Raw genomic sequence first — 40737 nt, 5'->3', positions numbered from 1 at the left:
ACTATGTGGTGATGCTGACTGACTGGACCGACGAAGATCCAGGCGCCTTGATGAGCAAGCTCAAGAAGCAGTCCGATTACTACAATTATCACAAACGGACGGTTGCAGATTTCATTCACGACGTCAGCGAAAAAGGGTGGTCGTCGACCGTCGCTGATCGAAAGATGTGGGCCGAAATGAAGATGAACCCCACTGACATCGCAGATGTGAGTGGAGCGACCTACACGTACTTGATGAATGGCCAAGCGCCAAACATGAACTGGACGGGCATCTTCCGGCCAGGCGAGAAGATCCGCCTTCGCTTCATCAACGGTTCGGCGATGACGTACTTTGACGTCCGCATCCCAGGGTTGAAGATGACGGTAGTGGCGTCTGATGGACAATACGTCAAGCCTGTCAGCGTGGATGAATTCAGGATCGCAACAGCCGAAACCTATGATGTGATCGTCGAGCCCACCCAAGAGGCGTACACGCTTTTCGCCCAGTCAATGGACCGAACAGGGTATGCCTGTGGAACGCTGGCTGCCCGTGCCGGTTTGACCGCCCCAGTACCGCCGTTAGATCCGCGTCCCCTAGTGACCATGGCCGACATGGGCATGGCGGGGATGGATCATGGTGGGATGGCAGGTATGGGAGACATGGGCGGCATGGACCAGGGCGGTATGAAAGGCATGTCTGGTATGAAAGGCATGTCTGGTATGAAAGGCATGTCTGGTATGGATGGTGGTGACATGAAAGGCATGGACAGCATGGCTGGCATGGACCACAGCAAGATGCAGGGCATGGACCAAGGCGGCATGCAAGGCATGTCTGGTATGGACGGTGGGGACATGAAAGGCATGGACATGGCTGGCATGGACCATAGTCAGATGTCCATGGGCGGCATGTCTGGGATGGCGGGGATGGGCGCTATGCAGTCCCATCCAGAAACCGAAAAAGACAATCCGCTGGTCGATATGCAGGCGATGTCGACCTCGCCGAAGCTTGACGACCCCGGCATGGGCCTTCGCGACAACGGGCGCAAGGTTTTAACTTACTCGGATCTAAGAAGTACCTTTGAAGATCCCGACGGCCGCGATCCCGGCCGCACGATTGAGCTCCATCTGACAGGTCATATGGATAAGTTCGCTTGGTCGTTCAATGGCGTGAAGTTTTCCGACGCAGAGCCGATACGTTTGAAATACGGCGAAAGGGTCCGTGTTGTATTGGTCAACGATACGATGATGACTCACCCGATTCACCTGCATGGTATGTGGAGCGACCTTGAGGACGAGAACGGCAATTTCATGGTCCGTAAGCACACGATCGACATGCCCCCAGGCTCCAAGCGTAGCTATCGAGTGACCGCCGATGCGCTTGGGCGTTGGGCTTACCACTGCCATCTACTTTTCCACATGGAAATGGGGATGTTCCGTGAAGTACGTGTGGAGGAGTAAGAAATGACCATGAGAACCAATTTGCGCATCACCTACGTACACGTAGCGGTCGTAGCTGCCGGGTTAACCTTGGGCCCAAGTCAATGGGTAGCGGCAGCCGACAGCGCCAAAGCCTCGGACCACGGGCAGATGCAGGGTATGGATCAGAGCCAAATGCAGAGCATGGACCATAACCAGATGCAAGGCATGGACCACAGCCAGATGCAGGGCATGGACCACAGCCAAATGACCGGGATGGCCCCCAATACCCAGCAGGCGCCGACTCAGAGCCGCACGCCAATTCCTGTTCTGACGGATGCTGATAGAGCCGCTGTCTACAACGCTCCCGGCGGCCATGAAGTACATGACAGTGGCTACAACTCGTTCATGCTCATTGACCAGCTGGAATGGCAGAACGCAGATGAAGGCAGCGTCCTTAACTGGGACGCCAAAGGTTGGATCGGCGGCGATGTGGACCGTCTGTGGTTGCGCACAGAGGGTGAACGGACCAATGGCAAAACCGAACAGGCAGAGGCGCAAGCATTATGGGGTCACGCTATCAGCCCCTGGTGGGACGTGGTGGGTGGGGTGCGTCAGGATTTCAAACCTGGTGATCCGCAAACGTGGGCTGCGTTTGGCCTTCAGGGCTTAGCGCTCTATAACTTCGAAACAGAAGCCACGGTTTTCCTTGGCGAGGGCGGCCAAACCGCAGCGAGATTAGAAGGTGATTACGACATTCTGCTGACGAATAAGCTCATTCTTCAGCCCACCGCCGAGATCAATTTTTACGGAAAGAATGATCCTCAGCGCGGTATTGGATCTGGCCTATCCGAAACCGAATTAGGCCTTAGATTACGTTATGAAATACGGCGAGAATTCGCACCCTACATCGGGGTGACATGGAACCGATCATATGGAAACTCTGCCGATTACGCCCGAGCGGAAGGCGAGGACCGCAGCGAAGCACGCCTAGTTCTTGGTGTCCGTATGTGGTTCTAAACGCATCTTAAAAGTGACACAACAAACCAAACCTCAAACCTACAGCTTTGCGCTGTGAGGAGCCTTGCATGTCTATTTTCAAAACTACTGCTGTTGCTGTTGCGCTGTCTGGCGGCCTGCTGATGAGCGCCTTGGCCCAAGCTCACCCTAAGCTCGTGTCGTCCACGCCCGCCGAAGGTGAAGCGGGTGCGGCTCCAGGTAAGATCGAACTGCATTTCTCCGAGAACCTCGTGACTCAGTTCTCTGGCGCCAAGCTGATCATGACTGACATGCCTGGCATGCCAAACTCCCCCATGGCTGTAAAGGCCAATGTCGCTGGCGGTAGCGACCCTAAAACCATGGTCGTCACACCAGCTTCACCTTTGACCGCAGGCTCATACAAGGTGGAGTGGCGCGCTGTGTCATCTGACACGCATCCAATAACCGGAAATGTTACGTTCAAAGTGAAGTAAGCCATGAGCGACTCTGTCAACGTTGTACTGCGTTTTGCCCTTTATACGGACCTGATGTTGCTGTTTGGCTTGGCGGTATTTGGGCTTTACAGCCTACGCGGACGAGAGCGGATATCGGGGGCAGTGTTGAATTTTGAGTCGCTGCTGGTTGCGACCGCTGCAATGGGAATGGTGCTTTCCGTCGTCGGGATGATTATTCTTGCGCAAAACATGAGCGGCGCTGCTGACTGGGCGGAGCTCCAACCCCACATTGGGATGATGCTGACTGAAACCGAAGCTGGTTTTACATGGATCATCCGAATGTTCGCTCTGGCTCTGGCGCTGCTTGCGGCGACCCAGAACAAGCGCTGGCCGTCGTCAAGCCTCTGGATTGCTGCAACAGGTGCGGGGCTTGCGCTTGCTTCGCTTGCCTGGAATGGCCATGGGGCAATGGACGAGGGAACCCGCAGGTTCTGGCACTTTGCCGCTGACATCCTGCACCTGCTAGCGGCGGGAGGCTGGATCGGGGCCCTGGCTGCGTTCGGACTGTTGTTGAGGCTTAAAAAACTTGAGGCGAAGCACCTGGTCGAGGTCCTTTCACGTGCGTTAACGGGTTTTGAGTCGGTAGGCGCTCTTATCGTTGGAGTCATTGTCGCAACGGGCGTGGTTAATTACCTGTTCATTGTAGGGCCCAGCCTGGATGGCGTTACCGACAGTACCTACGGTATTTTGCTTTTCGCAAAACTCGCGCTGTTCGGTGGAATGGTGGTACTCGCAGCACTCAACCGATTCCACCTCAGCCCATTACTGGAGCAATCATTACAGGCGGGCGACTACACATCAGCGGTAAATGCTCTGAGGCGCAGCATGGTCCTGGAGTTCTCCGCTTCGGTGGCAATTCTGTTGCTGGTAGCTTGGTTAGGTACATTAAGTCCAGCAATGGACATGGCTGCCTGATAGCTACCGGCCCTGGTCATCCTCAAGGCCCTTTTCTTCCCGAAAAGGGCCTTTCGCATTTTAGGCATAGTTCGCTGTCATCAGACTTACTGAAATGTAACTTTGAGCTCACATTAACGACAGCTTTCTGTCGTTATAGTCTCCACACAAACATATGCACCTGGAGATTTGTAAAATGAACAACCTTGCCTCCCTTTCACTTGCGTTGTGCTTTGCCTTCGTGACTTCTTTTGCATCCGCTGATGGTCGAAACGACCCAGTCTATGGCGAAATGATCAGAGCCAACGAAAAGTCTATGGAAAAATATGCCCAATCCAAAGGAAAGGGTCAACCTGAGGTGATTCATTATCAATATGGCTTCAAGGCAGATGTTGCTAAAGTATTAGGTACGACTTCAGCCAAGGGAAGCCGTCTCGCTTTTGGCAACTGCGGCGTAATGCCGGCACAAATGAATTACGAGGATAGTAATGGCAATATCAAAATTCTTGAATACGTTATGCTGCCCAACAACTGCACTAATGCACACTGATGTTTAGCCGTCCGGTTCGGTAGTTGAGCTTAACGTTCTATTAATTGCGCTGCTAACGACGTTGGAAACTAAACTCGCACTGATACGATTACATCCCTTAGAACTCTTTCAGAATTTTAAAGGTAACGGCATAACAAGCGGTGCGTGAACTTGACAAGCGCTCAGTGAATCGCCCCGGTAAGCGTCACGTCGGCTAGAACGTTATAGATCAGATCCGCCATCTACTCCGGCCCGTTGGGCAACCGGCGCAGCTGAATCAGGAGTTGATCCAAGGATGCTGGGCAAAGTTGCCATGATTCTTGCCGCCCTTATGTGCGCGAACGGCTCCGGCCGTCGCTTGCACACTGGGCGTTGCCGCAGAGCACGCAACCCACGCGATCGTCTCGGGGAATCGCCCAGCGCGCTGGCCCAGCCTTTCCTGGACAAGGTGGCCTTCGCCACGGAAGGGATGATGACCTCGTCATCTTCGCGCGGCCGGTTCTCGTATGCAAAAAAACTACCTTACGCTTAACCGGCTGCCACTATAGTGATAGGTGGTTGCCAACTCCTCTAAGAAACGCCGCGCCCTCATCAAGTGCGATATAGCACCAGTTACCTGAAGCCTGCTCAGCTGCCTTTAAATGACGTCCGACCGCTCAACGCCAGCTTGGCCTCGACCGTGAGTCTTCAAGCTGCGCACGATTGATCAGGCTGCAGTTGTACAGAGCGAGACGATAAAGCTTGAGCGGGGGCGTCTTTGGTTCGGCCGCAGCCTCGGTGCCGCTCGTTCTGATCAGCGCGAACATCAGACGGGCACGGCCGATGGCATTGTCACTGGACATGGTCATCAGCCGGGGGGCCTCACAGTGCACTTCTGTTGACGCTTTTAAGCATGACCCCTCCTGCTACATACCGCGGGGGCGAAGCGATAACAGTTGCGTCCCGCGCGCTTGGCGACGTACATGGCCGCGTCAGCACTTGCTAACAATTGCTCCGGTGTGGTCAACGCGTAGGCCGGGCAGACCGTGACCCCCACGCTCGTGCCGATCTTTACCGTATGCCCACGCAGGTGAAAAGGCTGCGCGAGGGTTGCGCACATAGCAGCAGCGATTCGTTCGCAAGTGTCCTGAGCCTTGGCGCCTGACGCAATCACGACAAACTCATCGCCCGCCAAGCGGCACACAGTATCGTGCTGACGCACTTTTTGACGAAGCCGTTCGGATACCTGGCATAAGAGTTCATCGCCAAGGTCGTGACCATACTCATCGTTGACCCTTTTGAAGCCATCAAGATCGAGGAAAAAAACCGAAAAATCAGCCAGGCCTCGCTCTGCTGAGCCGACGGCCTCGCTGAGTTTTTCCATCAGGGCCGCGCGGTTAGGCAAACCGGTCAAGTGATCGAGCAAGGCCCTGTCTGTCAGCGATTTCTCTTTACGCTTTTGTTCAGTGACGTCCAGAGACATGACGAAGAATCCAACGATGGCTCCGTCACGCACGTCGGGTATGTAGGTGGCGCGCCAAATCCGGCCGTCTAGATCATCGTAGCGAATGTCGTCCCGAGTGCTGCGATCGCCCGCTAGGGCACGGTCGAAATACGGCAAAAGTTCCTCGTAAACCGCAGGCTTCAGGACAGTCTGGACAGACTTTCCTCGCAGCGACAACGGATCGACATTGAAAATCTCCTTGTATCTGGCGTTATTAAAAACATAGCGCAACTCCGAATCCACCTGCGCGATCAACATCGGCACGTTGTCAGCGATGGATCGAAGGGTTTCCTGACTTCTCACAAGGTCAACGGTTCGCTCAACTACGCGCTGCTCTAGTTCGTGCTGATGATTCAGTATCAACTCCTCGCTGTGCTTACGCGTGGTGATATCCAGGATCACCGCGATAAGATCCAGGGGCGCACCCGCGGCCTCTCGCAGGATCGCGACGCTCAAGTCGACCCAAACAAGTGACCCATCCTTGCGCACATAACGCTTTTCCAACGAGTAGTTCTTGCGACAGCCGTTGATAAGATCCGCAACCAAGGCCAGATCCTGCTGGATATCGTCCGCGTGAGTGATTTCCTGAAACGTCTTGCTCAGAAGCTCGTCTGACGAATAACCCGTTATCTCGCAAAATTTAGGATTAACGACTGAAAATCGCCCGTCCAGATCGACGATGGCCTTCCCTGTCGGAGTTTCTTGAAAAACTGTAGCGAACCTTGTTTCACTCAGTGACCGAGCGCGACGCTCATCTTCATAGATTGTCCGGGCCTGGCCGGACATGCTGCGATGAAACAATTCTCGCTCGACCGCCCGGGCCAGATCTTTCATAGCTGTGAGGGTGCTTTGAGTAATTACCCTTGGGCGATGGTCAATCGCGCACAGGGTGCCTACTACATAGCCTTCGCTGGAGCGAAGAGGGATGCCGGCGTAAAATCGAATAAAGGGCGCTCCGACAACAAGAGGGTTGTCGTGAAACCTGACATCTGTGGCCGCGTCCTCGACGACCAGAGAGCCTTCTGCATGCAGGGCATGGGCACAGAACGCAATATCCCGCGATGTTTCGCAAGTATCCAGTCCCACCTTGGACTTGAACCATTGCTTGTCGGCCTCAACCAGCGATATCAACGCGGTGGGCACCTGCAACAACTCGGCCAGGACTCGGGTGAACCGGTCGAATGTCTCCTCGGTAGCTGTATCCAGAACATCCAGGCTGCGGAGAAACTCCAGCCGCGCTTCCTCGTTAATCGGGTAAGGGGCAATCAGCATTGCGATATGATCCTTTTGGTGACCCCGTCCGGACGCGCGTTCCAATACTTTCGGTCGCTTGCCTGAGAATTTGTAGTCCCGACTCTCCGGCGAGCGCTGCACCGTTGACCGACCCAAGCTTCGGTTTTTAGTTTGCAAGTGAAGGCTGAATGACTAGAGCATGGGACATGCTGCACCAGCCGTATAGGTCTGCTGCACCACTTAGCACCAGGCTGCTTTCGGCCCGTCAAGGGTACGATGCGTCTGGTCAAGTCAGCGCAAATGCCATACCAAGCCGAATTGAAGAAGTGGTCAAGTCCGCCCGAGCACAGTGCCATATCATCTCAGGGCCCATGCACCCCTCAAATGTGCGGGCATTCTCGCGTCCATTGCTCGAAGCGAACAATGTCTGGTCGTGGTCTACTGGCTCATTGATTGGCGGTCCGAATACAGCCCGACTGGCCCCATGCAGTTGGAGATACATCAATTCGACTGCTGCTCACTTGTTCGCTGGATAGCTCGCCACGACCACCTGTGCTCCTGTCTTGCTCAGACCGATAACGTCGTAAGCCTGTGACGTTTGACCATTTTCCATTCCTGGTGAGCCCATAGGCATGCCAGGGACTGCAATGCCCACCAAGTCTTGGCGACCGCGCAGGTCCTTGATCTGTGCGGCAGGCACATGGCCTTCGATGAACTTTCCATCAATCACCGCGGTGTGGCAGGACGCCAGTCCTTGCGGCACACCGAGGCTCTGCTTAACGGCGCTCATGTTGCTTTCAACATGATCGTGGATCTTGAAGCCATTGGCTTCAAGATGCTTGATCCAAGCCTTGCAGCAGCTGCAATTGGCGTCGCGGTGCACGTCGAGTGTCAACGTATCCGCGGCATTTGCCGCGCCTGCAAAAAAAAGTGCTGCAACAAGCGTTAGCCGTAAGTTGGCCATGACATTCCTTATATGGAGCCGGCGTTTGCCGCTCAGTTTTCGATAATTTTAACGACAGCAGCAGCCGCGGCCTGTCTGAGCGCTGGGAGTGGAATCACGGACCGTGACAGCCAACTCAGCGGGGTATCCAGCTTCATTCAGGGCATTTACCAGGCTTTGTTCGTCAGGAGATCCGCTGACCGATACCTGCCCGGTTTTCAGCTCGACTGTTACATCTACGACTCCAGGCAAAGCCACCAGCGCAGCTTTGACATGCTTAACGCATGCGCCGCAGCTCATGCCTTGTACCGTTAATTCGGTTGTACTCATGACGAAATCCTCAGTCGTGGCCAGAAATCCTGACCGTCGACCAATCTTCAACCTTGACTACGTGGCAAGGTCAAGCCCCGTTAGGTCAATAGATTAAGCGTTATGCCTGATTGCACTCGATTACAATTTTGTAAGCTTGTGCGATTAAACTGGGATATTGCGTCACGTTGTGTTTCGATAGTGCTCGCTGACGCCGATGATGTAATTCACCGAGATCCGATTGCCTTCCATGTCCCGCTTCGCACTGGCTGTGTTCATGATTTTTAGCCTCATTCTTCCGTCATTCGCAAGCGTGGGCACAGTCATGCCTGCCGAGCCGTGCCCGATGCAGACAATGATGGATGGTGCACAGCACGCCCTGGCGGACGAACCCTGCGCAAACATGGGTGATTTGGCGTCCACTGATCATAAGTCCGTTTGCAAAGCCGGGCAGGACTGTCAAAGCAGCGCTATGGTCCAGATCAACGCTGCACAAAATATTGCGCCGCTACGCCCCTTTCCGCAGTTGATCCACTTCGCGCTCACTGTACAGCGGGTTCCCGTGGATTTGTGGCGCCCGCCCCGTTTCGCCTGATGCTTACGTCCGAATCGTATCCTTTTAAGAATACGTAATCGTTGCCGCCATCTTTTCAGCGGCGGCGCTGACCTTTGCATTGGAGGCTATTCATGCCTGCTCTTCTCTTCGCACATCGACGGCACGCAAGCATGTTGGCGATGCTTCTGCTTTGCCTATATTCGCTGCGCACCCCTGCCGCGGACCTGACGTTTGAACGCGCGCAACAGCTGGCTGAGTTGACCGCTCCAGAAAACCTCGCGGGGCTGGCTCAGGTGCAGTCAGCACAGGAATCAGTCGTGCCTGCTGGAGCGTTACCTGACCCCAAGCTAATCCTGGGCGTCGATAATCTGCCTATCGAGGGCCAGGACCGATACTCGCTTGACCGTGACTCCATGACGATGCGCCGTGTTGGGCTAATGCAGGAATTTCCCAACAGCGACAAGCGAGATGCCCGACGCCGCTTCGCCCAGGCAGCCGTAGGCCGTACACAAGCGGAGCAGCGTGCGACGGTGCTTGAGACCAAGCGCCAAGCGGCCTTGGGCTGGCTTGAGGTTTTCTATGCCCAACAGACGGTTGATCTGTTTGATGAGATGCAGAAGCAGATTGGCGTTCAGCTTTCAACCCTGCCCGCTCAGGTGGTGGGGGGTAGCTCAAGGGCAGCGGACCTCATACAAGTTCGCCAAGAAATGCTTGCGCTGGAGGACCGCCGGGACGAACTGGCCCGTGATGTTGCCATAGCTCGCGCCAAGCTACGGCGGTATATAGGTCCCGACGCTGATCTTCAACTCTCAGGAACTGCGCCAGCTTTTGATCTGAATACTCATCCTGCTCACCACAGCCTGTCGGCTCATCCAGATCTGCAAGCTGCTAGCGCTCGGGTCACTGAAGCGAACGCTGAGCTCGACGAGGCCATTGCTGCAAAGAAGCCAGACTGGGGAGTCGAGTTTGTCTATGGCAATCGCGATAACCGCTTCGGCGACATGGTAAGCCTGCAGTTCACCTTCGACCTTCCAATCTTCGTTGGGTCTCGACAAGGGCCTCGTATCCAGGCCAAGCAGCAAAATGTTGCTCAGATGGAGGCACAACAGGAAGTGACCCTGCGCAACCATGAGGCCGAGCGGGAAAGCGGATTAGCCGAGGTCAGCCAGGTCCGTAAAGCGCTGGAGCGAAACGAGGCCACCTATATACCTCTGGCCAGTAAGCGGGTTGCGCTGGAGACGGCCAGCTATAAAGCCGGTACCGGTCAGCTGAGTGCGGTTATTGAAGCTCGCAGGGCATTGATCGAGGCACGGCTTCGGCGGGTCGAGCAGCAAAGGAAGCTGCATGAGCTGAGTTCCAACCTCTACTTTGCGTACGTGGAGGCTTTGAAATGAGGCCTACCAGCATCGTGTTACCCATGGTCGGAGCTGGGCTGCTAATGGCGGGAGTCATTGCCGGCTATCTGGTGGGCAAGCCCAGCGATCCGGCGCCAGGCAGCACGCCTTCAGTGTCAATGCCAGACACTGCGAAGGTCATCTACTGGTATGACCCGATGAAACCTGACCAGCATTTTGATAAGCCTGGCCGTTCACCTTTCATGGATATGGAGCTTGTACCGAAATATGCCGGCGGTGTTGAAGATAGCCGAACACTCGCGGTCCCCTCGCAAGCCATACAGAACTTAGGTATTCGCACAGCGAAGGCAACGCTTGGGATCATCGATTCAGCCACGGACGCAGTAGCCTCCGTGGCTTATAACCAGCGGGAGATAGCAACACTCCAGGCTCGCGCGAGTGGCTACGTGGAAAAGGTTTACGGCCGCGCCGCCGGGGATGTTCTTCCAGCAGGCGCTCCTTTGGCTGACCTCCTCATCCCGGAATGGTCCGCCGCCCAGCTTGAATTCATTGCGGTGAAACAGACCGGCGATCATGAGTTGATTGACGCCTCTCGCGAGCGCTTACGTCTTCTGGGCATGCCTCAATCAGTGATCAATCAGGTGCAACGCTCAGGAAAGCCTGTCGCGGTGCAGACAATCGTCACCCCAATGGCTGGCGAGCTTCAGTCATTGGGGTTGCAGGTCGGCATGTCTGTTTCCAAAGGGCAGGACCTGGCAAAGATAAACGGGCTTTCCACCGTTTGGCTCGACGCTGCGATCCCCGAGGCGGCCCTTGGCAATGTTCAGATGGGGTCCAAGGTGATTGCGACCCTCGCAGCATTTCCAGGGCAGACTCTAACGGGCAAAGTCATTGGCATTCTGCCCTCCGCAGACAACATCACAAGAACCGTGACCGTGCGCAGTGAGCTGGCCAATGCCGATGGCCGACTTCGACCCGGGATGTTCGCCTCCGTCCGATTGGGGGCGTCTGGTCAGGAACAAACTTTGTTGATTCCATCCGAGTCCGTCATTCGCACCGGCAAACGGACGCTGGTCATGCTCGCGGAATCAGAGGGACGTTATAGACCACAAGCGATTGGCATCGGCCGGGAGGCCGACGGTAAGACGCAAGTATTGTCAGGCTTGTCCGAAGGGCAAGCGGTTGTAAGCTCTGGCCAGTTCCTGCTTGATTCCGAGGCCAGCCTGCAGGGGCTATTGGCTCGCGCCGAACCGGGCGAGTCCGAGCCGGGCGAAGGACCTGAACTACATATGTCCGAAGGAGAGATCATCAATCTCGATAAGGACAGCGTAACCCTGAAGCACGGGCCATTCCCTACCTTGGGGATGCCGGGCATGACGATGCCCTTTCCTTTAGCCAAGCCGGAGCTACTGGACGGTTTGCGGGTTGGCGACCACGTCGATATCGCCGTCTCGAAAACCGACGCGGGACTGTTGGTTGAACGGTTGACCCGCAAGGAGCACCGAGATGATTGAGCCCCTCATTCGCTGGTCCATCGGTAATCGCGTTCTGGTGCTATTGGTCACCCTGTTCCTTGGGGTCGGAGGAATTTGGTCAGTACGCAGTACGCCGATGGATGCCTTGCCCGACTTGTCAGATACCCAAGTCATAATCCGTACCAGTTATCCAGGGCAAGCTCCCCAGATTATTGAAAATCAGGTCACTTATCCTTTAACGACGACCATGCTTTCGGTTCCGGGCGCCAAGACGGTTCGTGGCTATTCGTTCTTTGGCGACTCCTTCGTCTATGTGCTCTTCGAAGACGGCACTGACCCCTACTGGGCGCGATCACGCGTGCTGGAATACCTTAATCAAGCCCAGGACCGTATGCCAAAAGGCGTCGTAAGCACGCTAGGCCCCGATGCAACCGGCGTAGGGTGGATCTATCAATACGCATTGGTTGACCGTACCGGCACGCATGATCTTTCCCAACTGCGCTCCATTCAGGACTGGTTTTTAAAGTACGAGCTCAAGACGCTACCCAATGTAGCCGAAGTCGCAACGCTGGGCGGCATGGTCAAGCAATACCAGGTCGTGATGGACCCTCAGAAGCTGGTCGCTTACCGCGTCACTCAACAAGACGTCGCCCAGGCCCTTCGCAGGGCCAACCAGGAGACCGGCGGCGCAGTGCTTGAAATGGGCGAGCGCGAGTACATGGTACGAGCGTCGGGTTATCTTCAAAGCCTCGAGGACTTCAAAAGCGTACCTCTGCGAGCGTCGGCCACAGGTGTTCCGGTTTTACTTGGGCAGGTGGCAACCGTTCAGCTAGGTCCTGAAATGCGCCGCGGCGTCGCTGAGCTGGACGGTGAAGGGGAAGTTGTCGGAGGTGTAGTTATCCTGCGCTCCGGCAAAAATGCGCGCGAAGCTCTGCAAGCGGTGAAGAATAAGCTCGAAACCCTCAAGGCGAGCCTGCCGCCTGGCGTGGAGTTGGTCACGACCTATGACCGCTCGCAGCTGATCGATCGCGCTATTAACAACCTGAGCTACAAACTGCTGGAAGAATTTGGCGTTGTCGCACTGGTCTGCTTGCTCTTCCTCTGGCACCTGCGCTCCTCTCTGGTCGCCATCATCACGTTACCGATGGGCATCCTGGTTGCCTTTATTGTGATGCGGTATCAGGGCATCAACGCGAACATTATGTCCTTGGGTGGGATTGCCATTGCGATCGGGGCAATGGTTGATGCGGCAGTGGTCATGATCGAAAACGCGCACAAGCATATCGAGCTCTGGAGGCACAACCACCCTGACGAAAAACTTCAAGGAGAGGCGCATTGGGCTGTCATTGCCGGCGCTGCGGCTGAAATTGGGCCCGCCTTGTTCTTTAGCCTTTTGATCATCACGTTGTCGTTCTTGCCCGTCTTCACGTTACAGGCTCAGGAAGGACGTCTTTTTGGCCCGCTTGCGTTTACCAAGACCTATGCGATGGCTGCTGCGGCAGGGCTCTCGATAACGCTGGTTCCGGTGCTGATGGGCTATTGGATCCGCGGTCGGATTCCCACAGAACAGCAGAACCCTTTGAATAGATGGCTAATAGCGGCGTACCGCCCCGTCCTCGACGCTGTATTGGCCTGGCCTAAACTGACGTTGTCGCTCGCGCTGCTCGTCTTTCTTTCCAGCCTCTGGCCGCTAAGCCAATTGGGCGGTGAGTTCTTGCCCCAAATGGATGAAGGCGATGTCTTGTACATGCCGTCCGCGTTGCCCGGCCTTTCGGCAAGCAAAGCTGCGCAACTTCTGCAGCAGACCGACCGCCTGATACGCACGGTTCCCGAAGTCTCACGCGTTTTTGGCAAGGCGGGGCGGGCCGAAACGGCCACCGACCCTGCGCCGTTAGAGATGTTCGAAACGACAGTCCAATTCAAACCGAAGGAGCAATGGCGGCCAGGTATGACAATGGACAAGCTGATCGAAGAATTGGACAGCGCCGTCAAAATCCCCGGACTTTCGAATATCTGGGTTCCACCCATTCGCAATCGGATCGACATGCTAGCGACCGGAATCAAAAGCCCGATTGGCGTGAAAATCGCCGGCACGTCGCTGGCCGAAATCGATCGCGTGGCTCGGCAAATCGAAGACGTCGCTAAAGGGGTACCTGGCGTCAGCTCTGCATTGGCAGAGCGCCTTACCGGCGGACGCTACGTGGATATCAAGATAAATCGACTGGCCGCTGCCCGCTATGGCATGAACATAGAGGACGTTCAGGACGTTGTGTCCGGGGCGATCGGTGGCAGCAACATCGGCGAGACCGTGGAGGGTCTGGCACGTTATCCGATCAATTTGCGCTATGGCCGAGAATGGCGTGACACACCGAGCGCTCTGCGCGAATTGCCCGTCCTGACTTCGGCGGGGCAGCAAATCACGTTGGGCATGGTCGCGGATATCAGCCTGAGCGACGGGCCTCCGATGCTGCGCAGTGAAAATGGTCGATTGTCCGGTTGGGTGTATGTCGACGTACGAGGCAGGGATCTGGCTTCCACGGTCAGAGAACTCCAGCAGCGCGTTACCCAGGCTGTAAAGCCAACCGAGGGCATGACCATCTCTTATTCAGGCCAGTTCGAATTTTTGGAACGAGCCAATGAGCGACTGACATGGGTCGTTCCGGCAACCTTGCTGATTATTTTCGTCCTGCTGTACCTCACGTTTAATCGGATCAGCGAGGCGCTGCTGATCATGATGACTTTACCTTTCGCGCTCTCGGGCGGGGTCTGGTTGTTGTATTGGTTTGGCTTCAACCTATCAGTCGCTACAGGGGTAGGCTTCATTGCCTTGGCTGGGGTCTCGGCCGAGTTTGGCGTGATCATGATGATCTACTTGAAAAATGCCTGGCAGGTTCGACTCCATGCGGGTCGTGATGACAGCACGGCCTTGCTCGAATCTATTCGCGAGGGTGCAGTGTTGCGGGTAAGGCCCAAAGCAATGACCGTTGCGGTGATCATCGCGGGCTTAGTGCCCATTCTCTGGGCGAGCGGGACCGGCTCGGAGGTGATGAAGCGCATTGCGACGCCGATGGTCGGCGGCATGATAACGGCGCCACTGCTATCGATGTTGGTTTTACCCGCAGCCTACTGGCTGATGAAGCGAAACCCGTCACGTCGTTAGTCCAGATTGCGCCGAGGTCAACTTGGCGCTCCGAGATGCTTCCTAACTGATGAAGCCCAGCAAGCTGCCACCCAGGCAGGACCCAATGATCTCAACAATGGAGCTCTTCTGATACCAGTGCCGAGGCGAACGACCAAAACCGGCGCCTTTGCGAGGTCCAAGCTGACGGCTGAGCGAAACGCCCGGCCGTTTGGACATACGATTGTCAAGCTTTATGCAACGGAGGGTCTGCTTGACCAGCCTTATGAATCACTTGGCGAATAGTGAGAACCGCCAGAACCGACGCGCAGGTTTCGCTGGGCTAACGCGGCCCGCTTTCAGACAGAATCAAGGCGAGCCTACTCGAGGGGAGCCGGCCACGAAAACAAGAACAGGACTCATCCTCAGCAGCAAGCGCCGTTCAACATTACCATTATGTAAGGTTGCGATATTTCTCTTGGAAGCTGATGCAATGGTGCGTATCGTCTAGGCAGTGCAGTGGCACATGATCGAATTAATTTTCTGAGCTCTGGGGTTTTCCCTGGGGCTTGTTGCGTTAAATCGTAGCGTAACTGAAGGATATTAAAAATGAGTATTAGTTTTGAAAAGTCGTTGGGCTCTGCGGAGAGAGCTTTAACTTATCGCAGTCGAAGAGCTGAAGTGCTAAGTAATAATATCGTTAATGCCGATACCCCAAACTTCAAGGCCAGAGACCTGGACTTTTCTGCTGTGCTCGCCAGCCAGACAAAACAAGGTCTTGGCAATCCGCTGTCTTTGCGCACGACCAGTCAAAAGCATATCTCAACAAACACATCGACGAGTGAATCGTACGGTGATGACTTATTGTACAGCACCCCAACCCAACCTTCCCTTGATCAAAATACAGTTGACCAACAGATTGAGATTGCAAAATACACGGAAAACCAGATTCATTTCGATGCCGCCTTCACAAGGCTGAATGGAGCGTTCAAAGGTCTACTCAAAGTGCTGCGAGGGGACTAACTCCTTACTCGGCCTCTGTAGCGGAGACTGCTTCGGCAGCAGCTCTGCAGTCCCGTCATCTTGACAGGCGCGAGCCATTAAAGCCTAACATCCATTTCAGTGTTTGACCGCTATAATCTGCCCTAGGCAACGGCCGCCAAAACAATGAGACATATCTAAGGCGCTGCTTATTGCTGCTATAGCCCCGGCAGCCCCGGCATTGACGCTAGCTAACCCGGACACTTCTGAGCCTTAACGCATTAAAAACTACAGATGCAGAGCTGACGCTCATTGCTAGCGCAGCGATCATCGGCGACAGAAGGTGCCCTGTCAGCGGATAGAGCAGACCTGCAGCGAGGGGAATACCCAATGAATTGTAAAGCAGAGCGAAGCCAAGATTCTGCCGCATGTTTCTTACCGTCGCGACCGAAAGAGCCCGAGCCCGTACAATCCCCATCAGGTCACCTTTCACCAGCGTTAGCTGTGCGCTATTCATTGCGACGTCAGTCCCTGTTCCCATCGCGATTCCCACATTCGCTCGAGCGAGAGCCGGTGCGTCGTTAATTCCGTCGCCAGCCATGGCAACCTTTCGGCCATCTTTTTGAAGTTCGGCAACCAGGCGCTCTTTGTCCTGAGGTTTTACTTCACCATGAACCTCTTCGATACCGAGCTCCTTCGCAACCGCTCGCGCGGTGGTAAGTCCGTCTCCAGTAGCCATTATGATCTTTACGTTATCGGCGGTGAGCTTGATGACCGCTTCTTTGGACGTAGATTTAACAGGGTCTGATACGGCTAATAGCCCTGCTAATAGCTCATTAACCGCGAGATACATGATGCTGATGCCTTGAGTGCGCAATGACTCCGAATGCTCTTGGAACACCTTGATGTCAATGCCAGCTGATTTCATCAATGCACTGTTACCCAATTGGATTCTCTTGCCATTTACAAAGCCACTCACTCCAACGCCAGAGCCCGAGTCGAAAGATTCAGGCTTGGTGAGCGGAATGTCTTCAGCTCGGGCGTGATCGACAATGGCACGAGCCAAAGGATGCTCACTGCCTTGATCAAGGCTAGCTGCCCATTGAAGAACATCGTGGGGGGCGAAGTCAGGTGTGGCCTCGACACTGTGAAAGACTGGGCGCCCCTCCGTTAGCGTTCCCGTTTTATCAACGATCAGCGTATCGATCTTACAAAGGTTCTCGATGGCGCTGGCATCCCTGAATAACACCCCTAGGCTGGCGGCCTTTCCAGTCGAAACCATGATGGACATTGGTGTTGCAAGTCCCAGCGCACAGGGACACGCGATAATCAGTACAGCCACAGCGTTGATCAGACCAAAAACCCAGCTAGGCTCTGGGCCGAAGATACCCCAGCCTATGAACGTCATGACGGCGATAGAGATAACGCCCATTACAAAGTAACCGGCAATGGAATCAGCCATCCGCTGCATCGGTGCTTTAGAGCGCTGTGCCCGAGCGACCATTTGCACGATCTGAGACAACATGGTTTCGGCCCCGACCTTTTGGGCCTGCATAACCATACTTCCATGTGTGTTTAGCGTGGCGCCTATCAAGCTATCTCCAGCACGTTTCATTACGGGAACTGGTTCGCCTGTAAGCATGGACTCGTTTACTGCACTTTCTCCTTCTAATACGGAGCCATCGACCGGCACCTTCTCACCTGGCCTGACCCTCAAACGGTCTCCCAAATGAACGTGGGCAAGCGGAACATCTTCCTCTAGCCCACCAGCATTGATCCTGCGAGCGGTCTTGGGGGATAGACCAAGCAAGGATTTGATGGCGGCGGACGTTTGCGACCGCGCCTTAAGCTCAAGAACCTGCCCAAGCAAGGTGAGGGATATGATCACGGCTGCTGCTTCGAAGTAGACGCCGATTCGTCCATCTTGCATAAAATTGCTGGGAAAAACTTGCGGGAACAGCGTTGCCGCGACGCTATAGAGGTAGGCTGCGGCGGTGCCTAACCCGATCAGAGTCCACATGTTCGGACTGCGATTTGAAACAGACGTCATGGCTCTGATAAAAAAAGGCCAACCGGCCCATAAGGTTACGGGCGTCGCAAGGCCTAACTCGACCCAGTTTTGGACTGAGCCATGAAAGAGCTGTAACGAGTGCCCTGTCATCGCGAGCAGCGTGACTATGAGGGTCAAGGGAAGCGACCACCAAAAGCGGCGATTAAAATCCCGGAACTCAAGATTTTCGTCCTCACCTAGCGTAGGCATCACCGGCTCTAGTGTCATGCCACATTTAGGACAATTGCCGGGTCCTGATTGCCTTACCTCTGGATGCATGGGACAGGTGAAGTCACTTCCCGCCTTTACGGGAGGCCCTGAAGGACTCGTGGGCTCTGCGCCCCGATGATCGCGGCCGTATCGTTCAGGGTCTGCTTGGAACTTTACCCGGCAGTTGTCACTGCAAAAAAAATAGCGGTGACCGTGGTAATGCTCGACGAATGCACTCGAGGGCGTAACCGACATACCGCAGACTGGATCACGTCGGCCGGCCTCAGGGAGCGGAGCTGCATGGTCGTGCTCAGGCTCAGGCTCAGGGTTGTGGTGGGGAGCAGTGTCCATTAGCTATCCTTTTTTCGCGGCGCTCGTACAGGAGACATGCACCTGGTGCTTTGCAGTAGCGCCTGCAGATTTTCCTGGATTCTATAGTTACCGGAGTCGGCTAACAGCAGCAGTACTTGATAGAACTGACCTGTCGGTGCAGTCAGCGTTCCGATGCTAGCTCGCTATTCCGGATATGCAATCACAAGCAGACAACACGGATCAGAACGGGGATGCCGTATCGCTAGCTCGGGCCTTCGCTTTTTTGCCCCGTTGCCTGAAACGCTGGCTAGGCGCACAGATGAACTTACAATTCCAGATATTGACTGGTGGCCTATGCGAGAGACCGCGAGGGAGACGAGTCGTATCTAGGGAGCGCATAAAAGAACGGCGCCATAACGGCGCCGACAGACCAAGGAGCAAGGGCCCTAGAGTGGAGGTCACGATTAGCACTAGCCGACTCCCTTTACGCCAAACGATCCGGGCGAAGGCTAAAGCTGTAAAACTATAGACGCATCTTCCTTTCTGAAGCCTGTTCGCTGCATTACATTTCTGTAAGCTTGCGCCATCTCTGGGGCTTTTGGATCACACTGAAGCTGTAGACCTACAGGAGGACCTAGCATGAGAATTTTGGTAGCGGAAGATGAACCAAAAACTGGAACCTACCTCCAGCAAGGACTCGTGGAAGCAGGCTTCAGCGTCGACCGCGTTGTCACGGGTACAGATGCCCTGCACCAAGCTTTCGGTGACAACTACGATTTGCTGATTCTAGACGTCATGATGCCGGGCTTAGACGGCTGGGAAGTCATCAGGATGGTCAGGGCCGCGGGCAAGGCAGTTCCTGTCCTTTTTCTAACAGCCCGTGATGGTGTTGACGATCGGGTGAAAGGACTAGAGTTGGGGGCTGACGATTACCTAGTGAAACCCTTTGCATTTTCGGAACTATTGGCCAGGGTCAGAAGCTTGCTTCGTCGTGGAAACAGCAGTCCTCAACAAAACACCATAAAGATCAGTGACCTTGAGATTGATCTTCTCAAACGTCGGGCGACACGCTCAGGTAAACGCATCGATTTAACCGCGAAAGAGTTTTCTCTTCTGGAGCTTCTGATGCGGCGGCAGGGTGAGGTATTGCCTAAATCATTGATCGCGTCCCAAGTTTGGGACATGAATTTTGACAGCGATACCAACGTGATTGAAGTGGCCATTCGCAGACTACGAGCAAAAGTCGATGATGGTTTCGACCCAAAGCTTATTCATACCTCTCGCGGCATGGGCTACATGCTTGATGCTCCGGATACAGAATGAAGCGCGCCTCGCTAACGCTGCGCCTTAGTCTGATGTTTGTGTGCGCCGTGGTCGCGGTTCTGGTCGTCGCTGGGGTTAGCGTCAACGAGCTCACTCGGCATCATTTCAAGGAGCTGGATCGCCAAACGCTAATGGAAAAGCTTGAAGCAACGACACAAATCCTTGACGGCAAGTCAGGATCACTAGATGGAGCTGACGTTGAGCTTCAGCTACGCGCACTACTTGGTGCACATCCGGAGCTGTCCGCCATTATCATGGGCAAGGATGGTGTGGTGTTGTTCTCGGCTCCTAATGCAATTAGGCCACCGGGGATAGAGCCTGACCCCGAGCACAACATCTCGGAATGGTCGGAAGCTGGCCGCATGTATCGTGGCATGACAGCTACGGTTCGAACGGTACATCAGGCTCAAGCGGTGACCGTCTGGCTGATCCTTGATGTCACCAGCCATATGCATTTTTTCGAAACCCTGCAGTGGTGGTTTGTACTCGGTTTGGTAGTCAGCACTATCGTAAGCGCAGCGTTGGGATGGCTGGTAGCGCGCAATGGGCTACGCCCGGTTGAACAAGTAACACGCGCGGCTGCCGCAATGTCGGCTCGGTCGCTGAAGGAGCGCATCCCCCTTGAGCCAGTGCCCAAAGAGCTGTTGCAGCTGGTCTCCTCGTTCAATGCCATGCTGGCCCGGTTGGACGAGTCCTTCGTCCGGCTCTCTAATTTCTCTGCCGACATTGCGCACGAACTGCGAACCCCAATCAGCAATCTGCGGACCCATACGGAAGTCATCCTTGCCAAAAAGCGGGCGCCAGAGGCCTATGAGGAAAACCTGTATTCAAATCTTGAGGACCTCAACCGGCTCTCCAACATCATCGACGGCATGCTTTTTTTGGCCAAGTCGGACAACGGGTTGCTTCTGCCCGCTCAGGAGAAAGTCGACCTAAGAGACGTGGTTGAGAAGCTTTTTGAATACTACCAGTTGCTTGCCGATGAAAAGCAGATACAGCTCCAGGTATCAGGAAGCGGCTTGATTTCAGGCGATCCAGTGATGTTGGACAGGATCATCTCTAACCTCTTATCAAATGCGCTGCGCTATACGCCTATCGGTAGCACTATCGTTGTTCAGATTAAACCTGACGGCAGCTTTATTGCTCTAGAGGTGACAAACCCAGGCGAGGAGATACCGGAGCAGCATCGGAGCCGTATCTTTGACCGATTTTACCGTGTGGACCCGGCCCGACGAGAAGGTGGTGCCAACAATGCAGGCCTTGGCTTGGCAATTGTCCGCTCTCTGGTTGAGGCTCACGGCGGAAATATTAAATGCGTATCGGAACAGGGAGAGACGACGTTTCGGATTGAACTGCCGGCCCTGCGTGCGTAACCGTTACCCAGCCTTCTAGGAATTTGGAACGCACGGTGGCAGGACAACCCTGTCGGGTGGTGGTGGCTCTGGCCTTAACTGGAGCGGCTTCGAAGTCAGGAAGGTCCACGCTCACGTTGAAAACCAAAGCTCCCCCAACGGCGGAGCGCATCGGCGGCTCTGGTCCGCCGAACGCTCTTTTTCGTTTCGGGCCGAGCTAATATGGGAAGAAGATTGGTTCGCTTCACGTTAAGCGGCCATTCCTTCGCACTCATGAGCACACTGATTGCAAGCGCTGGCACACGCTTGGCAGTGGTCGTGAGAATGTCTGGAACATTCAGCAGCGCAATCTCGGCACGCTTGGGCACATAGCTTACAAAGCTGAGCTGCGAACGGACTATTTCGTGCCATGAAAACAGCTGCCAGGCGACAAAGGTCTGCACAATCAAGGTCAAGCTTGATGCATTGCGCCATCATTTTAACGTTATCTTCGCCCAAGCAGGCGGAAGCGCAGGTATCGCAAGCAGCGGCGCAGGATAGACAAGCTGCGATGCAGCTATCGAAGGACTGATTCATCAGGCATCTCCTAGTGGACAGGTCGATTGCGACTTGACGGAGGAAAACCCCGTCAAATCATCTCGACCTGCTCATCCAAGAGGCGGTTTCTTTATTTTTATTACATTTCTGTAAGGTTGCGTTCTAGCGCGCAAACACCCCGTACAGGTGAGCGAGCGTTCCAGCTCCATCAGGCCAGCATCGTGGTCGATACCGCTGGCAGGTGATGAGTATGTTTCTTATGCCGCCATCCCACCGTGGATTGGTGATAAGAAGGGAGAATCTAACGCAAGCTGGCAAGACTAAGAGTTGATACGTAACGAGGCTATCAGGCTCTTTTAAAAAATAACCTATTTTATCACCATAAATCTAGGTCCGGGAACCGCACCTTTGTTAAGGGTTCCCTAGCTATGACTGGGTTGTTGTCAAGGGTTACTTCAGAAAGGATCGACCACATCGCCGTTAGGCGAGTAAAAGACAGATTTGTTAACGACGTTGAAATCTCGATCCTGGTAGGCAGCGCGCCACATGACGTCTGGAGCCTTGCACCCCAGCAGGGAGAGGATGGTTTTGTAGTAGTCCAATTCCTTTCCATGTGAGGTCGGATCGTAGGAATTGGAGTACACGACCTTGTCCTCATCAAAATCCTCGCCAGCGGCCGGCTCTTCAAGTACCAGCAGATAGAACTCAGAATATGGCTTATCCCAGCCAATCTGCACCCGGACCGGTCGCCTGATTTTCTCGCAATGCACACACACAAAATGCTGGCTCATCGGGTCGGCCTTAATGACTGGTTAACGGAACGCACAGGGGAATCGGGGCCTGCACCTTGCTCGATTGCAGGCCCAGGAGGGTCACAAGCTTAGAATTTCATCGTTCATGAAACAGACGAGATCGTCCCCAAGCTGCCTGATAAGCCTGGCTCTCGATGAATCACTCGGAGCGATCTTGTAGAACTCAAATTCGTTAGCTGAAGACTTTTGCCGAACGATCACATGTGTCTTGGCCAGTCGCTTGAGTTTCCGGAGGCGATCCACTTCATCGATCATTTGAGTAACGGCATCACCAAACCAGTTTCTAGAGTCAGTTGGTTCTTCGTTTAATTGCCCCGCAGATTCTAACGTGAGCGTATAGGCGTTGGACTTCAGAGCATTGACGATATAGTCCAGGGTTTCAACTGGTACATCAATGACTGTCGGACCACCGTGCCCAGAGTTGCTGACTAACCCGATCTTTTTGTTTTGGAAGTAGACCTTGCACGACCAAGCAAGACCGCGACCAGTTTCGGTGTCGGAGTAACCCTTCAGTGTCAGACCAATAGCTTGAATTGCTTTGATGTTTACGTAGTTTTCCATGATCACCTCCTTGGATGTGTGATCAAGTATATCAACTATTCCGTATTGTAGCCATTATACAGAATGGAAGGGCCAAAAAAATTTGGCCCTGTTCAGTTCATAATACGGAATGAACACAAAATATTGAGAATGCCGCCATTAAGACCAGGCTGATGATGACGGGGCGTTTAATCGGTAGTTGTCGGTTACTCGCTAAGGTCACTACAACAACCGCTGTACCAATTAGCGGCACTAACCAGCCTACTGGTGCCCTCATCAGGATTGACATCACAATTGAGAATGGACTCTCTCTCTGTGGAGTCAAAGCCCAGAACGGCATATTACCACTGCCAAGAACATATCCAGCAGTGAGGCACAAGGAGCCAAATAAAATGAGTCCAACGCAGACCCATCCCCATGCTTGCCATCTCGCAGTATCAGCCACTCTACTCGCGACAAGCTCACTGGTTCGTGCGACTGCAGAAGAGAGTGTGCTCAGAGCTTTCTTGCTTTCGGCATCGACAATGTCGGCAATTAATTCCCTCTGCTTCTCGATTACCACATCGACCTGGCCAGCGATTAGCCCTGGATATTTGCTGTATAAGGTGTCGTACGATTCTAGTGCCATCAAGATCATCCAAATGGCATCGTTGTCTCTGATGTTTAGAGCATTCTTTACACGGTAGAGTCGCTCAACCTCTTTCTCAGAAGGTTGACGACCTAGCAATTCTTTAAAACTGCTTTCGATGTCATCCACCAATCACCTCACCGATCATCCGAGTTGCATCGCGGCGCCATCTGGACAATTCCGCACGATTTCCAATTGGGAGTTCCGTCATAGCTTTTGAGACCGACAAGCGTTTGCTGTAAAGATCGTCACTAACTCTGTCTGCTAAATCGGGTAGCAACAGCGATTTCCCGCCTTCGCTTTCAATCATTTCTCGGGTTTTTGAGGAGTTGTAGAGTTCAAACTTCTGCTCATCGCCAAAATATCCGTTTCTGATGACATGCACCTTCGTTCCTGGCAGTGCATCGCGGTACTCTTTCAGCAATTCTAAGCTGTCTCTCTGACGGTTGATCACCCACAGTGTCGTAAGCTCACGGCCCAGCTCCGCCAGCGTGCTGTTAAGAGTTTCACCGTAAGCAACTACACCTTTGTTATTGCGTGCCGCGGTGTTGATCACTACGACGTGTTCTTTGAATTCATCGCAGGCGTTTACCAGATCAATCCACCCATTTGCATCATCAAGGTCAATCAACCTTGTTTCAATTTGATCTTTGTACATCTTCCAGACGTCAGGGTTTGAAGTGTCCGATTCAATCACGAGCACCTTCACGCCTGCTTGTTCCAAGGAGTCAACCAGTGCAATCGTTGTGAAGCTTTTTCCTACGCCCCCCTTACCTCCTCCGACGACATAGATATCACCTTTTTTCGCGTCTTTAGATTTCATCAGAATCTTCCTTTGGAGTGAAACTACCAGGTGGAGCCGGTGTTACACCGGCTGAATTTTTGGAGCTTGACGTCGGTCTCGTAGCGACCGACGCAGCAGGCTTTTCGGATGCTTTTTTCTTTACCTCGCGACTGGTGTTGGATGATGGCCGACGCGGTTTGCCGCTCGACCTAGAATTCGACTTCCCCGGCGACCCCTTCACCTTCGTTAGATAGCTTTTCAACGTTGTTGGAGCGATCTCCAATCCACTTTCCCTGAGGATTTCCGCGATTTTCTCGATGCTGTACCCCCGAGACTGCAAGTCTCGGATTGACGAAGCCATCATCCTTATTGCTTCCAGATTTGAAATCTTCCGATCTGGATTTTCAACCTCTGGCATTTCCTCAAGCTTGCCCCTGAGTATCTCAATCTGCGAAACGCTGATCGCCATTCGCCTTTCCTCGAAACGTGCATTTACCCCGATTGTATGGGCATCTCTTGCGCAGTCAAGGTCCGTACGATAGCCTGCATACGAAATGCGGTCTAGAATTTAGGACAGGGTAGGGTTTGTACTCCCGCCATAAATGGCTTCCGTACAACCGGCCTCGCTACAGTCGTTTCACTCCCTTGCGAGGCCTACCTCCCTGCTCAGGGCTACGCCCCGAGACCCCTTGAACAGCGAAGGACCTATTTATGAGTACGAGTGAACAGCGGCGCCGAACCGGCCGCCTGCCACCTATCAGGTGTTTTGAGGACGAGGAAGAAATCGTTAGGCAGAAAGCCTATGACTGCGGCCAAAGCGTGGGGCAGTTCATGCTTGCCACTGCGCTGAACCGGCGCACTCGTAGCAAGGTTGAGGGCCACATCCTCAACGAGTTGCGGCGGCTCGGTGGTCTTCAAAAGCACCTTTACAACGAAGGGGGAGGCAGGCTTTCAAAGGAGTTGGCGGAGATACTTGTTGAGCTGAAGGCAGCCATCATGAGGATAGGATCTTAATGCTTGCCAAAGTCCCGCCCCGCAGAGCTGACGGAAAGTCTAGCTTCGCCGATTTGGTCGCGTACGCGACACAACGCGATGATGAAAAAGAGGAAATGACTGATGAGCTCGATCCAGGCTACAGCCGAAGAGACAACGCAATTCTTGAATCTGCTAGAGCGCATCTCCAAAGAGCAGCAGACAATCTGCGAGCGACTGGACGAATTAGCCTTACAGATGCAGATGCCATCCGAGGGCGTCTTGGAAGTGCTCGAAGGGCTCTTGATACCGATGGGCGTCGACATGTCACGTCTCAATACGAAATTCCTGGAGACGTTGACCGAAGTGGCCAACAACAGTTCGACGAGGTAGATTCCGATGAACATGAAAGAAGCATTACCGCTGCTCGAAACCATCTTGCAACAGCAGCAAGTTATCTCAGACAAGCTACAAGAAATCATCCTGACTTTTCGGCACGAGCCCGAGCCCGTCGAACCTCAATTACGTTTCATGCTTCAGCCGTTGAGCGAAGGGATCGAAAACATGAACAAGCAGCTTTAGCCGACCTCGAATCAGGCTCACTGCTAGGTGACTCGATTAATGAGAAATCTACTTCCGGAGTTTCGTGTCAGCACAACTGTTTGAGCCTGGAAACTGCGGCCGCTGAGATGAGAGCCGTTGCTGCTCAGAATGCTAGAGTTAAAGACCCGGTTTACCATGTCATTCTAAGCTGGCCTACTGGTGAGTCTCCAACCGATGAACAGGCGTTTGCGTCTGGCCTACATGCTATGGAGTCTGTAGGCATGAAAGATCATCAATACGTGTTCGCGATCCACCACGATACAGATAACGTTCATCTCCATATGACCGTAAATCGTGTTCATCCTGAATCGTTCAATGCTGTATACCCGGACCGAGATTATTTTCGGTTAGATTACGCAATGCGGGAGCTGGAACTGCGTTACGGTTTGCAGCACGACAATGGACCTAATGTCGTCGTTCAAGAAAATGGCAGACCTGTTATTCAATGGGCATCCAGTAAGGCAAAACAACAGGGGAAGATTCCAACAAAAGCAGCTGATATGGAACGCCATGCAGATCAGCAAAGTCTTCACTCCTACGCTCGTGGTGAACCGCGCAAACAGATAGCGAAATTGCTCAAGTCCGATAAGGCAACTTGGCAAACGCTTCACTCCACTTTGGCTAAATTTGGGCTGGGTATTCGCCCTAAGGGGCGAGGGCTTGGAATCTATGATTTTAATGATGTCTCAGCGACAGGAATTAAAGCGAGCGACATGCACGAGCAGTTGTCGTTAGGACGGCTTGTCAAATCCCTCGGAGAATATCAAGAGCGCGAACTCCCCAAAGGCTTTATTAGCGCGACCACCTACGATAAGTACGCGAGTCCTAAGCGAGATCCTCTTGAGCGTCAAACACGCCGTCAAGAGCGCGCACAACTTCGAAAAGCGACACGGGCACGTTATGATGCCTACCGCGTTGCTTTTGTATATCGTCGAGTTGATAAAGAGTGGGTCAAGCGACAGTTTATGCTCATACGCGATCAGGCACGCCAGCAACGAGCGGACATAAAGTCTCGGATAAAACATCCTCTTGATAGGAAGGCATTCTACAGTATTCTCGCGTTTGAAACATTAAGAGCGCGTGAGGAACTTAAGACTAAGGTTCAAGTACTGTGTCAGGAATTGAAAAGTGATCCAACAAACAAAAGACTTACATTTCGCGAGTGGGTTGAGCGGGAAGCTGCTAACGGCGATGCGGGTGCCATTAGTCAATTGCGTGGATTTTCCTACGGTGACAGACGCAAAGAGAATGCCCAAGCTAACGCGATCATCTTTGCCGGAGATATTGACCCTAGGGCAAGTTCTAATCTCTTTTCGGCCGGGACTGTTCGCCGTGATGGGGCAGTAGTTTTTCGTAGGTCTGAAGGGGATCCGGGATTTGTGGATCACGGTGGGAAGGTTTCATTCCCCAGTGGTCTTCTTGACGATGAGCTCCTCGGTCACGCACTTGATGACACGCGGGCTCGATGGGAGCGCCCCATGGAGATAAAAGGATCACCTGATTTCGTTGACGCAGCCCTCAAAGCGCTCATTGAGCGCGGATACGCCGGCGAACTCGCCGACCCTAACCAAAGCGCTCGCCTGAAAGCTCTGGCTGAGCAGCTGGCCGTAGCTGAGTCACGGCCTGTAAAACCCGGGCCACGTGCATAACAGTCATTGTTATGCGCTTTTCCGTATTGTAGTATCTATACGAAATCAACGGAGATAATCCTATGGACCTGAACCGATACCCGTTTGTCGCGTTGCTCGCTGGCCTCGTGCTCACAGGTTGTGCTTCAAAACAGCCTGATGTCAGCGCCCAGGCACTGATCGATCAGCAGATTCTTGAAGCTTCCCAGAAAATTGAAGCCGCCCAGGTCGACTTGTATCAGGCCGGAGCCCTGAATAGCAGAGTCGTCATGCGCAATCCCAGCACCAATTTGGACGACAAACAGTCAGTCACCATCAGTTGGCAGGGTGACGCTGTTCAGCTGTTGACGAAGCTTGCACAAGACCGCGGCCAGCGTTTCGAGTTTATGGGGTTACGCATGCCTTTGCCTGTAAACATAGACGTCAAGGGTGTCCAGTACCAAGCGGTCCTATCCATGGTGCGAGCGCAAGTTGGATACCGCGCTGTCATTACTGAGGTCCCAGGCAAACTGGTTCTGCAATACAACCGGCCCCAAGGCTGAATAGGGGGATTTTTATGAATCGGTTTATGTTCGCAGTGCTCCCACTGATGGTTTCGTTCGCCACGCACGCTGCAGAGGAGCCGGTGCTCGATCCATCGAATAACGATACGAAGTCCACTGTAGAAACGTCGCCTCCAGATCTGGACGCTCTGCTCAATCCACAATCCAAGGCGACCACCAATGTCACTGACATCCGCTCGCAACTGCTATCGGGCGTCGGTCATACGGTGGGCTTTCGTGGTGGCATGGCCGCTCGGGGACATGAGCTGGTCGACGGCCTGAATAGCCGGGAACGAGCGCTGGATGCAATGTACAAATTTGCTCCGATGATTGCGAAAAACGGGACCCTGCCTCCGGTTATTGTAGAGGCTCGCGACTTATCGGCGTTCACCCCGGATCAGATTCGTACCGCTAACCGCGTTTACAAGATTGAGCGTGAGGAGCGATTCGTCAGTGTTCCACCGACATGGAGGGATTACCTCTATGTAGGGCTCCCAGTTCGTCAGTCAGTGGAGCTGCCTGCATTCGAAGCTCGGCCGCAGGATGATGATGAAGAAAAGATCTGGAAAGCAGCTGTCCGTGAAGGGTGGGCCGACGGTTACAAGCAAGCCGATGCAATTCTTGAAGCAAACTTCCATCGTCTCACGCGCGATTACACAGGCATGCACCTCTACTCAACCTTGCTGCAGGCGGACATGATCACGACGACTCGGGTAGCTGAATCCCAGCAAACCGTCACCGGCGACAGCAAACAGCTGATGTTGGGCGACAAACTGCGAAGGGTTACAGACAAGGCTCAATTCGTAACGGATCCCGGCAAATGGCGCCCAAGCGTCAAGAAGGATGCTGTAAAACCGAATTCGGTAATCGCACCTATCGCTCCGGCGCCGGCGAAATGATTCAACCGGTATTGGAGCCATTCAATTTTGAAGGCGATCTCGGTCCGCACAGCTTTCGCAGATTCCTGAAATACTGCGCGGATCAGGGCGTATCAGATGTGTTGGTACAAGGCGGTGACTATATTTGGGCGGAACTTCACGGAAGGCAGCTCCGGGCCTCCGTGTCTACGGTGAAGCAGGGGCAGCTTTCAGTCTTGATCGCTGCCCTGTGGTCTCCTGAGATTGAAAGCCTGATCAAGCAAGGCGACGAAGGCGTTGATCGCGCTCTTGAGATCACAGGCAGTGATATCGGCCTCGAGCGCGGTATGACCCTGCGCTTCCGTACCAACTTTGTTCAGGCTCGGATTGCGAACCTGGATGAAGCCTATTCGATCACCATGCGAGTGATTCCGGTCGACCTACCTGATATCCATAAGATGGGAATCGAGCCCGATCTGTTTGAAGAGCTTTTTCCGGAATCCGGATTGGTCATCGTCTGCGGTCCAACCGGTTCAGGAAAAACGACCTTTCAAGCTGGCATATATGGGTACATCGGCGTGGTGATGCCCGATCGTAAGGTCATCACATTCGATGATCCTATTGAGTACGTCCTCGGTGGTCCGCACTGGAAGGGGCCTCAACCGGCGCAATCGCAAATTGGACGGGACATCAAAGATTTTCCTAAAGCGATGCGCAACGCTGTTCGACGGAAGCCAAGCATCATTGGGATCGGCGAAGCTCGCGACCGTGTTTCCATCGAGGCCATGGTTGAAGCCAGCCTATCTGGCCACACGTGTTACGCCACAATGCACACGGAGTCGGTAGCAGAGACGATTAACCGGGCCATCCAAACCTATCCTCCTGAGCAGCAATCCGGGATTGCATCGCGGCTTGCTGGTGCGTTGCGGGTTATCATTGTTCAAAGGCTGCTCAAAACGACTGATGGTAAACGCGCTGCAATCCGAGAGTACCTGGTGTTTGATCGAGAGTTCAGGTCGGAAATGCAGACCCTTCCATACAACGAGTGGGCAATGTTGATACGTACGAAGCTTGAAGAGGCCCAGGCGACTCTTGACGATCGTGCGTGGAAGCTGTTTCAGGACGGCAGGATCCTGCAGGACGAATTTGTCGGTGTTGCAGGCATGAAGGAATTCAGAAGGCGCTCGCTGAGTGCGCAGGAGAACTAGACCAATGCCCTCGATTTGGAGAGCTGCATCTGAACCGCTGACCGCTTTAGGCATTCCGGTTTCGGCGTACCTGCCCTTGTTCGGCTGGATGTACTTCCCGAGCTGGACGACCTTCTATGTGGCTGTGGGTGTGATCATCATGTTTGGGATCTTGGCCAAAATTGGCTGGACCCTGAGCGTTTGCTGGAACAAGTTTCTCGGTTTTTTACGGGGCGGGGTGATCTACGCCAGGCCCTGGTGGTTCCGAAAGCGCTTTCGAGATTAAAAAAAACCGCCTAATCAGGCGGTTTTTTTTGGGGTGCTTGGCGATTTCACTTACCGGGCTCGCGGCCCTCTATCCTTCTGAGATGGGGAGCCTAGTCCGGCGGTGGCTGAATCCACCTGGCTTTGACTCGGCGGTTCCAGGGTAATGCGTATGCCAGGATTGAGCCGGCAGGAAGCTTCCTTGATCGAATCCCAATGTGAATGGGGGACGATCCCCACTGTCAGTGGCTTTTCGCTAATTGTTAGTTTAGCCGGGTATGCTATCACTTTGATGTGATCCCAGCCCGGGGCTTCAATTAGCGAAGAAACCAGATCCGGTCTTTGCTGCAAAAGCAAATGAGGCTTAGCCAGCTCCAGCTTACTTGGTGTAATCCCTTCATTGGCTAGGCGTTCGTGCAGCACTGTCTGGAGGTTATCCATCATGCTCCTGGACATCCTCGCAAACGATATAAAATCGTGATTGGGAACATCGTCAGGACGCATCATGTTTGGGTTCTGCTTTTGATCCAATTCAACCAAAAAGTCGACGACTGTGAACTGGAGTCTGTTCTTGTCCGCATAAGCTCGTGCGGCCATAAATCCATCTTGCTTGCTTTGATAGCCGTACAACGCTGGGAATGCCCCCGAAATCGGAGCGTCCGTCGGCACACCACAATCTCTGAGCGCAATTGCCCTGGGGGCAGGCCCGGAATAGAAATAGACGCTCGATAACTCAATAATATGTGAGTCTGGCTTATCAGTCGTGCTCACCTGTGCCACCTTGTTTTGACCAACCCTGAATCAAGACTTTTTCAACGTTCTGTCGATCTCCTACGTTGCTCGCTACATCCTGCATCAAGCGTTTGCATTGCTTAGGAGTCAGCGCAAGTCTCTTGAGCGCTTCGATCCATCGCATCACCGGCCTACCTGGCTTTCCATCATGCAACATTAGACGATAAACCGAGGGCGGTGACCTCCCAATGAGAGTCGCAAACGCGTCTCGGTCTTGGGGTGTGTCCTGCAGCCCTAAAAACTCATAAAACTCCCTGATGTCCAGCGGTGGCTGAACAGGCGACGACGCTGGGTGTTGACGATAAAGGTGAAGCAGCATTGCGATCACCGGATCACTAATTTGCTCTGCAGACAGATCTGGATTTGTCAGCTCCTCCCATTTGGCCTTCTGAAGGCCAAAGGCATCCGCTGCCGCTACCTTGGTCAGACCATTCTCGATCCGCCACCGTTCTAAATCTGTCCCACAGATCGGGTCAATCTCGTCAGTGTCGATAGACATTTGCTCCCCTCAAATGAAGCTGTAAAGCGCCTGCATCGGCCTCTGTACACGGTTCTTCCAAAACCGTGCTATTTTGAATAATATACACAATACGAAATTAGTGCAGCCACGGTCCAGCCCGAAAGCAGCTGAGGTGAAGCTCGCAACTTCACGGTCAGCCTTGCGGCGTAACGGGCAAAGGACTCCCTACCCACCTCCACAGAGGCAGGAGCGCCCATGAGCGTTGAATCAGAAGCTTTATTGCAAGAGTTTCGCCTAGCTGTTTACGAAAAACACAGCTCGCCGCAGACGGCGGTGGAATCCTCTCCAGATGGCGCCATTCGGCATCGTGCCGAGGCGTATCAGGCTTGGCTTCAAACTAGCCAAGCTGACGGTGAAAACTCCTCAATTCCCGATACCCTACTAAGGCACTGGGTCGCTGCTGATATCACGTCCTGGCGTTCAGTAGATCCTACTTCCGCAGAGAAATCTGTTGCCGCATTACATCGTAATGTTTTTGCATACGATACATACGCAAAATTGCTAAAGGAACTGCACCAGGACGTCTACGACCAGATTATTTCGCGTTCGGAGGTGGCTGAATCGTTTAATGGCTTCAGTAACGCCGGCGCCCCTGGTGATGAACCGACCGAAACTGATCCCAGTGTGATTCTCAGTGAGCTGCTGAAGGACATCACATACCGGGAGCGATCGGATGGAAGCGTCCTTTACCTCTTGAAGGAAAAGCCGATTTTCGTGGATCACGGGCAACAGATCCTCATGGAGGCCAAAGCCCAAGATGACGAGCTGGCCATTCTCGCGGCGCTACACATGGCGAAACAAAAATTTGGCGGGTCAATTGAGTTGACCGGATCGGACGAGTTCAAGCGTCGCGCCCTTGAGGTGATGATCAAGCACGACGTGCAGGTAGTACTTAAAAACCCAGCACAAGACGCTTTACGTCGCGAAATAATGGGGTTGCCTCCTGTCGGGGACTCTGCTCAAGCGCAGGACAATTCCGCCGCTCCCGATTTACCCACTCAGAATAAATCGTCCCAACCTGGGACACCTGATTCGGCAGCATCAGCTTCTGCGCCAGATGTCAGTGCTCCCGTTGCGCCGGCAGCTGAGCCGGTGAACCACTACAAAGGTGAGGTGCTGGAGTACGGCTCGGCGCCATACCAGTTTGATATCTCAAACAGCCGCAGTTTCTTCGTTACGCTTAAAAACACTGACGGTGAATCCAGGACCACGTGGGGTGTGGATCTGGAGCGAGTAATTGATGAACAGCGCGTAGGCCGCGGCGATCAAGTGGAACTGACGAACCTCGGTCGCAAGGATGTAACCATAGAGGTGCCTGTTCGTGATAAGGCTGGGCAGGTTCTTCGATATGAAGAACGCCAGACCCACCGCAACGAGTGGGGAATTGAAGTAACCGGCAAGGCACCTGCGGATGTCACCCCACCTCCCCCGTTTGAGCCGGGTGAATCCGCTATCAAGGCTCATGACGCCAAATGGCTGGGTGATATGGGTGTGCCTGCTGACGTTTTTGATACTCATCCCAAAATGCTTTCGATGCGTGGTGAGGACCACGCTGTTTTTCTGCTAAGTGGCATTGAGACCACTGCTGAGGGCTATGCCACTGTCGAAAGGCTTATGGCTGAGCAAAACTACAGAGCGGCCTTCTCGGCCTCATTCGACGCTGAATTTGGTCGATACAACGGCCACTTCCAACAGCAGTTGGCCGATTCCGAAGGGTACGCAATTGCACGAGAATTGCTCGCTGACGCTGAGACCAAATATGGTCCGATTCCATTAGCTGTGATTGACTCCGAGGCCCACATTCAAGATGCGATGGCCAAGGGGGATCTGGAAGCCGTTATCGATGCAATCGAGGCGTACGATCGACAATATCTGGCTTCACTCGATTCCCATCGACAGTCTGGCAACAGTCCGGACCAAGTGGATGGTCCCATTGGCTTCGCCGCAACCGAGGCGGTGCCCGAAACTCGTATAGACGAGCGTCCTGTGGCTGAACAGGATGGGGTAGATCAAGATCTGTCTTCTGACCGCCTTGATTTCGTGCACAACGGGCAGCCGGCATACATCGATCTGGAGCAGTACCAAGTCCGACCACTACAATCGACCGACGCCGCTCCCTCATTGGCACCGGAATTACCAGTCGAGGATCAGACTCCGTCAGGTAAGTCGAACGACCAGCTTTTGGTTGAGCAAACAGATTCGGGCCGACTCACCTTCGTTCACCAGGGTGAACCAGCCTACGTGGATTTAAGCCAGTATGAGCAACAAGCACCCCTCTCCGACGAGGCCCGGGCAGAGGTTATTCAGGAGGTTTCCAAAACGTTCGAAACAGACCCAATGGAGGCGTCAGTTCCGGCACTGGATCCCGCTGCTCGATCCGCCTTAGAAGCGGAATGGAACGTGTTGCAACACGAAGGTTTGAAAGATCGCGCTGACAACTTTCAGGTGATCAAAGACGCGTTGATCGCTGCATTAGGCGCGCGGAAAGAGGAGCTCGATTCTGAAGCCAGAACGGCCGAGAAATCTAAGCCATTGGGCGCGAGGCTGATTGGGGCGGTCTTCGGCGATGCAGATTCCCATGGCTTCAATCAACGAATTACCTCAATCAACCACGCCATCCAGGAGCTCAAGACTGATAAGCCTTTCGAAATTTGGCGCTCCGTTAGTCAGTCTATGGAGGCTGATCTTAAATACGAAGAGAGGTTGATTCGAGCTGGCACACCCATGTCGGCTGCTGCTGGAGAACTGCGGCTCCCGCGTGATGAATGGGTAAAGATTCAGGCGAGCCTGCGTCTCAGCCCAACTGGTCTTGCACCAGCTGCGACTCGTTTCACTCCCTCAAGTGAGGCGTTGGCAGATGCTGCAGCTAAGCGTGACGCGGTGATCACTGACTTCGTTAATCAAATCGCCGACACATCCTGGAAGATACACAGGCAAAACTTCCTGCCGATGGCCAAAATCGCGATCGAGCATTGCGATTTCGAATCTCGTGTGAGGCCCTACTCAGCACCCCCTCTTCAAGCTGAGCACCAATGCTCCCAACCTTTTGAAGAGTTGAAATCCGACTTGTTATTGCCGGCCCCAAGCGTTCATACCGCTGATGATTTGAAGCCAGTGAATGTACGCGAATGGTGGCACGAGCAACGTGTAGCGATTGAATCATGGGGGCGATCGTTAGACGAGATGGAAAAGGATCTTCAATCACTTGGCGCTGAGCCTCAATGCGACCAGTTTTTTTGGTTTGATAAAGCCGGCCAGCAAGTACCGCCGCCGGCGGATGAAGCCAAATGGATTAAGCAGGGCCAGGCATCGGAAGCACAAAAAGGCGAGCCTGATGGTTTTAGCAGTGGCGCGCTTTCCCAAGACAGCTCGATCGGAGAGCCAAAGCTCATCCTCCGTGGGGCTACCAAAATCGCTGACAACTCATTTGACACGACAGTCCAGCTTTATCAGGGCAAGGGCGACTACTTGCATGGCTTCATAAAGGTCGATGGTTGCAAGCATCAGGTTCTTGCCTTCATGAACGAAAGGCATCGGGATCCCAAAACAGGTGAGATGAAACCGAATTTCATCACTCTTTCAGAACGCGCCAGCCCTGGCAATGAGGGCGGGCAATGGAACCAGATCGGTCATGGCAATGGCGTAAACCGCCGGGGTGACGGCAAGGAAGTTCATTTCGACGAAGTCGTCTTCAACGTGGGAGGTGCCATTGTCAAGGCGAAGGTTACTGACCAAGTTGACGAAGCTCTTCACACGAAGCTTGGCTTTGTTGAGCCACGGAAAGATCGCGATAAGCCTCCCGTGGAGACGCTGAATCTGTCACCAAACACCGCGCCTGTGAACGAAGCAATCGCTCCAGCGCAATCTATCAAAAAAAGAGTACGCGCTTAATGTTTGCTCGCTTCCTGGTTACGAGAGGACCTGCAATGAAACCACTCACTCGCACGCTACTGGTCGTGTTTCTTTTGTGTTCTTGCTTTGGCGTACAAGCAGCCACTTGCCGCAGCGGTGAAGCAGCCATGCGCGGTGGCGAAGCAGGTCTGTCTCGTGACCAGTCAGCGGCAGACTCTAATGAAACAGCTGAGAAAACGTCATCGGACATCTTGGGAAAATGCGTCGGTGGCATCACCGGCATTTTCGGCACCACCAGCTTTCCTGATCTGTCGCAGATCTGGCAGATGATCAAAGACAAGGTGTGCTCAATCGCAAGCTCACAAGTGCGTGGGGTCGTTTCTCAGGTCAATGGCCAAATCAACGGTGTCATGACCCAGGTGAATGGTGCTGTTACCGACACTATCAACCAGACCGGTGTTAACAACACTGGGGCGGGGACTGTGATCAGCAGCGGTGACACACACATCGGCGGCCCATCTGTACAAAACACCAATGGATCGGGCTCAACGGACTCAGCATTTTGGAATGACATCTGGAAGTAATCACCATGGAGGTGGCCATCATGAAAGAGATTGAGGATTTGGCGAGCAAGCAATCGAAAGCGGAGGGACTGGTCTTGTCGGTCCCGCCTAAAGTCATGCTCGACATCGAGCAGTATCGAAACGCACGAAACGAAGCTCTGGCATTCAACGATGACAGCAACCTATCGCTCGTGGAGGAGCTGAGTCAGCGGTGGCAAACCGAAGCAATGACTCTGGCTCGCTGGTTGTCTGCGCAGTTCCCCGATGACGAGCTGACACCGGAGTAGATTTATGAACCCACCTCAGATCATTGCAGAACTGCCGATGCTCAAGCAGACGCAAACAAAGGCCACAAAAAAATACTCATGGCCTGCTGGGGAGACCATGGACGTGGTTTGCCCAAACTGCACAGCAATTGTCGCCACGCAGATTAGTGTTGTTCGTGACGACGACCTGCCGTTAAGACCTGAAGACTGTGAGCGTTGCAATGCCCAGTTCGAAGTTTACCCGGGCGGCAAAACCGTGCTGGTATCAGCTCCCTTGTCAGGCCCGCCAAGTGAGAGCGGGCTGAAGGCAATCAGCTTTTTTGAGTCACTTACCTTCGACCCAAATGGGGCCCGTGATTGGCCATTCACCACTGAGGTTGAAACTCTGGTAACTGTGGCCTGGCTACAAGAATTTGAGGACGGCACCCAACAGTTCGTCGATGCTGATCAGGAGCCGCCGCATATCTACAGCCCTCGCCTGGCTCCGGAAGCGCTTGAACGCTTTTGCGAAACGAACATCGAGCTATACCGGAAATTCCATGAAATGCACGAAGCTGCACTTGACCGTCGCGAGCCCACGCCAATGACACCTTTCTGGTAACGCATAAATCCGTCGCCTCCCCCTACCCGGTTCGCCAACCTGCACAAGCTGCCTTCCCGTTCCAATGCCCGCCGCGTGCGGGTTTTTTTGTGGCCGTGATTCAGCAATTGACGCTATATCGGTTTCGATATAGTCTCTGTTTTCCACCTCTGAAAGAGTAAACCGCTGTACATATTTTATTGGGTACCCAAACACGGGGCCCAACCCTACCGAGGAAATGTCATGGAAGCCGCAAAGCTGCTCACTGCTAATCAATCGCGTCTCAGACGCACTAGGAGTAAACGTGCAATTTCCCGAGCCGAAACAGGTGCGATTTGTTGACTGCAATCTGAATGACTTCGATCCCAAAGCTCGGCAACGTGCGGGTTATCAGATCGATCTGATTCAACACGGTGAGGAACCTTTCGACTGGAAGCCAATGGCAAGTGTGGGCCCAGGCGTACGGGAAATCCGAGTAAAGGGGAAGAACGGGGCTTTTCGCGTGTTTTATGTGGTCAACCGTCCGGAGGCCATTTACGTGCTGCATGCTTTCAAGAAGACCACTCGAAAGACGGAAAAGCGTGATATCGGTCTGGCCAAGGCGAGATTGAAATCACTGGGCTGAAAGATGCACGGGTGATGTACGGGCGCTGGGTCAAATGCCAGTTCCCGAGCCCATGGCACTGTCTGTGCCAATACCCAAGTGGGAGGGGGCAAGTCGCCCCATGAGAGGTTAAACATGGCTGCAACTAGCTACGCGAGTATCTGGGACGCGTGTGCTGATACGCCAGGAGAATCCGCAAATCTGCGCGTACGCTCTCAACTGATGAGAGCGATCAACCGCGTTGTGAAGGGATGGGAGCTGCCGCAAACCGAAGCGGCCAAGCGTCTGGGCATATCTCAGCCACGCTTAAACGATCTGCTGAAAGGCAAAATCGACAAATTTTCGCTGGATGCTCTAGTCAACATGCTGGCCGGTGCGAATCTGTCGATCGCGGTAGAGGTTAAGGAAAGTGAATTGGCTTGAAGGACTCATGCCGAGGGAGCGAAGCACATCGATAAAGCCCGCATTGATCGCGGGCTTTTTTGTGGCCGAAGGTTGGTCAGTAGTGAAAGCGGCAGGCGATGATCGTGAGTAGGCCCCCTTCGTAGAAGTATACAAGGCGGTGTTCTCGATTTATGCGGCGCGACCAGTATCCCGTTAGATCACCTTTCAACGCTTCGGGCTTGCCCGTGCCGGTGAAGGGGGTCCGCATAATCTCGCCGATCAAGTCATCAATGGATGAGCTTATGGCTGAATCGCTCGTGGTCCAATGCTTGTAGTCGTCCCAGGCATCGTCAGTGAACGCGACTTTAACGGTGGTGCGTGCAGCCTCTTTATTCTGTTTCTTCTGCTTCTGCGACATGTAGGGAAATCTCTTTCAAAGACGCTTTCCCGGCTTGATGGCTTGCAATAGATCGACGCAGTCGTGTGGCGTTGCACTCCGTACCCAGCAGGTACATCGTTTCAGCCATAGCGTTGTAGTCGGTCAATGACACCAAAACCACCGCATCACCACGCTGGCGCGTGATAACAGCAGGCTCGTGATCCCGGCACACATCGTCCATTGCCTGTTTCAAACCGGCTCGGGCCTGGCTGAATGACAAAATTTGCATCGAATAGATTCCTATCTGACCTCAGGTCAGGGTTCGACCAGACGTGAGCCTGACCGTGAGGAACAATGCAGACGAGCCCTGCAGGCATCATCTGGAAAAGCCAACCCCTCAGGGGTCGACTGAAATGCAGCTGTAGCAGGTGCTGCTCCACTCCGTTGAGAGCAATGCACGACTGGCTACGCTGAGAGTCTTCGGGCATCACCCTGGACTAGTCCGTCATAGTACAGAGCTTTGTACATACTTCAACCCTACGCTTGCTTATTTCTTGGTCCAGGAGGCCAACAATTAGCGCCTTGCTTTCGCGCTAACGCCCGTCGGCGCTGAAGCACGCGCGCGCAAACTGATTGACGCCTTTGTGCATGGACAGTAGTTTGTGCGTCTCAAGGACAACAGCCAGAGCAAGCCGCTGAACGTGCAAGCAACTGAGCGTCACGGCAATGAATATGATCGGGCAAAAGTGGTATCCAATTTCAAAGGGCAGTGATAGCCCGAAAAGCGCCGTTCAGGCAATCGAATCAATCAACAAGATGGTTGAATCCACCGGCGTGCGGGTCATCAGCATAGAAACCGTTTATGAGCTCAAATGGCACCGCCTAAGCCATGTCGTAGTGGGCATTCGGGTCTGGCACGACTCCCAGTGATAACCCCGCACCTGTTGGTGCGGGGTTTTTTCTTTATGCGCGCATCTTCTTCGCTTCTGGTGCAGCGTTGCCCTGCAGCACTGTCGACTTTGGCGTCCACGTCGAGACGTAGTTGTCGTCAGCTTGCATCAGCTTGAGCTCGGTCATCACATCACGGGAGTCTTCCCTCAGGTTTTCCAGACGGCTTTGCTGCTGGAATGGTTTCCCCTTTTCTATTTTGGCCTTGGCCAGCTCATCTCTTTCCCCAATCCGCGAATGTTCAGCGTCGGCACGCCAGGCTTCAAACCGGTCTAGGAAATTGTCGATTCGGCTAATGAAGCCTGGCAGGCTGAATTTGTCGTCGGTCCGATACACCAGGTTGTCTGGCTCGTACGAATCGTTGCCTGTAATCGTGAACTGAATCTTGTGCCGGCTGCAGGAGACATCAATCTCAAACCCCCTGTAGGTGCCGACACGGATGATTGCCGCACGTTGAAAGGTGTCTTCTGCTTTGCGTTCGACGGCTACCTTCATGCAGCCAAGGATTGCGCCAAGCAGCTGATCTTTGTTGTCCTCGCTGTAGCTCTTCGCTGCAGTTCTGAACATAAAGCTGGAGCCTGTCCCAGCATCGCGTTTGGCTATCTCCCCATTCCAACGAGCAACCGATCTGTCAGCGCGTTTGTCTGCTTCTTCAAGCCAGGTAATCCGGCTGTCCAAGGCATGCTGATTCCGTTTGAAATTGGAGAACAGCGCTTCGACCTTCTTTAAGTCCGCGGCAAGTTGGACTTGGAGGAAAATAAGAGGATTGCCGGTCGCAGCGGCCTTCATCTCTGCAGCGTTTGCAGCTTCGCTGGCCACGTCCTCTATGACACGTTGAAGTCCATCGCCTTTACGGAACTGCTCTATGCCGGCAGCCTTGTACTCGATGGTCTGCCACATCCTGCTGTCATAGGTCTGCTTGGTCGCATAGCGCAGGATTTCGATCTCGAAACCATCTGGATCCTGCTCATAGAACAGATTTCCCTGACGCTCGATCCGGCCATCACGCTGCTCAAGATCGGCTGGACGCCAAGGTGCGTCGACGTGGTGTAGGGCGACCAGTCTGCGTTGGACGTTCGTACCCGCCCCCATTTTAGTGGTTGAGCCAAGCAGCACCCGAGCTTCACCGCGATTCATTTCGTCGAAAAGCTTGGACTTTTGCAGGTCTGTTTTGGCTTCATGGATGAATCTCACCTGGTCCGCCGGCACGCCCTTCTCGATGAGTTTCGAGCGGATCTCCTCGTATACGCTGAACGATGCATTCCCAGCCAGGATTTCATCCATAGAGATGACCTCCCCTTCATCCTCATCATCAAGGGAGGCTTCAGGAGCGGCTTCCTGTCGTTTCTTTCCTTTAGGTGTAACGGCTCGCGTTTGAAATCGGCCGCGCTCGCAATCAATGCGATTCCCGGCTCAGATTAACTGCAACTGACGGAGCAGCCGGGCTCACATTAACTGCGAGTGAGCTTGCATTCAGCTGCGTCG

General features: G+C 53.8%; 40 protein-coding genes. 24 read left to right on the top strand and 16 right to left on the bottom strand.

Annotated elements, in window-relative coordinates; all coding sequences use genetic code 11:
* The 5 genes from QMX88_RS19275 to QMX88_RS19255 form a co-directional block, all read left to right on the top strand.
* A partial coding sequence (locus QMX88_RS19275) for a multicopper oxidase domain-containing protein (protein ID WP_282371855.1) occupies window positions 1-1436 on the top strand: 1436 nt, incomplete at its 5' end.
* A 9-nt stretch (window positions 1437-1445) separates the two neighbouring features.
* A complete protein-coding gene (locus tag QMX88_RS19270) occupies window positions 1446-2414 on the top strand; it encodes a copper resistance protein B (protein WP_104685804.1) in 969 nt (322 codons plus the stop codon).
* A 68-nt stretch (window positions 2415-2482) separates the two neighbouring features.
* Window positions 2483-2866: a copper homeostasis periplasmic binding protein CopC gene (gene copC / locus QMX88_RS19265; protein ID WP_074294860.1), complete on the top strand. Its 384-nt coding sequence runs from the start codon at window positions 2483-2485 to the stop codon at window positions 2864-2866.
* Window positions 2867-2869: 3 nt separating this feature from the next.
* The gene (gene copD / locus QMX88_RS19260) at window positions 2870-3802 is read left to right on the top strand and encodes a copper homeostasis membrane protein CopD (protein ID WP_104685750.1); all 933 of its coding nucleotides are present in this window, start codon (window positions 2870-2872) and stop codon (window positions 3800-3802) included.
* A gap of 175 nt (window positions 3803-3977) precedes the next feature.
* Window positions 3978-4331 (top strand): DUF2790 domain-containing protein, encoded by a 354-nt coding sequence (locus QMX88_RS19255; protein ID WP_104685749.1) that lies wholly within the window; start codon window positions 3978-3980, stop codon window positions 4329-4331.
* A gap of 635 nt (window positions 4332-4966) precedes the next feature.
* Here the strand turns inward: QMX88_RS19255 and QMX88_RS19250 are convergent.
* The 4 genes from QMX88_RS19250 to QMX88_RS19235 all read right to left on the bottom strand — a co-directional run bounded on the left by QMX88_RS19250 (window position 4967) and on the right by QMX88_RS19235 (window position 8299).
* Window positions 4967-5152 carry a hypothetical protein gene (locus QMX88_RS19250; RefSeq protein ID WP_158662847.1) on the bottom strand — a complete coding sequence of 62 codons (186 nt, stop codon included), beginning with the start codon at window positions 5150-5152 and terminating at the stop codon, window positions 4967-4969.
* A 44-nt stretch (window positions 5153-5196) separates the two neighbouring features.
* Entirely contained in the window at window positions 5197-7065 is a 1869-nt protein-coding gene (locus QMX88_RS19245; protein ID WP_104685744.1) for a sensor domain-containing diguanylate cyclase, read from the bottom strand.
* Window positions 7066-7543: 478 nt separating this feature from the next.
* Window positions 7544-7990, bottom strand: a complete 447-nt coding sequence (locus QMX88_RS19240; RefSeq protein ID WP_104685743.1) for a DUF411 domain-containing protein — start codon at window positions 7988-7990, stop codon at window positions 7544-7546.
* 48 nt (window positions 7991-8038) lie between these two features.
* Window positions 8039-8299 (bottom strand): heavy-metal-associated domain-containing protein, encoded by a 261-nt coding sequence (locus QMX88_RS19235; protein WP_104685741.1) that lies wholly within the window; start codon window positions 8297-8299, stop codon window positions 8039-8041.
* A 666-nt stretch (window positions 8300-8965) separates the two neighbouring features.
* On the opposite strand from QMX88_RS19235, the gene QMX88_RS19230 reads away from it, so the two are divergent.
* The 4 genes from QMX88_RS19230 to flgB all read left to right on the top strand — a co-directional run bounded on the left by QMX88_RS19230 (window position 8966) and on the right by flgB (window position 15805).
* Entirely contained in the window at window positions 8966-10228 is a 1263-nt protein-coding gene (locus QMX88_RS19230; RefSeq protein ID WP_282371854.1) for a TolC family protein, read from the top strand.
* Complete coding sequence (locus QMX88_RS19225) at window positions 10225-11703, top strand: efflux RND transporter periplasmic adaptor subunit (RefSeq protein WP_282371853.1); 1479 nt, start codon at window positions 10225-10227, stop codon at window positions 11701-11703. The genes QMX88_RS19230 and QMX88_RS19225 overlap by 4 nt, the downstream gene beginning before the upstream one ends.
* Window positions 11696-14824 (top strand): efflux RND transporter permease subunit, encoded by a 3129-nt coding sequence (locus QMX88_RS19220; protein WP_280319772.1) that lies wholly within the window; start codon window positions 11696-11698, stop codon window positions 14822-14824. Before QMX88_RS19225 ends, QMX88_RS19220 begins: the two co-directional genes overlap by 8 nt.
* Window positions 14825-15391: 567 nt before the next feature.
* Window positions 15392-15805: a flagellar basal body rod protein FlgB gene (gene flgB, locus QMX88_RS19215; protein WP_065990716.1), complete on the top strand. Its 414-nt coding sequence runs from the start codon at window positions 15392-15394 to the stop codon at window positions 15803-15805.
* A 205-nt stretch (window positions 15806-16010) separates the two neighbouring features.
* On the opposite strand, the gene QMX88_RS19210 is transcribed toward flgB, so the two are convergent.
* A complete protein-coding gene (locus QMX88_RS19210; RefSeq protein WP_280319783.1) occupies window positions 16011-18374 on the bottom strand; it encodes a heavy metal translocating P-type ATPase in 2364 nt (787 codons plus the stop codon).
* A gap of 600 nt (window positions 18375-18974) precedes the next feature.
* On the opposite strand from QMX88_RS19210, the gene QMX88_RS19205 reads away from it, so the two are divergent.
* Both QMX88_RS19205 and QMX88_RS19200 read left to right on the top strand, forming a co-directional pair.
* Window positions 18975-19658 carry a heavy metal response regulator transcription factor gene (locus tag QMX88_RS19205; RefSeq protein ID WP_065990713.1) on the top strand — a complete coding sequence of 228 codons (684 nt, stop codon included), beginning with the start codon at window positions 18975-18977 and terminating at the stop codon, window positions 19656-19658.
* Window positions 19655-21031 carry a heavy metal sensor histidine kinase gene (locus QMX88_RS19200; RefSeq protein WP_065990711.1) on the top strand — a complete coding sequence of 459 codons (1377 nt, stop codon included), beginning with the start codon at window positions 19655-19657 and terminating at the stop codon, window positions 21029-21031. Before QMX88_RS19205 ends, QMX88_RS19200 begins: the two co-directional genes overlap by 4 nt.
* Window positions 21032-21259: 228 nt before the next feature.
* Here QMX88_RS19200 and QMX88_RS19195 read toward each other — a convergent pair whose 3' ends face one another.
* The 6 genes from QMX88_RS19195 to QMX88_RS19170 all read right to left on the bottom strand — a co-directional run bounded on the left by QMX88_RS19195 (window position 21260) and on the right by QMX88_RS19170 (window position 24780).
* Complete coding sequence (locus QMX88_RS19195; protein ID WP_371136442.1) at window positions 21260-21586, bottom strand: four-helix bundle copper-binding protein; 327 nt, start codon at window positions 21584-21586, stop codon at window positions 21260-21262.
* 416 nt (window positions 21587-22002) lie between these two features.
* Complete coding sequence (locus tag QMX88_RS19190) at window positions 22003-22338, bottom strand: hypothetical protein (RefSeq protein WP_280319792.1); 336 nt, start codon at window positions 22336-22338, stop codon at window positions 22003-22005.
* An 81-nt stretch (window positions 22339-22419) separates the two neighbouring features.
* Entirely contained in the window at window positions 22420-22920 is a 501-nt protein-coding gene (locus tag QMX88_RS19185; protein ID WP_280319795.1) for a hypothetical protein, read from the bottom strand.
* Window positions 22921-23017: 97 nt separating this feature from the next.
* Entirely contained in the window at window positions 23018-23656 is a 639-nt protein-coding gene (locus tag QMX88_RS19180) for a hypothetical protein (RefSeq protein ID WP_280319798.1), read from the bottom strand.
* A complete protein-coding gene (locus tag QMX88_RS19175; RefSeq protein ID WP_280319800.1) occupies window positions 23649-24350 on the bottom strand; it encodes a nucleotide-binding protein in 702 nt (233 codons plus the stop codon). Before QMX88_RS19175 ends, QMX88_RS19180 begins: the two co-directional genes overlap by 8 nt.
* Complete coding sequence (locus tag QMX88_RS19170) at window positions 24340-24780, bottom strand: hypothetical protein (protein ID WP_280319803.1); 441 nt, start codon at window positions 24778-24780, stop codon at window positions 24340-24342. The genes QMX88_RS19175 and QMX88_RS19170 overlap by 11 nt, the downstream gene beginning before the upstream one ends.
* A 242-nt stretch (window positions 24781-25022) precedes the next feature.
* Between QMX88_RS19170 and mobA the strand changes: the two genes are divergently transcribed.
* The 6 genes from mobA (at window position 25023) to icmT (ending at window position 30386) form a co-directional block, all read left to right on the top strand.
* The gene (gene mobA, locus QMX88_RS19165; protein ID WP_280319806.1) at window positions 25023-25325 is read left to right on the top strand and encodes a plasmid mobilization protein MobA; all 303 of its coding nucleotides are present in this window, start codon (window positions 25023-25025) and stop codon (window positions 25323-25325) included.
* A complete protein-coding gene (gene traI, locus QMX88_RS19150) occupies window positions 25325-27535 on the top strand; it encodes a TraI/MobA(P) family conjugative relaxase (RefSeq protein WP_336620237.1) in 2211 nt (736 codons plus the stop codon). Before mobA ends, traI begins: the two co-directional genes overlap by 1 nt.
* 62 nt (window positions 27536-27597) lie before the next feature.
* Window positions 27598-28056: a DotD/TraH family lipoprotein gene (locus QMX88_RS19145; RefSeq protein ID WP_280319814.1), complete on the top strand. Its 459-nt coding sequence runs from the start codon at window positions 27598-27600 to the stop codon at window positions 28054-28056.
* A 14-nt stretch (window positions 28057-28070) separates the two neighbouring features.
* Window positions 28071-28955 (top strand): type IV secretory system conjugative DNA transfer family protein, encoded by an 885-nt coding sequence (locus QMX88_RS19140; protein ID WP_282371852.1) that lies wholly within the window; start codon window positions 28071-28073, stop codon window positions 28953-28955.
* On the top strand, window positions 28877-30121 hold the full coding sequence (gene traJ / locus QMX88_RS19135; RefSeq protein WP_282371851.1) for a plasmid transfer ATPase TraJ: 1245 nt from the start codon (window positions 28877-28879) through the stop codon (window positions 30119-30121). The genes QMX88_RS19140 and traJ overlap by 79 nt, the downstream gene beginning before the upstream one ends.
* A gap of 4 nt (window positions 30122-30125) precedes the next feature.
* Window positions 30126-30386, top strand: coding sequence for an IcmT/TraK family protein (gene icmT / locus QMX88_RS19130; protein ID WP_280319823.1), 261 nt, complete (start codon window positions 30126-30128; stop codon window positions 30384-30386).
* Between the two features lie 50 nt (window positions 30387-30436).
* Here icmT and QMX88_RS19125 read toward each other — a convergent pair whose 3' ends face one another.
* Together QMX88_RS19125 and QMX88_RS19120 are read right to left on the bottom strand one after the other, a co-directional pair.
* A complete protein-coding gene (locus tag QMX88_RS19125; protein ID WP_280319826.1) occupies window positions 30437-31135 on the bottom strand; it encodes a hypothetical protein in 699 nt (232 codons plus the stop codon).
* Window positions 31122-31655, bottom strand: a complete 534-nt coding sequence (locus QMX88_RS19120; protein WP_280319829.1) for a hypothetical protein — start codon at window positions 31653-31655, stop codon at window positions 31122-31124. Before QMX88_RS19120 ends, QMX88_RS19125 begins: the two co-directional genes overlap by 14 nt.
* 216 nt (window positions 31656-31871) lie before the next feature.
* Here QMX88_RS19120 and QMX88_RS19115 point away from each other — a divergent pair, with 216 nt between their 5' ends.
* From QMX88_RS19115 to QMX88_RS19090, 6 genes are all read left to right on the top strand, one after another.
* Window positions 31872-35567, top strand: coding sequence for an LPD7 domain-containing protein (locus tag QMX88_RS19115; protein ID WP_280319832.1), 3696 nt, complete (start codon window positions 31872-31874; stop codon window positions 35565-35567).
* A 35-nt stretch (window positions 35568-35602) separates the two neighbouring features.
* Entirely contained in the window at window positions 35603-36112 is a 510-nt protein-coding gene (locus QMX88_RS19110; RefSeq protein ID WP_280319835.1) for a hypothetical protein, read from the top strand.
* 20 nt (window positions 36113-36132) lie between these two features.
* Window positions 36133-36378 (top strand): hypothetical protein, encoded by a 246-nt coding sequence (locus QMX88_RS19105; RefSeq protein WP_280319838.1) that lies wholly within the window; start codon window positions 36133-36135, stop codon window positions 36376-36378.
* 4 nt (window positions 36379-36382) lie between these two features.
* Window positions 36383-36958 (top strand): hypothetical protein, encoded by a 576-nt coding sequence (locus QMX88_RS19100; protein ID WP_280319842.1) that lies wholly within the window; start codon window positions 36383-36385, stop codon window positions 36956-36958.
* A 283-nt stretch (window positions 36959-37241) separates the two neighbouring features.
* A complete protein-coding gene (locus QMX88_RS19095) occupies window positions 37242-37562 on the top strand; it encodes a type II toxin-antitoxin system RelE/ParE family toxin (RefSeq protein WP_432422176.1) in 321 nt (106 codons plus the stop codon).
* Between the two features lie 114 nt (window positions 37563-37676).
* Window positions 37677-37964: a helix-turn-helix domain-containing protein gene (locus QMX88_RS19090; protein ID WP_280319845.1), complete on the top strand. Its 288-nt coding sequence runs from the start codon at window positions 37677-37679 to the stop codon at window positions 37962-37964.
* Between the two features lie 76 nt (window positions 37965-38040).
* On the opposite strand, the gene QMX88_RS19085 is transcribed toward QMX88_RS19090, so the two are convergent.
* Window positions 38041-38343: a Txe/YoeB family addiction module toxin gene (locus tag QMX88_RS19085; protein ID WP_280319848.1), complete on the bottom strand. Its 303-nt coding sequence runs from the start codon at window positions 38341-38343 to the stop codon at window positions 38041-38043.
* Window positions 38315-38593 carry a type II toxin-antitoxin system Phd/YefM family antitoxin gene (locus QMX88_RS19080; RefSeq protein WP_280319851.1) on the bottom strand — a complete coding sequence of 93 codons (279 nt, stop codon included), beginning with the start codon at window positions 38591-38593 and terminating at the stop codon, window positions 38315-38317. Before QMX88_RS19080 ends, QMX88_RS19085 begins: the two co-directional genes overlap by 29 nt.
* A gap of 437 nt (window positions 38594-39030) precedes the next feature.
* On the opposite strand from QMX88_RS19080, the gene QMX88_RS19075 reads away from it, so the two are divergent.
* Window positions 39031-39234 carry a hypothetical protein gene (locus QMX88_RS19075; RefSeq protein ID WP_280319854.1) on the top strand — a complete coding sequence of 68 codons (204 nt, stop codon included), beginning with the start codon at window positions 39031-39033 and terminating at the stop codon, window positions 39232-39234.
* 33 nt (window positions 39235-39267) lie between these two features.
* Here the strand turns inward: QMX88_RS19075 and QMX88_RS19070 are convergent, their stop codons facing one another.
* Window positions 39268-40536: a helicase C-terminal domain-containing protein gene (locus QMX88_RS19070; RefSeq protein WP_282371850.1), complete on the bottom strand. Its 1269-nt coding sequence runs from the start codon at window positions 40534-40536 to the stop codon at window positions 39268-39270.
* Window positions 40537-40737 lie beyond the last annotated feature (201 nt).

This window comes from Pseudomonas sp. PS02290 (assembly GCF_029960075.1).
Taxonomy (GTDB): domain Bacteria; phylum Pseudomonadota; class Gammaproteobacteria; order Pseudomonadales; family Pseudomonadaceae; genus Aquipseudomonas.
This window is presented reverse-complemented; position numbering and strand designations above follow the sequence as displayed.

What these genes read in the sequence shown, in the direction of transcription:
- QMX88_RS19270 (WP_104685804.1), top strand. Translation starts at nt 1,446, where the DNA reads ATGAGAACCAATTTGCGCATCACCTACGTACACGTAGCGGTCGTAGCT.
- copC (WP_074294860.1), top strand. Translation starts at nt 2,483, where the DNA reads ATGTCTATTTTCAAAACTACTGCTGTTGCTGTTGCGCTGTCTGGCGGC.
- copD (WP_104685750.1), top strand. Translation starts at nt 2,870, where the DNA reads ATGAGCGACTCTGTCAACGTTGTACTGCGTTTTGCCCTTTATACGGAC.
- QMX88_RS19255 (WP_104685749.1), top strand. Translation starts at nt 3,978, where the DNA reads ATGAACAACCTTGCCTCCCTTTCACTTGCGTTGTGCTTTGCCTTCGTG.
- QMX88_RS19250 (WP_158662847.1), bottom strand. Translation starts at nt 5,152, where the DNA reads ATGTCCAGTGACAATGCCATCGGCCGTGCCCGTCTGATGTTCGCGCTG.
- QMX88_RS19245 (WP_104685744.1), bottom strand. Translation starts at nt 7,065, where the DNA reads ATGCTGATTGCCCCTTACCCGATTAACGAGGAAGCGCGGCTGGAGTTT.
- QMX88_RS19240 (WP_104685743.1), bottom strand. Translation starts at nt 7,990, where the DNA reads ATGGCCAACTTACGGCTAACGCTTGTTGCAGCACTTTTTTTTGCAGGC.
- QMX88_RS19235 (WP_104685741.1), bottom strand. Translation starts at nt 8,299, where the DNA reads ATGAGTACAACCGAATTAACGGTACAAGGCATGAGCTGCGGCGCATGC.
- QMX88_RS19230 (WP_282371854.1), top strand. Translation starts at nt 8,966, where the DNA reads ATGCCTGCTCTTCTCTTCGCACATCGACGGCACGCAAGCATGTTGGCG.
- QMX88_RS19225 (WP_282371853.1), top strand. Translation starts at nt 10,225, where the DNA reads ATGAGGCCTACCAGCATCGTGTTACCCATGGTCGGAGCTGGGCTGCTA.
- QMX88_RS19220 (WP_280319772.1), top strand. Translation starts at nt 11,696, where the DNA reads ATGATTGAGCCCCTCATTCGCTGGTCCATCGGTAATCGCGTTCTGGTG.
- flgB (WP_065990716.1), top strand. Translation starts at nt 15,392, where the DNA reads ATGAGTATTAGTTTTGAAAAGTCGTTGGGCTCTGCGGAGAGAGCTTTA.
- QMX88_RS19210 (WP_280319783.1), bottom strand. Translation starts at nt 18,374, where the DNA reads ATGGACACTGCTCCCCACCACAACCCTGAGCCTGAGCCTGAGCACGAC.
- QMX88_RS19205 (WP_065990713.1), top strand. Translation starts at nt 18,975, where the DNA reads ATGAGAATTTTGGTAGCGGAAGATGAACCAAAAACTGGAACCTACCTC.
- QMX88_RS19200 (WP_065990711.1), top strand. Translation starts at nt 19,655, where the DNA reads ATGAAGCGCGCCTCGCTAACGCTGCGCCTTAGTCTGATGTTTGTGTGC.
- QMX88_RS19195 (WP_371136442.1), bottom strand. Translation starts at nt 21,586, where the DNA reads ATGAATCAGTCCTTCGATAGCTGCATCGCAGCTTGTCTATCCTGCGCC.
- QMX88_RS19190 (WP_280319792.1), bottom strand. Translation starts at nt 22,338, where the DNA reads ATGAGCCAGCATTTTGTGTGTGTGCATTGCGAGAAAATCAGGCGACCG.
- QMX88_RS19185 (WP_280319795.1), bottom strand. Translation starts at nt 22,920, where the DNA reads ATGGAAAACTACGTAAACATCAAAGCAATTCAAGCTATTGGTCTGACA.
- QMX88_RS19175 (WP_280319800.1), bottom strand. Translation starts at nt 24,350, where the DNA reads ATGAAATCTAAAGACGCGAAAAAAGGTGATATCTATGTCGTCGGAGGA.
- QMX88_RS19170 (WP_280319803.1), bottom strand. Translation starts at nt 24,780, where the DNA reads ATGGCGATCAGCGTTTCGCAGATTGAGATACTCAGGGGCAAGCTTGAG.
- mobA (WP_280319806.1), top strand. Translation starts at nt 25,023, where the DNA reads ATGAGTACGAGTGAACAGCGGCGCCGAACCGGCCGCCTGCCACCTATC.
- traI (WP_336620237.1), top strand. Translation starts at nt 25,325, where the DNA reads ATGCTTGCCAAAGTCCCGCCCCGCAGAGCTGACGGAAAGTCTAGCTTC.
- QMX88_RS19145 (WP_280319814.1), top strand. Translation starts at nt 27,598, where the DNA reads ATGGACCTGAACCGATACCCGTTTGTCGCGTTGCTCGCTGGCCTCGTG.
- QMX88_RS19140 (WP_282371852.1), top strand. Translation starts at nt 28,071, where the DNA reads ATGAATCGGTTTATGTTCGCAGTGCTCCCACTGATGGTTTCGTTCGCC.
- traJ (WP_282371851.1), top strand. Translation starts at nt 28,877, where the DNA reads ATGGCGCCCAAGCGTCAAGAAGGATGCTGTAAAACCGAATTCGGTAAT.
- icmT (WP_280319823.1), top strand. Translation starts at nt 30,126, where the DNA reads ATGCCCTCGATTTGGAGAGCTGCATCTGAACCGCTGACCGCTTTAGGC.
- QMX88_RS19120 (WP_280319829.1), bottom strand. Translation starts at nt 31,655, where the DNA reads ATGTCTATCGACACTGACGAGATTGACCCGATCTGTGGGACAGATTTA.
- QMX88_RS19115 (WP_280319832.1), top strand. Translation starts at nt 31,872, where the DNA reads ATGAGCGTTGAATCAGAAGCTTTATTGCAAGAGTTTCGCCTAGCTGTT.
- QMX88_RS19110 (WP_280319835.1), top strand. Translation starts at nt 35,603, where the DNA reads ATGAAACCACTCACTCGCACGCTACTGGTCGTGTTTCTTTTGTGTTCT.
- QMX88_RS19105 (WP_280319838.1), top strand. Translation starts at nt 36,133, where the DNA reads ATGAAAGAGATTGAGGATTTGGCGAGCAAGCAATCGAAAGCGGAGGGA.
- QMX88_RS19100 (WP_280319842.1), top strand. Translation starts at nt 36,383, where the DNA reads ATGAACCCACCTCAGATCATTGCAGAACTGCCGATGCTCAAGCAGACG.
- QMX88_RS19090 (WP_280319845.1), top strand. Translation starts at nt 37,677, where the DNA reads ATGGCTGCAACTAGCTACGCGAGTATCTGGGACGCGTGTGCTGATACG.
- QMX88_RS19085 (WP_280319848.1), bottom strand. Translation starts at nt 38,343, where the DNA reads ATGTCGCAGAAGCAGAAGAAACAGAATAAAGAGGCTGCACGCACCACC.
- QMX88_RS19080 (WP_280319851.1), bottom strand. Translation starts at nt 38,593, where the DNA reads ATGCAAATTTTGTCATTCAGCCAGGCCCGAGCCGGTTTGAAACAGGCA.
- QMX88_RS19075 (WP_280319854.1), top strand. Translation starts at nt 39,031, where the DNA reads ATGAATATGATCGGGCAAAAGTGGTATCCAATTTCAAAGGGCAGTGAT.
- QMX88_RS19070 (WP_282371850.1), bottom strand. Translation starts at nt 40,536, where the DNA reads ATGGATGAAATCCTGGCTGGGAATGCATCGTTCAGCGTATACGAGGAG.